General features: G+C 72.5%; 38 protein-coding genes, 1 pseudogene and 1 CRISPR repeat array (1 of these 40 running past the window's edge). Of the genes and pseudogenes, 14 read left to right on the top strand and 25 right to left on the bottom strand.

Annotated elements, in window-relative coordinates:
* On the bottom strand, window positions 1-505 hold the 5' end (the start) of the coding sequence (locus ACFHW1_RS14370; RefSeq protein WP_416551731.1) for a hypothetical protein. 989 nt of this gene lie to the left of the window's left edge; the window shows 505 of its 1494 coding nt (coding positions 1-505); it begins with the start codon at window positions 503-505; its stop codon lies beyond the left edge, outside the window.
* An 84-nt stretch (window positions 506-589) separates the two neighbouring features.
* On the opposite strand from ACFHW1_RS14370, the gene ACFHW1_RS14365 reads away from it, so the two are divergent.
* The 3 genes from ACFHW1_RS14365 to ACFHW1_RS14355 are packed head-to-tail and all read left to right on the top strand — an operon-like array spanning window position 590 to window position 3289.
* Window positions 590-1810, top strand: coding sequence for a MurT ligase domain-containing protein (locus ACFHW1_RS14365; protein WP_416551816.1), 1221 nt, complete (start codon window positions 590-592; stop codon window positions 1808-1810).
* 40 nt (window positions 1811-1850) lie between these two features.
* Window positions 1851-2549 (top strand): type 1 glutamine amidotransferase, encoded by a 699-nt coding sequence (locus ACFHW1_RS14360; protein WP_416551815.1) that lies wholly within the window; start codon window positions 1851-1853, stop codon window positions 2547-2549.
* The gene (locus ACFHW1_RS14355; protein WP_416551730.1) at window positions 2546-3289 is read left to right on the top strand and encodes a TVP38/TMEM64 family protein; all 744 of its coding nucleotides are present in this window, start codon (window positions 2546-2548) and stop codon (window positions 3287-3289) included. Before ACFHW1_RS14360 ends, ACFHW1_RS14355 begins: the two co-directional genes overlap by 4 nt.
* Here ACFHW1_RS14355 and leuS read toward each other — a convergent pair.
* The 8 genes and pseudogenes from leuS to ACFHW1_RS14315 all read right to left on the bottom strand — a co-directional run bounded on the left by leuS (window position 3273) and on the right by ACFHW1_RS14315 (window position 13124).
* Entirely contained in the window at window positions 3273-6113 is a 2841-nt protein-coding gene (gene leuS, locus ACFHW1_RS14350; protein ID WP_416615591.1) for a leucine--tRNA ligase, read from the bottom strand. The two genes, ACFHW1_RS14355 and leuS, sit on opposite strands and share 17 nt — an antisense overlap.
* A 278-nt stretch (window positions 6114-6391) precedes the next feature.
* The gene (gene mnhG / locus ACFHW1_RS14345) at window positions 6392-6772 is read right to left on the bottom strand and encodes a monovalent cation/H(+) antiporter subunit G (RefSeq protein ID WP_416551728.1); all 381 of its coding nucleotides are present in this window, start codon (window positions 6770-6772) and stop codon (window positions 6392-6394) included.
* Window positions 6769-6984 (bottom strand): monovalent cation/H+ antiporter complex subunit F, encoded by a 216-nt coding sequence (locus ACFHW1_RS14340; RefSeq protein WP_416551814.1) that lies wholly within the window; start codon window positions 6982-6984, stop codon window positions 6769-6771. Before ACFHW1_RS14340 ends, mnhG begins: the two co-directional genes overlap by 4 nt.
* A gap of 38 nt (window positions 6985-7022) precedes the next feature.
* A complete protein-coding gene (locus tag ACFHW1_RS14335) occupies window positions 7023-7454 on the bottom strand; it encodes a Na+/H+ antiporter subunit E (RefSeq protein WP_416615617.1) in 432 nt (143 codons plus the stop codon).
* Between the two features lie 113 nt (window positions 7455-7567).
* Window positions 7568-9076 (bottom strand): monovalent cation/H+ antiporter subunit D family protein, encoded by a 1509-nt coding sequence (locus tag ACFHW1_RS14330; protein ID WP_416615590.1) that lies wholly within the window; start codon window positions 9074-9076, stop codon window positions 7568-7570.
* A 146-nt stretch (window positions 9077-9222) separates the two neighbouring features.
* Window positions 9223-9546 (bottom strand): annotated as a pseudogene (locus ACFHW1_RS14325) (sodium:proton antiporter); the annotation flags it as partial.
* Entirely contained in the window at window positions 9543-12386 is a 2844-nt protein-coding gene (mbhE, locus tag ACFHW1_RS14320; RefSeq protein WP_416551812.1) for a hydrogen gas-evolving membrane-bound hydrogenase subunit E, read from the bottom strand. The gene mbhE and the pseudogene ACFHW1_RS14325, both read right to left, overlap by 4 nt.
* Before the next feature lie 75 nt (window positions 12387-12461).
* The gene (locus ACFHW1_RS14315) at window positions 12462-13124 is read right to left on the bottom strand and encodes a universal stress protein (protein WP_416615589.1); all 663 of its coding nucleotides are present in this window, start codon (window positions 13122-13124) and stop codon (window positions 12462-12464) included.
* A 449-nt stretch (window positions 13125-13573) separates the two neighbouring features.
* Between ACFHW1_RS14315 and ACFHW1_RS14310 the strand changes: the two genes are divergently transcribed.
* The 3 genes from ACFHW1_RS14310 to ACFHW1_RS14300 are packed head-to-tail and all read left to right on the top strand — an operon-like array spanning window position 13574 to window position 18450.
* Window positions 13574-14644, top strand: coding sequence for an AAA family ATPase (locus ACFHW1_RS14310; RefSeq protein WP_416551723.1), 1071 nt, complete (start codon window positions 13574-13576; stop codon window positions 14642-14644).
* Between the two features lie 3 nt (window positions 14645-14647).
* Window positions 14648-15946, top strand: a complete 1299-nt coding sequence (locus ACFHW1_RS14305; protein WP_416551721.1) for a DUF58 domain-containing protein — start codon at window positions 14648-14650, stop codon at window positions 15944-15946.
* Window positions 15943-18450, top strand: coding sequence for a transglutaminase TgpA family protein (locus ACFHW1_RS14300; protein ID WP_416567985.1), 2508 nt, complete (start codon window positions 15943-15945; stop codon window positions 18448-18450). Before ACFHW1_RS14305 ends, ACFHW1_RS14300 begins: the two co-directional genes overlap by 4 nt.
* 257 nt (window positions 18451-18707) lie before the next feature.
* On the opposite strand, the gene ACFHW1_RS14295 is transcribed toward ACFHW1_RS14300, so the two are convergent.
* The 3 genes from ACFHW1_RS14295 to ACFHW1_RS14285 form a co-directional block, all read right to left on the bottom strand.
* The gene (locus tag ACFHW1_RS14295) at window positions 18708-19094 is read right to left on the bottom strand and encodes a DUF3040 domain-containing protein (RefSeq protein WP_416567986.1); all 387 of its coding nucleotides are present in this window, start codon (window positions 19092-19094) and stop codon (window positions 18708-18710) included.
* Window positions 19095-19376: 282 nt separating this feature from the next.
* Window positions 19377-20567, bottom strand: a complete 1191-nt coding sequence (locus ACFHW1_RS14290) for an alkaline phosphatase family protein (RefSeq protein WP_416567987.1) — start codon at window positions 20565-20567, stop codon at window positions 19377-19379.
* A complete protein-coding gene (locus tag ACFHW1_RS14285; RefSeq protein ID WP_416551716.1) occupies window positions 20564-21310 on the bottom strand; it encodes a methyltransferase domain-containing protein in 747 nt (248 codons plus the stop codon). The genes ACFHW1_RS14290 and ACFHW1_RS14285 overlap by 4 nt, the downstream gene beginning before the upstream one ends.
* Window positions 21311-21458: 148 nt before the next feature.
* Here ACFHW1_RS14285 and ACFHW1_RS14280 point away from each other — a divergent pair, with 148 nt between their 5' ends.
* Together ACFHW1_RS14280 and ACFHW1_RS14275 are read left to right on the top strand one after the other, a co-directional pair.
* Window positions 21459-21791: a PadR family transcriptional regulator gene (locus ACFHW1_RS14280; RefSeq protein ID WP_123602621.1), complete on the top strand. Its 333-nt coding sequence runs from the start codon at window positions 21459-21461 to the stop codon at window positions 21789-21791.
* A complete protein-coding gene (locus ACFHW1_RS14275) occupies window positions 21788-22783 on the top strand; it encodes an HAAS signaling domain-containing protein (RefSeq protein WP_416551715.1) in 996 nt (331 codons plus the stop codon). Before ACFHW1_RS14280 ends, ACFHW1_RS14275 begins: the two co-directional genes overlap by 4 nt.
* Before the next feature lie 23 nt (window positions 22784-22806).
* On the opposite strand, the gene ACFHW1_RS14270 is transcribed toward ACFHW1_RS14275, so the two are convergent.
* The 9 genes from ACFHW1_RS14270 to ACFHW1_RS14230 form a co-directional block, all read right to left on the bottom strand.
* Window positions 22807-26199 carry an error-prone DNA polymerase gene (locus ACFHW1_RS14270; RefSeq protein WP_416615587.1) on the bottom strand — a complete coding sequence of 1131 codons (3393 nt, stop codon included), beginning with the start codon at window positions 26197-26199 and terminating at the stop codon, window positions 22807-22809.
* Complete coding sequence (locus ACFHW1_RS14265; RefSeq protein WP_416551811.1) at window positions 26192-27778, bottom strand: DNA polymerase Y family protein; 1587 nt, start codon at window positions 27776-27778, stop codon at window positions 26192-26194. The genes ACFHW1_RS14270 and ACFHW1_RS14265 overlap by 8 nt, the downstream gene beginning before the upstream one ends.
* Before the next feature lie 37 nt (window positions 27779-27815).
* Window positions 27816-28613 (bottom strand): hypothetical protein, encoded by a 798-nt coding sequence (locus ACFHW1_RS14260; RefSeq protein WP_416551712.1) that lies wholly within the window; start codon window positions 28611-28613, stop codon window positions 27816-27818.
* 127 nt (window positions 28614-28740) lie between these two features.
* Window positions 28741-29199 carry an SAV_6107 family HEPN domain-containing protein gene (locus tag ACFHW1_RS14255; RefSeq protein ID WP_416551710.1) on the bottom strand — a complete coding sequence of 153 codons (459 nt, stop codon included), beginning with the start codon at window positions 29197-29199 and terminating at the stop codon, window positions 28741-28743.
* A gap of 517 nt (window positions 29200-29716) precedes the next feature.
* Window positions 29717-30337: a C39 family peptidase gene (locus ACFHW1_RS14250; protein WP_416551708.1), complete on the bottom strand. Its 621-nt coding sequence runs from the start codon at window positions 30335-30337 to the stop codon at window positions 29717-29719.
* 444 nt (window positions 30338-30781) lie between these two features.
* Complete coding sequence (locus ACFHW1_RS14245; RefSeq protein ID WP_416615585.1) at window positions 30782-31627, bottom strand: hypothetical protein; 846 nt, start codon at window positions 31625-31627, stop codon at window positions 30782-30784.
* Between the two features lie 157 nt (window positions 31628-31784).
* On the bottom strand, window positions 31785-35252 hold the full coding sequence (locus ACFHW1_RS14240; RefSeq protein ID WP_416615583.1) for a hypothetical protein: 3468 nt from the start codon (window positions 35250-35252) through the stop codon (window positions 31785-31787).
* A gap of 125 nt (window positions 35253-35377) precedes the next feature.
* Window positions 35378-36655 (bottom strand): McrC family protein, encoded by a 1278-nt coding sequence (locus ACFHW1_RS14235; protein ID WP_416615581.1) that lies wholly within the window; start codon window positions 36653-36655, stop codon window positions 35378-35380.
* Entirely contained in the window at window positions 36652-38910 is a 2259-nt protein-coding gene (locus tag ACFHW1_RS14230; RefSeq protein WP_416615579.1) for an AAA family ATPase, read from the bottom strand. The genes ACFHW1_RS14235 and ACFHW1_RS14230 overlap by 4 nt, the downstream gene beginning before the upstream one ends.
* Window positions 38911-39369: 459 nt before the next feature.
* On the opposite strand from ACFHW1_RS14230, the gene ACFHW1_RS14225 reads away from it, so the two are divergent.
* Genes ACFHW1_RS14225 through ACFHW1_RS14205 form a run of 5 tightly spaced genes read left to right on the top strand, consistent with a single transcriptional unit; the run spans window position 39370 to window position 48412 of the window.
* The gene (locus ACFHW1_RS14225) at window positions 39370-41037 is read left to right on the top strand and encodes a Cas10/Cmr2 second palm domain-containing protein (protein WP_416615577.1); all 1668 of its coding nucleotides are present in this window, start codon (window positions 39370-39372) and stop codon (window positions 41035-41037) included.
* Window positions 41037-43649, top strand: coding sequence for an RAMP superfamily CRISPR-associated protein (locus ACFHW1_RS14220; protein ID WP_416615576.1), 2613 nt, complete (start codon window positions 41037-41039; stop codon window positions 43647-43649). The genes ACFHW1_RS14225 and ACFHW1_RS14220 overlap by 1 nt, the downstream gene beginning before the upstream one ends.
* A complete protein-coding gene (locus ACFHW1_RS14215; protein WP_416615574.1) occupies window positions 43646-45310 on the top strand; it encodes an RAMP superfamily CRISPR-associated protein in 1665 nt (554 codons plus the stop codon). The genes ACFHW1_RS14220 and ACFHW1_RS14215 overlap by 4 nt, the downstream gene beginning before the upstream one ends.
* Window positions 45307-45867: a CRISPR-associated protein Csx19 gene (gene csx19, locus ACFHW1_RS14210; protein WP_416615572.1), complete on the top strand. Its 561-nt coding sequence runs from the start codon at window positions 45307-45309 to the stop codon at window positions 45865-45867. Before ACFHW1_RS14215 ends, csx19 begins: the two co-directional genes overlap by 4 nt.
* Complete coding sequence (locus ACFHW1_RS14205) at window positions 45860-48412, top strand: TIGR03986 family CRISPR-associated RAMP protein (RefSeq protein ID WP_416615570.1); 2553 nt, start codon at window positions 45860-45862, stop codon at window positions 48410-48412. The genes csx19 and ACFHW1_RS14205 overlap by 8 nt, the downstream gene beginning before the upstream one ends.
* Before the next feature lie 64 nt (window positions 48413-48476).
* On the opposite strand, the gene ACFHW1_RS14200 is transcribed toward ACFHW1_RS14205, so the two are convergent.
* Both ACFHW1_RS14200 and ACFHW1_RS14195 read right to left on the bottom strand, forming a co-directional pair.
* Window positions 48477-50789 carry a hypothetical protein gene (locus ACFHW1_RS14200; protein WP_416615569.1) on the bottom strand — a complete coding sequence of 771 codons (2313 nt, stop codon included), beginning with the start codon at window positions 50787-50789 and terminating at the stop codon, window positions 48477-48479.
* Between the two features lie 7 nt (window positions 50790-50796).
* Window positions 50797-53331 (bottom strand): hypothetical protein, encoded by a 2535-nt coding sequence (locus ACFHW1_RS14195; RefSeq protein ID WP_416615568.1) that lies wholly within the window; start codon window positions 53329-53331, stop codon window positions 50797-50799.
* Between the two features lie 157 nt (window positions 53332-53488).
* On the opposite strand from ACFHW1_RS14195, the gene ACFHW1_RS14190 reads away from it, so the two are divergent.
* Window positions 53489-54622 (top strand): SAVED domain-containing protein, encoded by a 1134-nt coding sequence (locus tag ACFHW1_RS14190; protein ID WP_416568005.1) that lies wholly within the window; start codon window positions 53489-53491, stop codon window positions 54620-54622.
* Between the two features lie 325 nt (window positions 54623-54947).
* Window positions 54948-55420: a CRISPR direct-repeat array (repeat unit 36 nt; unit sequence GTCCCCGGACACACGAAAACCGCGCCGGATTGAAAC).
* A gap of 154 nt (window positions 55421-55574) precedes the next feature.
* Here the strand turns inward: ACFHW1_RS14190 and ACFHW1_RS14185 are convergent.
* Window positions 55575-57002, bottom strand: a complete 1428-nt coding sequence (locus ACFHW1_RS14185) for an IS1380 family transposase (RefSeq protein ID WP_416615566.1) — start codon at window positions 57000-57002, stop codon at window positions 55575-55577.
* Between the two features lie 316 nt (window positions 57003-57318).
* A complete protein-coding gene (locus ACFHW1_RS14180; RefSeq protein ID WP_278114792.1) occupies window positions 57319-57447 on the bottom strand; it encodes a hypothetical protein in 129 nt (42 codons plus the stop codon).
* Between the last annotated feature and the right edge of the window lie 224 nt (window positions 57448-57671).

The following is a 57671-nucleotide window of genomic DNA, read 5'->3' as shown; positions in this document are numbered from 1 at the left end:
CCCAGGCCCGTAGTCCGTCGGCGAGCGCCACCCCGTAGACATCCCGGACGGTGAACAGCACCGCCAGCCATGCCTGCGTCCCGGTCGCCGTCAGCCAACCCGGCCCGCCCAGACCCGGCACCGATTCCAGGTTCGCCGCCACGGCGCGATCCGTGACCAGGGAGGTCAGCTCCAACTCCCCGGCCGACACCACCCGGTAACCACGCAGCGCACGCTCCAACCGGACCGGTTCGGACAGCAACGGCAGCCGGACCCGGCGACGGACCCCGTCCCGTTCGACGGTGCCGACGACCAGACCCAGGCCGCGTCGCAGAATCCGCTCGTCGCGGTGCAACAGGTCGACCGCGGCCAACCGGTCGGTGGCGGCATCACGCTGGTGCCGGTCCGGATCGGCGAGCCAGAGCAGCGGCTGGCCGCCCCGGGTCACGTCCAACATCCGCTCGGGTGCGGCGGGCGCCAGCTCGGCCAACGCCCGCAGCGCGGTGGCGACCGTTGAGCTACTCATCGGTCGTCGACCGTACCAACGCGTCCGTGCGTCGATCGGCGCCGGACAGGGTCCGGTAACCTCGCTCGCGTGACGGACGCGAAGATGCCCTTGCGGGCGAAGGTGGCAAGCTCGGTGTCCCGCACCGCTGCGGCGCTGTCGCGGGCCGCTGGGCGAGGTGACGGGTCGGTGATCGGCGGTTGGATCGGCCTCAAGATCGATCCGGAGCTGCTGGCGCATCTCGCCGCCGGGCGGTCCGTCGCGCTGGTCTCCGGCACCAACGGCAAGACCACCACCACCCGGCTCGCCGCGGCGGCGGTCGGCGTACTCGGCCGGGTCGCGACGAACTCGTACGGCGCGAACATGCCGACCGGGCACACCTCCGCGCTGGCCAAGGCCGGCACCACGCCGTACGCGGTGCTCGAAGTGGACGAGCATTACCTGGCTCAGGTACTCGAGGCCACCAGCCCCCGGGTGGTCGCCCTGCTGAACCTCTCTCGGGACCAGCTGGACCGGGCTAAGGAGGTGGCGATGATGGCCCAGCTGTGGCAGGTGGCGCTGGCCGAGCATCCCGAGATCAAGGTGGTGGCCAACGCCGACGACCCGATGGTGGTGTGGGCGGCCGCGACCGCCGGCTCGGTCTCCTGGTTCAGTGCCGGGCAGCGCTGGCACGACGACTCGTGGGTCTGCCCGGAGTGCGGTTCGGCGATCGAACGCTCCGACAACCAGTGGTGGTGCGCCGGCTGCCCGCTGCGCCGGCCCGACCCGGAGTGGGTGGTCGACGAGGACGGTGTCATCGACCCGAGCGGCGCCTGGCACAAGGTGACGCTGCAACTGCCCGGGCAGGTCAACATCGGCAACGCCGCCACCGCGCTGGCGGTGGCCGCCGAGTTCGGCGTACGCCCGGTGGCCGCGGTGTCCCGGCTGGCGGTGGTCACCTCGGTGGCCGGCCGGTACGCGCAGGTGGTCCGCAACGGGCGGACCATCCGGCTGCTGCTGGCCAAGAACCCGGCCAGTTGGCTGGAGGCGTTCGACATGGCTGATCAGGCACCGACACTGCTGTCGATCAACGCCCGCGACCCCGACGGACTGGACACCTCCTGGCTGTTCGATGTCGACTTCTCGCCGCTGCGCGGCCGCCAGGTACTGATCACCGGGGACCGCGCCTTCGACCTCGCCGTCCGGCTGGAGGTCAACGACGTGCCGTTCCTGCACGTCCCGTCGCTCAACGCGGCGATCGCCTCGGTGCCGCCCGGCCGACTGGAGGTCATCGCGAACTACACCGCATTCCAGGACATCCGAGCGGAGCTGGACCGTGTCAACTGAGTCATTTCCGGCCACCGGCCCGTCGATCGGCGGGCCCAGCGTGCTCCGCCTGGTCTGGATCTACCCCGACCTGCTGTCCACCTACGGCGACCGGGGCAACCTGCTGATCCTGGCCCGTCGAGCCCAGCAGCGCGGCATACCGGTGGAGCTCACCGAGATCCGCTCCGACCAGCCGGTGCCGCAGTCGGCCGACATCTACCTGATCGGCGGCGGCGAGGACGGCCCGCAGGCGCTGGCCGCCCAGCGGCTACGGGCCGACACCGGGTTGCACCGCGCGGTCGACCAGGGCTCAGTGATCTTCGCGGTCTGCGCCGGCTACCAGTTGCTGGGCACCTCGTTCTTCGCCAAGGGCACCCAGTGCACCGGCCTGGAGTTGCTGGACCTGTACTCCGACCGGGGACCGAGCCGGGCGGTCGGCGAACTCGCCGGCGACATCGACCCGCGGCTCGGCGTACCACCGCTGAGCGGTTTCGAGAACCACGGCGGGCGCACCCATCTCGGCAACGGCGTCTCGCCGCTGGCCCGGGTCACCGCCGGGGTCGGCAACGACGGGACCAGCGAGGGCGCCTGGCGGGGCAACATCCTGGGCACCTACGCGCACGGCCCGGCGCTGGCCCGCAACCCGGCGCTGGCGGATCTGCTGCTGCGCTGGGCGATCGGCGCGGCCAGCTTGCCGCCGCTCAACGACCTGTGGGCCGACCGGCTGCGGGCCGAACGGACGGCCGCGATCCGCACGTGAGGCGGCTGGGCCGGGCACTGCGCGAGCCGGCGGTGGCCCGGTTCGCGGCCCTGCTCACCCTGATCGGTGGCTGCGCCCTGCTGGTGCTGCTGGCTCCCCGGCCCGAGTTGGCGGCACTGACCGGGCTGCCCGACCAGCTCGGAGCGGCCGGTCCGGTGCTGGCCGTGGTCGGCGGCGCGCTGCTGCTGACCGTGCTGGTCCCCCGCACGTTCATCACCCTGACCTGGGGAGCGCTGTTCGGCCCGGTGGCGGGTGCCGGCTACAGCCTCGCCGCGGCCGCGCTGGCTGCGCTGATCGGCTTCGTTGTCGGACGGTGGCTCGGCCGGGAGTACGTCGTCAGCCGGACCTCGATGGCGGCCCCGCCGGCCGGCCTGGCCGGGCGAGCCGACCGGATCAGGTTACGGCTGGCCCGGCTGGACCGCTGGTTCGCCACCCAGAGCGTGCTGGGCGTGATCATGGTCCGGCTGCTGCCGATCAGCGGGTTCGGCATGGTCAGCTACGGCTACGGCACCACCGGTGCCCGGCTGGTCCCGTTCCTGATCGGCAGCGTGCTGGCGTCGGCGCCGACCGCGGTCGGCTACGCGGTGATCGGCGCGGCGGTGGTCGCCCCCGGTGAGATCAACTGGCTGGCCGCCGCGCCCGCCGGCCTGGGTGCGGCGGCCACCGTCGTGCTGCTGCTGCGCTGGCGCCGCGCGGTCCGGGCGGACCGCGCGGCGCTGCGGGTCACGGGACCACGCTGACCATTCGGCCCGGGACCACGATCACCTTGCGCGGCGTACGGCCGGCCAGGTGCTCGGCGACGGCGTCCAACGCGGCGGCCCGTACCTCGTCCTCGGCGGCCTCGGCCGGCACCTCGACGCGGCCCCGGACCTTGCCGGCCACCTGCACCGGATAGGTCACCGACGCGGCCCGCAGCAGCGCCGGGTCGGCCGACGGGAAGTCGGCGTAGGTCAGCGAACCGGTGTGGCCGAGCCGCTGCCACAGCTCCTCGGCGACGTGCGGGGCGAACGGGGCCAGCATCAGCACCAGCGGCTCAGCCACCTCGCGGGGGGTGGCCGGCAGCCGGGTCAACGCGTTGGTCAGCTCGATCAGCTTGGCGATCGCGGTGTTGAACCGCAGCCCGTCCATGTCCGACCGGACGCCGTCGATCACCCGGTGCGTCAACCGGCGCAGCTCGTCGTCGGCCGGGTCGTCGGTCACCCGGGACGCCCCGGACTGCTCGTCGACCAGGGCCCGCCACACCCGCTGCAGGAACCGGTACGAGCCGACCACCGCCCGGGTCTCCCAGGGGCGGGACACCTCCAGCGGGCCCATCGACATCTCGTACACCCGGAACGTGTCGGCGCCGTACGCCTCGCACATCTCGTCCGGGGTGACCACGTTGCGCAGGCTCTTGCCCATCTTGCCGTACTCGCGGTTGACCGCGGTGTCGCCGTGGAACCAGCCGCCGTCGCGCTCGGTCACCGCCGCCGCGTCGACGTACGCGCCGCGCGCGTCGGTGTACGCGTATGCCTGGATGTAGCCCTGGTTGAACAGGCGGCGGAACGGCTCGACGCTGGACACGTGCCCCAGGTCGAACAGCACCTTGTGCCAGAACCGGGCGTACAGCAGGTGCAGCACGGCGTGCTCGACCCCGCCGACGTACAGGTCGACACCGCCGCAGTCGGCCGACGACGCCGGACCCATCCAGTACCGCTCGTTGGCCGGGTCGACGAAGGCGTCGCTGTTGGCCGGGTCGGCGTAGCGCAGCTCGTACCAGCAGGAGCCGGCCCACTGCGGCATCGTGTTGGTCTCCCGGCGGTAGCGCCGCCGGCCGGCCGGCGCACCCGGCACCCCGGTCAGGTCCAGCTCCACCTCGACCCAGTCGGCGGCTCGCGACAGCGGGGTCTCCGGGTCGGATGCGGCGTCGTCAGGGTCGAAGGTACGCGGCGAAAAGTCGTCGATCTCCGGCAGCTCCAGCGGCAGCATCTCCTCCGGCAGCGGAATCGGCAGCCCGGTTTCGTCGTACACGATCGGGAACGGCTCGCCCCAGTAGCGCTGCCGGCTGAACAGCCAGTCCCGCAGCCGGTAGGTGACCGCGCCCCGGCCGTGGCCGCCCGCCTCCAGCCAGGCGATGATCCGCTCCTTGGCCTCGGTCACGCCCAGACCGTTCAGGAAGTCGCTGTTCATCGCCGGTCCGTCACCGGTGTACGCCTTGCCGGTAAAGTCCGCCGGCGGCGTCACGGTCCGCACGATCGGCAGGTCGAACACCTCGGCGAAGTCCCAGTCCCGCTCGTCCTGCGCCGGCACCGCCATGATCGCCCCGGTGCCGTAGCCGGCCAGTACGTAGTCGGCGATGAAGATCGGCAGCCGGGCGCCGTTGACCGGGTTGGTGGCGTACGCGCCGACGAAGACGCCGGACTTGTCGCGGGTCTCGGCCTGCCGCTCGGCGTCGGTGCGCCCGGCCGCCTGCTTGCGGTACGCCTCGACCGCCTCGGCCGGGGTGGCGTGTCCGTCGGTCCACGCCGGCCGGGTGCCCGCCGGCCAGGCGGTCGGCACCAGCTCGTCGACCAGGGCATGCTCGGGAGCCAGCACCATGTAGGTGGCGCCGAAGACGGTGTCCGGTCGGGTGGTGAAGACCTCGATCGGGGCGGCGTCGGTCGGGAAGACGATGTGGGCACCGGTGGACCGGCCGATCCAGTTGCGCTGCATCAGCTTGATCGGCTCGGGCCAGTCCAGCAGGTCCAGGTCGGTCAGCAGCCGGTCGGCGTAGGTGGTGATCCGCATCATCCACTGCCGCAGGTTGCGCTTGAAGACCGGGAAGTTGCCCCGCTCGGACCGGCCGTCGGCGGTGACCTCCTCATTGGCCAGCACGGTGCCCAGACCGGGGCACCAGTTGACCGGCGCCTCGGAGACGTACGCCAGCCGGTGCGCGTCGACCAGCTCGCGGCGTTCCCGGTCGGTCAGCTCGGACCAGGCACGTCCGTCCGGGGTGGCGCGCCGACCCGACTCGTACGCGGCGATCAGGTCACTGACCGGCCGGGCCTTGCCGGCCTCGGTGTCGTACCACGAGTTGAAGACCTGCAGGAAGATCCACTGGGTCCAGCGGTAGAACTCCACGTCTGTGGTGGCCACCGACCGCCGGTCGTCGTGGGCCAGCCCCAGCATCCGCAGCTGGGCCCGGTACCGTTCGATGTTGGCCTCGGTGGTGGTCTGCGGGTGCTGTCCGGTCTGCACCGCGTACTGCTCGGCGGGCAGGCCGAAGGCGTCGAAGCCCATCGCGTGCAGCACGTTGCGGCCGGCCATCCGCTGGTAGCGGCCGTAGCAGTCGGTGCCGATGAAACCCAGCGGGTGGCCGACGTGCAGCCCCGCGCCGGACGGGTACGGGAACATGTCCAGCAGGAAGAGCTTCTCGGCGTCGGCGCGCGGGTGGGCCGGGTCGGCCAGCGGGCCGACCGGGTTGGGCGCGTGGAAGGTGCCGTCACGTTCCCACCGCTGCTGCCACCGTCGCTCGATCTCGCCGGCCATCGCGGCGGTGTACCGGAACGGTGGGGTGTCCGCCGCGGTCTCGACTGCCTCGCTCATCGTCGGTCGCCACCTCAGGGTCGGTTGTGGGCTGTGATGTGTTGGTCGTGGGCATGAAAAAACCCCTCCACAGGAGGGGTCGCCGTGCTGCCGCCGCCGGACGGCCGCTGCGCCGATCAGGCGGCCTGGTGGGTCAGCACGGCCGGAGAAGGAGCAGGAAGGCGCCGGCCATGGCGCCAGTGTACTCCGGGTCGGAGAACCAGGTGGACCGCCCTCACCGCCGCCTCCGGCGACGGCGACGGCGACGGCGACGGCGACGGCGACGGCGACGGCTACGGCTACGGTCGGCTGGCCTCCCCCGGTCCCTCCGGCACCGCGCCCGGCCGTCTCTCGCCCTGCTCGGCGAGGGCGTCGAACCTGCTCTGCGGGCTCATCGGCGCACCGGACAGGTAGGCCGCCCGGGCCAGCGCGTACCCGCCGACCGGCGCGGTGACCACCTGCAGCAGCACGGCCAGGGTCACCACCGCCGCGGTCCGTGGGCTGGGCAGCAGGGTCAGCACGCCGAGCAGGATGAGCACCAGGCCCAGGCTGGCCGCCTTCGCCACCGCGTTCATCCGGTTGTAGACGTCGGGCAGCCGTAGCATGCCGAGCCCGGTGATCCCGATCAGCAGGGTGCCCGCACCGAGCAGTACCCCGGCGAGCACGTTCCAGCCGGTCACCGGCTCCTCCGATGCACCAGGCGGGCGAGCGCGACCGTGGCGAGGAACCCGACCAGGGTCGCGGTCAGCACGATGTCGAGCAGTTCGGCGATCCGCAGCCGGGCGGCGAGGACCGCCACCCCGGCGATGAAGACGAAGAAGCCGAAGTCGACGGCGGCGGCACGGTCGGCGTCGGTCGGGCCGATCACCAGACGGATGATCGCCGTCGCCATCGCCAGGGCCAGGACGGCGAGAACGAGGTCGAGTCCGGTCACCGGCGGGCTCCCCCCGGCTGGTCGGCCGGGTCGACCGGCTCGACCGCGTCGACCGCGTCGACCGCGTCGACCGCGTCGACCGGGCGCGCGGCGGGCAGCAGGTGGTCCTGTAGCCGGGCGAGTTCGGCACGGAACCGCTGCGGGTCCTCGGCATGCATACCGTGCACGAACAGGGTCGGCGGTTGCGGCCGGACCGCCACGGTGAGTGTGCCCGGGGTCAGTCCGACGGCCAGCGCCATCAGCACCATCTCGGTGCCGGTCCGGGTCCGCAGCGGGAACTCGACGATCCCCGGCGACAGCCCGCTGCCCGGCGTGACGATCTCCCGGGCGACGACCACGTTCGCCACCACCAGACGACCGGTGAAGTAGCCGACAAAGCCCAGCACCCGGCCGGCCCGGCGCAGCGTCCGGACCGGCCAGTGCAGCAGCGTCCGGACCGGCCCCCGGCGCGGCCTGCCGGCCCGGCCACCGCCGGCTCGCCGGCCGGTGCGGCTCTCCACCTGGCCGGTACGGGGCTCTTCCGTCCGTCGCGTTCGTCTGGTCACCGTCCGGTCACCGCCTCTACATAGGCACTCGGGTCGATCAGTCCGTCGGCTGCGGTGGCCGCCAGACCGAGCAGGGGCTGCGCGGCCGACCCCAGCAGCAGGGTGAGGGCCGCGAGCAGCACCGCCGGCCCGGTCAGCCAGGTGGCGATCCGCGGCGGTACGTCGTCGGTGGTGCGGGCGGGCGGGTGGCCGGCCGGGTCCGGGGGTGCGGGCGCGGGTTCGCCCCAGAACGCCAGATCCCAGATCTTGATCATCGAGATGAGTGTCCCGAGGCTGACCAGCACCGCGACCGCGAAGATCAGATAGTTGCCGTCGGCGACCGCGGCCCGCAGCAGCAGGAACTTGGCCAGGAATCCGGAGAACGGCGGCATCCCGGCCAGCGACAGCCCCGCGCCGATGAAGGCCAGGGCGAGCAGCCGGTGCGCCGTGGCCAGCCCACCGAGCCGGTCCAGCCGATCGGTGCCGTAGCCGACCACCACCGCACCGGCGCAGAGGAACAGCGCCGCCTTGACCAGGATGTACTGCACCAGGAAGAAGATCGCCGCGGTGAGTGCGGCCGGGCTGAACACCACCAGCCCGATCAGCAGGTAGCCGATCTGGCTGACCATGTGGAACGCGAGCACTGAACGCATCGTGGTCTCGCCGAGCGCCCCGAGGACGCCGATCACCATGGTCACGGCGGCGGCCAGCCCGATCACCCACCGGTAGTCGACCGCGCCGTCGTAGACCACCGCCACGATCCGGACGATCGCGTACCCGCCGACCTTGGTGAGGATGCCGGAGAACAGCGCGGTGACCACCGGTGGCGCGTACGGGTAACTGCGGGGCAGCCAGCCGTGCAGCGGCACCACCGCGGCCTTCACCGCCAGGGCGAGCAGCACCACGGTGCCGGCGAGGGCCAACGCGCCGTCGCGGCCGGCCGCCCCGGCCAGTTCGCCGAGATCGACGGTGCCGGCGACGGCGTAGACCAGCCCCACCCCGGCCAGCAGGATCGTGGACGCCAGCAGATTGACGGTCACGTAGATCCGACCGGCCACCGTCCGCTCCCGGCCGGCGCCGGCGGTCAGCAGCACGTAAGACGGCACCAGCATGACCTCGATCAGCACGAACAGGTTGAACAGGTCGGCGGTCAGGAAGGCCCCGAACGCGCCGGCGCTCGTCATCAGCGCCAGTGGGACCAGGTACGGCCGTCGGTCGTCCCCGGAACCGATGGCGAAGACCCCGCACAGCAGCACGACCAGCGCCACGACCGTGACCATCAGCGCGCTGAAGGTGTCCGCCGCCAGGGTGATCGCGAAGCCGGCCGGCCAGCCACCGATCCGTTCGGTCAGCACCTCACCACGGCGGGTCGCGGCCAGCAGCGTACCGCCCTGGGCGAGCACAGCCGCGCCGGTACCCAGCCAGCCGATCCGGTGCAGTGTCAACCGACTCGGCACGGCCAGCAGTAGTCCGGCCACTACCAGTGGCAGCACGATCGGACCGACCAGCGGCAGCGGCGCATTCATCGGGGCAGCTCCCCGGTGTCGCCGCCGGCCGCTGTCCGACCGTGTTCGGCGACCTGGTCGGACATCGACCGTGGCTCGGTCAGCACCGGCTCCGGGCCGGGTTCCGGCTCCGGTCCCGCCGCGCCGTCCGGACCGTCCCTGCCGTCCGGACCGGCCTCGCCCAGCTCCAAGTCGGGTCGGCCCGGCCGCGGCCGGTCGACCACCGCGAGCGCGAGCAGGAAGATCGTGATGCCGAAGGTGATCACGATGGCGGTGAGCGCGAAGGCCTGGGGCAGCGGATCGGCCGTCGCCGCCGGGTCGATGTCGCCGAACGGCGGCTGCCGGCGCCACAGCCCGCCCGAGGCGAGCAGCAGGATGTTGACGGCGTGGCCGAGCAGGACGAAGCCGATGACGACCCGGATCAGGCCGCGGTGCAGGATCAGATAGACGCCGGCCGCGGTGAGCAGGCCGATCACCAACGCGACGGTCACGGTGCCCGCACCCCCGCCGCGTCCGGCGGGACCGGCGCGTCCGATGCGACGCCAGCGTCCGACGGGACCACCGTGCCGAGCCGCCGTACCGCCGCCGTGATCAGGCCCAACACCATCAGATAGACGCCGAGGTCGAAGAAGGTCACCAGGGACACCGAGAAGCCGAGCACCGACAGTTTCAGTCCCGGCGACGGCGTCAGGAACGGCTCACCGGCCAGCAGCGCGGACAGGCCGATCCCGAGACAGGTCAGCAGCCCTGCGGCGAGCAGCGGCCGGGGCCGCAGCCGGCCGGCCGCCATCGGTGAGCGGCCGGCGTACGCCACGTACGCCAGCTGGCCGAGCCCGACCGCGATCCCGGCCACCAGCGCGGCGACGAAGCCGCCGCCGGGCTCGTCGTGGCCGCGTAGGAACAGCCACGCCGAGACCACCAGCATCACCGGGGTGAGCAGTCGGTGCGCGAACCGGAGCACCGGATCCGGTACGGCCGGGCCGGTTCCGGTGCGGCCGCGCCCAGCGGTGCCGCCAGGCCCGCCAGCGGCGCCAGGCCCGCCGACGACACCGCGTCCGGTGGTCCGGAACAGCCCGACCAGCCCGAGTGCCACGGCGACGAGGACGGTCGCCTCACCGAGGGTGTCGAACGCCCGGAACTCGACCAGGATCACGTTGACCACGTTGCCGCCCCCGGTCGCCGGTTTCGCAGTCCGCAGGAAGTAGTCCCCTGGGGCGGACAGGTCACGACGACCGGTCAGCCCGACCGTCGCGGCCACCGCGACGGCCCCGGCGGCGACGGCCAGCGCGGCGGCGAAAAAGCTGACCGGCTGGCGCCCGGCGCCCGGCAGCCGGGCCGGCAGCCGGCGCAGGACGAGCATCGTGACGACTGCGGTCAGTACCTCGACGAGCATCAGGGTCAGCGCCACGTCCGGCGCGCCGGCGAGCAGGAACCAGGTGGCGACCATCAGACCGACCAGGCTCAGCAGCCCGACCGCCGCGAGCGCCGACCTGGCCAGCACGATCCCGGCCAGGGCCACCGCCAGCAGCACCAACAGCGGCCAGTCGCCGGCCGCCGCGCTTGCGGCCGGCCAGGGCGGCATCGATCCCAGCGCGGCGCTGCCGGCCGCCCCGAGCAGCACCAGCAGCAGCACCGGCCGGAACAGATGGGCGGCCGGCGAGTCGTAGCGGGTCGGCCGGCCGACGATCCCGCCCAGTCTCAGCAGCGCGCCGTAGCAACGGTCGAAGGTGACCGCCCCGGCGGGCGGCAGCCGGACCGACTGCACCAGCTGGTCGACCCGGCTGCGGGCGATGAACAGGGCCGTACCAGCCAGCACGGTGAGCGCCGACAACGCCAGTGCCGGGTTGAAGCCGTGCCAGAACGCCACGTACGGCGGATCGCCGCCGGGGGACGCGTTTTCGGTCGCCTGGTCAATCAACGGGCCGAGCAGCGCGGCCGCCGGGCCGAGCAGCAGGCTCAGCAGCGCGGCGATCGCCGCCGGGGTGAGAAACGTCCACGCTGGCTCGTACAGCTCCGGCTGTCGCGGCGGTCCGGCGAAGGTCTCATAGACGATCCGGGCGCCGTACGCGAAGGTCAGGGCCGACGCCGAAACCGCCAGTACCTCGGCCGACGGGCTGAGCCACGGATCGACCCCGGTCTTGATCAACGCATCGAAGATCGCCTCCTTGCTGACGAAGCCGAGCAACGGCGGCAGGCCGGCCATCGACATCGCGGCCAGCCCAGTCAGGGTGGCGGTCACCGGCATCACGTGGCGCAGGCCGGAGAGCTGTCGGATGTCCCGGCTGCCGGCTTCCCGGTCGATGATGCCGACGAGCATGAACAGGGTGGCCTTGAACAACGCGTGCGCGACGGTGTGCAGCACCGCGGCGGCCAGCGCCGCCGGGGTGCCGACCCCGATAACCCCGACCAGCAGCCCGAGCTGGCTGACCGTCGAGTACGCCAGCATGGCCTTCAGGTCGTGCTGGCGCAGCGCGAGGAACGCACCCGCCAGCGCGGTGCCGAGCCCGCCGAGGACCAGCACGATGGTCCAGGCAGCCTGCTCGGCGTAGATCGGCGAGAACCGGATCAGCAGGTAGATCCCGGCCTTGACCATCGTCGCGGCGTGCAGGTAGGCGCTGACCGGGGTGATCGCCACCATCGCGCTGGGCAGCCAGAAGTGAAACGGGAACTGCGCGGACTTGGTGAACGCCGCGACGATCAGCAGCCCACCGACCACCCAGGCGACCGGCGAGCCGAGCAGCCGGTCGGGGTAGGCCAGGATGGTGGTCAGGTCGCTGGTGCCCAGCGCGACCACCATCACCACGACCGCCGCCAGCAGCGCCAAGCCGCCACCGGCGGTGACCAGCAACGCCCGGGTTGCGGGGCGGGCCGCCGCCGGACTGGCCAGACCGATCAGAAAGAATGAGCAGACCGTGGTCAGCTCCCAGAACAGGAACAGCAGTACGGTGTCGGCGGCGAAGACCAGGCCGAGCATCGCCACGGTGAACAGGGTCAGCAGCGTGTAGAGCGCGGCGCACGGGCGGTGCGGGGCGAGGTAGCGCGGGCAGTACATCATGATCAGCGCGCCGACCCCGAGCACCAGCAGCCCGAAGACCATCGCCAGGCCGTCGAGCCGCAGCGCGAACGCGATGTCCAGCGACGGCAGCCAGCGCGCGGAGACCCCGACCGCGCCGTTGTCCAGCACCACCGGCAGCCGGGAGGCGAGCAGCCCGCAACCCAACAGGTAGCCGACCGCGAGCGGGTAGCCGGCGTCGCGGCCGAGCGAGCGGGTGAGCAGTGGTACGGCGGCGGCGAGCCCGATCAACAGGGCCAGCACCGCGACCATCGTCAACGGGCACCCCTCGCCGCGGCGGTGGTCCGGGCGTACGGACCGGCCCGGCACCGGTCGACGGTCGCCGGTCGCACCTCAACCGTCCTCGCTGGCGGCCAGCAGCACCGGCCGGGTGGCGTCCCGGAGCACCTGGTCGGCGACGCTGCCGAGCAGCCGGTTGGACAGTCCACTGCCCCGCCGCCCGACCACGATCATGTCCACGTCGCGAGCCCGCGCGACATCCAGCAGGGCCCGGGCGGGCCGGCCGGTGACTATCTCGATGCTGCTCGGCAGGGGCGGCCCGTCGGCGCGGCGCAGTCGGGCCGCCCGATCGGTGAGCAGGTCCCGCGCCCGGTCCAGCTGGTCGACCTCTTCGGCGGTGCGTTCGCCCCGATCGACCGCGGCGACGTCGACCACGGTGGTCAGGATCAGCTCGCTGGCGCGACCGGCGAGCACCCGGTGCGCCGTACGCAGGGCGTGCTCGGAGTCGGCGGAGCCGTCCAGGCCGACCAGCACCCGGGGCCCGGTGCCGGGTGCACTCGGCCCGGTGTCGGCCGATGCCGGGCGGGTCTCCAACCGCCCCGTCGGTCGCGATCCGCGCTCCACCGCGATCGGGACGAAGAGCAGTCCGAGCACGGCGCCCAACGGATACCAGTACCAGGCGCGTTGGCCGTGCCGGGTGATGAACACCGCCACCGCTACGATCCCGGAGAGCACCCAGACGGCGACGACGGTCACGATGTAGCCGGCTGTGGACATCCAGCTCCCTCCGGTTGCACGTACCGGTCGGCCCGGCCCGACTATCTGGCCTGGTCACCGCTGGCGTCGCCGACTACCCGGGAAATGCCGGTCCTACCCGGCCGCCCGGCGAGTTCACACCGGCGGGTGGTGTCGGTCGGGGCGGGGCGAGTGGTCCGGGTGGGCACTTGAACCGGACCGGTCACCGGCCCGTACTCCCGGTGGGAGCGGGTGCCGCCCGGTCCGCTCCCGCGCGATGCCCGGACCGTCCGTCCACGACCGGGTCGCCCACGGTGAGCAGGGGCGGGTGAGCAGACCACGCCGTCCCGTGGATGGCGGACCTGCGAAAGATGGATAGCCTGAGAGGCATGTGGGGTCCCTGCGGCGGGAGACGACGGTCCCCCACCTGACCGACGGCGGGCGGCCGGAGCGACCGACCCGCGTGACGCCGTACGACGAGGAGGAGGATCGTGACCCAAGACAGCTGGGACGATCTGGGTGCTCCGATGCCCCATGACGAGTTCCGCGCCGTGTCCGACGCCATCGTGGCCAACATAGATCAGGTCATAGAGGGCAAGACCGCCACGGTTCGGCTGGCACTCGCCGTCCTGCTCGCGGAGGGACACCTCCTGATCGAGGACGTTCCCGGAGTCGGCAAGACCAAACTCGCCAAGACGCTGGCCAGGTCGATCGACTGCTCCGTACGCCGGATCCAGTTCACCCCGGACCTGCTGCCCAGCGACGTGACCGGAGTCAGCGTCTACAACCAGGACAACCACGACTTCGAGTTCAAACCGGGCGCGGTCTTCGCCAACCTGGTGGTCGGCGACGAGATCAACCGGGCGTCCCCGAAGACCCAGGCCGCGCTACTCGAATGCATGGAGGAGCGACAGGTCACCGTCGACGGCACCACCTACGAGCTGCGGACGCCGTTCATGGTGATCGCCACCCAGAACCCGATCGAGATGGAGGGCACCTACCCGCTGCCGGAGGCGCAGCGGGACCGGTTCACCGCCCGGATCGCGATGGGCTACCCCGACCCGAGCGCCGAGCTGGCCATGCTCGACGGGCACGGCGCGGCAGGTCCGGTGCACCAGTTGCAGCCGGTCTCCGACGCGGCGGGGGTACGGCGGCTGATCGCCACCGTCCGGGAGGTACACGTCGCCGACCCGGTCAAGCAGTACGCGGTGGACCTGGTGACCGCCACCCGTGAGTCCCCGGAGCTGCGGCTCGGTGCCTCGCCCCGGTCGACGCTGCAGCTGCTGCGTACCGCCCGCGCGGTCGCCGCGCTGGAGGGCCGCGACTACGTGCTCCCGGACGACCTGCAGGCGCTCGCCGTTCCGGTGCTGGCCCACCGGCTGATCCCGACCGCCGAGGCCCAACTCGCCCGGCGGACCACCGACGCGATCATCGCCGAGCTGGTGCACCGGATGCCGTTACCCCACGAACGGCAACGGCCGGCCGCTGCGGCGTACGACGGTCGCCAGTTCGGCCCGGCGGACGGCACGATGGCGGTCCCCTTCGAGCCGCGAGGGCGGTGACCGATGCGGGCGGCGCTGCGCGGCCTCACCACCCGCGGCCGGTCGTTCCTGGCCGCCGGTGCGGCGGCGGTCGTCTCGGCGCTGATCCTCGGCGAGAAGGACCTGCTGCGGGTCGCCATCCTGCTGGCCGTCCTGCCGCTGCTGGCCGCCCTGTACGTGGGCCGTAGCCGGTACAAGCTGGCCTGCACCCGGGCGTTGGAGCCGCACCGGGTCCCGGTCGGCTCCAACGCCCGGGTGGTGCTGCGACTGCAGAACCTGTCCCGGCTGCCCACCGGCACCCTGCTGCTGGAGGACCGGCTGCCGTACGCCCTGGGCAGCCGGCCCCGGGTGGTGCTGGAACGGCTCGGTGCCCAGCAGGCCAGTTCGGTGGCGTACACGGTGCGGGCCGAGGTCCGCGGCCGCTACGAGGTCGGGCCGCTGGTGGTCCGGCTCACCGACCCGTTCGGCCTGTGCGAGCTGACCCGGGCCTTCCCCAGCGTCGACCGGCTCACGGTCATCCCGCAGGTCACCGCGCTGCCGTCGGTCCGACTCGCCAGCGAGTACGCCGGATCCGGTGACAGCCGGGCCCGGTCGGTGGCGGTGCACGGCGACGACGACTCCGCCACCCGCGAGTACCGCCGCGGTGACGACCTGCGCCGAGTGCACTGGAAGTCGACCGCCCGCACCGGTGAACTGATGGTGCGCCGGGAGGAGCAGCCGTGGGAGACCCGGGCGACCGTGGTGCTCGACACCCGGGCGTACGCGCACCGTGGCGAGGGCCCGACGGCGAGCTTCGAGTGGGCGGTGGCGGCGGCGGCGAGCATCGCCGTGCACTTCCGGTCGAACGGCTACCGGCTGCGGCTGGTCACCGACACCGGCATCGACGCCGACGCCACCGAGGCCGACGGGGACGGCATGCTGCTCGACCGGCTGGCCGACGTCACCGCCAGCCAGCGCAGCGACATCGCCACCCTGGTCGAACAGGTACGCCGCCGTTCGGACAGTTCGCTGGTGGTGGCGTTGTTCGGGGCGCTCACCCCGCCCGAGGCGGAGCTGCTGGCCGGGTTGCGGGGCAACCGGTCGACCTGCGTCGGCCTGCTGATCGACAGCTCGACCTGGATGAATCTGAGCCCTGACGAGCGGACCGAGGCCGACCGGGCGCACGGTGCCGCCGCGCTGTCGCTGCTGCAGAGCGGCTGGCGGGTGATCGGCGTGAACCACGGTGACCAGTTTCCGTCGCTGTGGCCGCAGCTCGCCCGGGGTTCCCAGGGCTTCGCCTGGCGGGCCGCGCTGGCCGAGACGATAGCCGGAGGAGTGAATTGACCACCCGTAGACACCTCGGTCTGGTCGCGGCGGCAGCCACCCTGATGGCGGCCGCGCCGATGGCCACCATCTTCCAGGACTGGACCTGGCTGGTGCAGTGCGCGATCACCGTGACCATGATCGGTGGCGCCGGGATGCTGGTCCGCTCGTTGCGGGCTCCCGGATGGCTGCACCCGGTGGCCATGATCGGCGCGCTGCTCCTCGCCCTGACCTGGCTGTTCCCCAGCGGCGACGAGTTGCTCGCGGTGCTGCCGTCGCCGGCGACGATCGGCCATTTCGGCGCGCTGCTGGCCCAGTCGGCGCAAGACGTGCACGCGTACGGCGTACCGGTGCCCGACGGCGACGCGCTGCTGTTCATCACCGCGCTGGGGATCGGTTCGGTCGCGGTCGTCGTCGACGTGCTCACGGTGACCCTGCGCCGGCCGGCGCTGGCCGGCCTGCCGATGCTGGCGATCTACTCGGTGCCGGTGGCGATCTACGTCGACAGCGTTCCGGCGGCACCGTTCGTGGTCGGCGCGGTCGGCTACCTGTGGCTGCTGATGGCCGACAACGTCGACCGGGTCCGTCGGTTCGGCCGCCGATTCACCGGCGACGGCCGGGACGTTGACGTCTGGGAGCCGTCGCCGCTGGCCGCCGCCGGTCGCCGGCTCGCCGTGCTCGGGGTGGTCATCGCGGTGCTGATCCCGCTGACCATCCCCGGCATGACGTCCGGGCTGCTGACCAACCTCAGCGGCGGCGGGACCGGGGGCAACGGGCTGGGCAACGGACCCGGCCAGGTGAACCTGTTCGCGGCGTTGAGCGGCCAGCTCAACCAGAGCGAGGTCACCGAGATGATCCGGGTGACGACAAACGACCCGGACCCGGCGTACCTGCGAATCGGCATCGCCGATGAGCTGCGAGAAGACGGTTTCGCCAGTCGCCCGCCACGCGGGCGGCCGGACTCGGCCCGGTCGCTGCCCGACCCGCGGACCGACCCGGACATCCGCAACACCGGGGTCAGCCACCAGGCGTACGAGGCGACCGTCGAGGTCACCGGAAACTTCAACATGGCGCTGCTGCCGACCTACGCGGTGCCGGTGCAGATGCGCGACGTGGATGGCAGCTGGGCCTACGACCTCACCGCGCAGATCGTCTTCTCCGGCCGGTCGCGGGCCCGCAACATGACCTACGGATTCGAGTACGTCCGCACCAGCTACACCCCGGGGGCACTACGCCGGTCCCAACCGCTGCCGGCCGACGACGACCTGCGGCAGGCGTTCACCGCAGTGCCGCAGGTGCCGCAGGTGACCGAGCTGGTCGGGGAGCTGACCGCCGGCGCGCGCAGCGACTACGACCGCGTGCTGGCCATCTACGAGCACTTCTCCCGGGACAACGGTTTCACCTACAGCCTGGCTACCGAGGGCGGCACGGCCAGCCAGGACATCGTCAACTTCCTGGACAACAAGGTCGGTTTCTGCCAGCAGTACGCCGCCGCGATGGCGTGGCTGGTCCGCGCCGCGGACGTGCCGGCCCGGGTGGCGTTCGGTTTCACCAACGGCTCCCAGCGGCTGGAGAACACGTACACACTGACCAACCTCAACCTGCACGCGTGGACCGAGGTCTACTTCGCCGGGCTCGGCTGGGTGCCGTTCGACCCGACCCCGGCGGCGAGCATCCCCGGCTCGGTGCGCTCCGAGTGGGCGCCGGACGTGGACGCCCCGCCGGACGCCGGCCCGAGCGCCGGACCGAGCGCGGCCCCGTCCGCCGCGCCGTCGACGACGGCGCTGCCAGAGACCGGACCCGGCCAGCTCGACCCGGGTGCGCTGGGTGCCGGATCCGCCGCTGATTCCACCGCCGGTCCCCGTTGGCCGTGGTGGACCCTCGCCGGGGTGGTCGCGGTGCTCGTGTTGGCGGCCCTGCCGGCGTCCCGACGCGCGACGGTACGCCGTCGGCGGCTGGCCCGGGTCCTGGCTCCGGTGACCCCGGCGGGCACCGACCCGACGGACACTCGGGACACCGACTCCCCCGCCGCGAGCGGGACCGCCGCCGGTGCTGCCCCGGTGATGACGGTCACCGGTGCCGACGCCGGGGCCGCCCGGCAGCACGCGCACGCCGTCTGGAGCGAACTGGTCGACACCCTGGTCGACCTGCGGATGCCGGTCGACCGGTCGGAGACGCCGCGGGCGACGGCGGGGCGGTTGGCCGGTCTGGAGTCGGTCCACGGTACGGCGGCCGACGCGGTCCAGCTGCTCAGCCGGGCGGAGGAGCGGGCCCGGTACGCCCGTCAGCCGGTGCCGGGCGAGCCGCTGGTCGAGGCGTTGGGCCGGGTACGGGCGGCGTTGGCGGCCGGGGTGGGTTGGCGTACCCGGTTGGCGGCCCGGCTGCTGCCACTGTCGGTACTGCTGCGCTGGCGGGACGCGATCGTCGAGGCGTACAGCCGGGTGTTCTCGGTCGTCGGCCGGTGGCGCGACGCGGCGGTGCGGTTGAGCCCGCGCCGGCTGTTGGCCAACCGGGCGGGTCGTTGACCCGTCCCGGGTCTGCGGACCGGCCGGTCTGTCGAGTCACACCGACTGGGTTTCGCGAAACCGCCACCTCGGGTCGGCGTACCGGGCATAATCGCCCACGTGCCGGGACGCTCGATCGCAGCGCGGTCAGTCAAGCAGCACGGTCAGTCGACGAGATCCGTGGCCGACCGCCGCTGCCCGGCGTGGCGGGCCGGTAGGTGGGCACGACACGACCGCCCGGTCACGCCGGACCGGGCGGCTGATGCCCGCAGGCTAGGTCAGCGGTGGCCCTCCGGCCGCTGGCGCCAGCGTTCGTCCAGCCGGTCGATCAGCGATGACCGTCGCCCGCTGCGGGTCTTCCGGCGCGTGGTCCCGCCGACCACCCGCAGGTCGGGCGAGTTCGACTTGCGCTGGGACTGCATGGCGAACGCCGCCGCCCCGAGCATGACCACGAAGCCGGCCACACCGAGCAGTGGCACTTTGCTCACTGTGCCGTAAACGACCAGGGCAAGGCCAATGATGATCACACCGGCAGCGACGAGCAGGCGACGCCGCGTGTAGAAACGCGGGTCGCTGGCGCGCACGGCCGAGGCGAATTTGGGGTCCTCGGCAAGCGACCGCTCGATCTGCTCGAACAGCCGCTGCTCGTGCTCCGAGAGCGGCACGGCACTCCTCCCCGGTCACGTTGGTCAGCCCGGTCGGACCGACAGACCGTGGCAGCCAACCGGCTGCTTACCCGCAAGTCTACGAGGGGGGTCGCGGGTCGGAAAGCCGGACGACGGACCGCCTAGGTTGATTTTCCGTCCGGCGGACGTCATCACCTGGTAACAGAGTAGCCGCCCGACCGGACAGTGCACCGCTGCCCGGCCCTCGTCACACCAGGAACTCGATCTTTCTCGCCTGCCGCACCGCGAGTTTCACTCCCATAGCACACCCAACCGGGCAAATCACTCGGGACCCGCACCGGTGGCGATCAGAAGTGGAACGGCCATCTCGACCTCGGTCACTCCACCGTGGAAGCCGACCAGCGCGGAGCCGACCGGGTCGGTCCGGGTGGCCACCACGACGGACCGGTCCCGACAGATCACCACGACGTCACCGATCCGGCCCAAATGATCCGGTGGCACCGGGCCGAACCAGCCTTCGGCGATCAGCTCGTCCCGCTCGGCCACCCGGGCCGCCGGGCCGAGGACGGCCCGCCACCCGGCGATGACGTCGCCCACCGCGCCCGGCACCGGGTGCAGGTAGCGGGCGCGGGGCTCCCCGGCGACCACCCGCACGCCGGCCCGCAGCCGGGGGTCGGTGTCCAGGTCGAACCGGTGTCGCGGGTCGGCCGGCACATTCAGCTGGCCGTGGTCGGCGGTCACCAGCAGCGCCGCGTCCCGGGGCAGATCGGCCAGCACCCGGTCCAGCAGCCGGTCCAGGTCGGCGGCGGCGGCCCGCCAGGGCGGGGAACCGACCCCGGACAGGTGGCCGTGCCGGTCCAGGTCGGGATGGTAGCCGGAGACCAGCACCGGAGCGTCGCCGGCGGTGACCGCGTCGAGCAGCCCGGCGGCGAGGGCGTCGGTGTCGGCCGCGCCCCGGTACGCACCGCCCCGGTTGGCGGCGACCGTCAGCCCGCTGCCGGCGAACTCGGGCCGGCTGACCACGGTGACCGCCACCCCGGCGGCCGCTGCCCGTTCCAGCTGGGTCGACACCGGCTGCCACCGCCGCGGGTCCGGGTCGTCCCGCCAGTCGACGTGGTTGAGCACCCGGTCGGTGCCGGGCACCAGGCTGCGGAAGCCCAGCACCCCGTGCGCCCCCGGCGCGGCGCCGGTGCCGAAGCTGACCAGGCTGGTCGGCGTGGTGGACGGAAAGCCGGTGGTGAGCCGCCGCGCGTACCGACCGGCGACGAGCGCGGCCAGCGTCGGGGCGTGCTCGCCAGCTGCCGGCAGTTGGTGCCAGCCGAGCCCGTCGACCAGCAGCACGACGACGCGCCGCACCCCGGTGAGCGGCCCGGTGAGGCCGAGTACGTCACTCGCGCCGGGCACCCCGAGCACCGCCAGCACACTGGGCAGCACGTCGGCGAGGCTGGCCGCGCCGTACTCCGGACGCACCGGGCGCAGCAGCTCCGCAGCCGGCGGGTCCGCCGCTGTCACAGCGGACGCCGGGCGAACAGGTGCAGCTGGGTGGCGAGGTCCCGGTACGGCGGCTGGGCGGCGACGGCGAGCTCCAGGGCGAGCAGGGCCTGCGGGTCGCCCTCGGCGACGGCCGCCGGCAGCAGGTCGGACAGCACCCGTACCCCGTGGATCTGCTCGACCCGCAGCCCGGCGGCGGCGAGCAGATCGACGGCGCGGTCGGCGTCGTAGCGGCGCCGTAGCGTGTCCCGCGCGCCGGCGGCGCCCTGTGAGTCGGCGAGCAGTGCGGCGGCGAGGTCGAGATGTCCGTTGACCGCGCGGGCCAGCACCGCCGCGGCGCGGCCGGCGACCAGTACGCTGGCCGCCCCGCCCGGCCGCAGCACCGTGGCCAGCGACTCCACCACCCGGGCCGGCTCGTCGACCACCTCCAGCACCGCGTGGCAGAGCACCAGGTCGACGCTGGCCGGCGCGATCAGCTCGCCGAGCGCGTCGCCGTCGCCTTGGGCGGCGGTGATCCGGTCGGCGACCCCGGCGTCGGCGGCCCGGCGGGTGAGCGCGGCCAGCGCGTCGGGGCTGGCGTCGACCACGGTCACCTGGTGTCCGGCCTCGGCCAGCGGCACCGCGAAGCCACCGGTGCCGCCGCCGACGTCGACCACGGTGAGCCTGCGGCCGGGCTGCCGGTCCAGTTCGTGACGCAGTACGGACCAGACCACGGCGGTTCGCGGGCCGGCCGCCTGGGCGGCCGGGATGTGTGTCAGTTCCACTCGCGCGAGCCTATCGGCCCGACCCGGTCCCACTCGGTCCGGTGCGGCCCACCCCGGTGCGGTGCGGCCAGATCCGGGCGCGCCGGTGGTCGCCGGGGCGGTACTCCGCGATTGACGGTACATCGCACTGCGAAGTAGTCTGTGAGGCGTGGATACCACCCAGCTTCTCAAAGGGGTGCTCGACCTGGCCGTCCTCGCTGTGCTGCAGCACGAGGACGGCTACGGCTACGACATCCTGCGGCGACTACGCACCGCCGGGCTGACCGAGGTCGGCGACGCCTCGGTGTACGGCACGCTGCGCCGGCTGTTCCAGGCCGGTCTGCTCACCACCTACGTGGTCCCGTCCGAGGAGGGCCCGCACCGCAAGTACTACTCGCTCAACGGCGCCGGGCGTGACCAGTTGACCCGCTCCGGCAAGACCTGGCGCAGCTTCGCCACGACGATGGACAACCTACTTGACGATCGGGGGGTGGCGGCGTGAACGCCGCGACGCAGGCTGAGATCACGCACTACGTCGAGCAGGTCCGGTCCGCGCTGGCCGACCTGCCGGACCAGGTCCGCGGCGAACTGCTCGAGGATCTGCCCGAGCACCTCGCCGAGGTGCTCGCCGAAGGCGACGGCACGCTGGTCGACCGGCTCGGCGACCCGACGGAGTACGCCGCCGAACTGCGTACCAGTGCCGCGCTGGACGCCCCGGCGGCGACGCCGGGGGTCGGCCACCGGGCGGCCGTCGCCTGGCAGGCCACCCGCGACCGGCTGGGCCGGATCGACCGCCGGATCGGGCCGGTCCTCGGCTACGGCACCGCCAGCGAGTTCCTGCGGTCGCTGCGCCCCAGCTGGTGGGTGCTGCGCGGCTACCTGGCGGCGACGCTGTTCGCGTACCTCGCCGCCGGCGAGCTGGTCGGACCGCTGCCCGCGCCCGGCGGCAGCATCGCGGCCGGGGTGCTGGTGCTCACCGGCATGACGATCGGCTCCGTCTGGCTCGGCCGCCGGGGACAGCGACTGTCCCGGTGGCCCCGGCGGGCGACTGTGGTGGCCAGCGCCCTGGTGGTGCTGTGCTCAGCCGCGTTCGTACTCTTCCCGCCGGCGGAAGAAGGTCCGGTCGTCGTGATGGAGTCGAACGGTGGTGCGGCCTACCTCAGTCCCCCGTTGCCGTCTTCAGCGTCTCCACTGGATGTTTACGTCTACGACAGCCAGGGCCGGCTGATCGAGGGCGCCCGGCTGTTCGACGAGAACGGCGAGCCGATCCTCCTCGGCTTCCCGAACTGGTGTGAGTTGCCAGGCCTGGAGCAGCTGCGGGTCGGGCAGAGCCTCTCGCGTATGGGCGGCCGAATCACCTTGCGCGACTCGAACGTGCAGTACACCTACCCGTTCTGTCCTGAGCGGAACCCGTTCGAGCTGCCGGCGCTGCCCCCGAGCCCCGACACCACCCCGGCACCCAGCCCGTCGGTACCCGGCCCGTCGCCGAGCTGACCTGCGCGCGGCGGATCCGGCGGTCAGCGGAAGTCCCGGGACGTCGGGCTGACCGGGGTGGTCACCGCGTCCAGCCGGTCGGCGACCAGGTTGATCACCCCTTCGGCCTTCTCCAGCCGGCCCCGCACCAGCAGGGCCGCGCTGGACCGGGCCACTGTCCGGTAGCGCTGCCACAGCCCGGGTGAGCAGGTCACGTTGAGCATCCCGGTCTCGTCCTCCAGGTTCACGAACGTCACCCCGCTGGCGGTCGCTGGGCGCTGCCGGTGGGTGACGATGCCACCGACCCGGACCCGGGTGCCGGCGACGACCCGACCCAGAGCGGCGATCGGCACCGCCCCGGCGGCGGCCAGCCGGTCCCGGACGAACCGCACCGGGTGGGTGTCCGGTGACAGCCCGGTGGCCCACACGTCGGCCATCAACGCGTCCACCTCGTCCAGACCGGGCAGGGTCGGCGCGGCGACCCCGACGGCGACCCCGGGCAGCCGGTCGGCGCGTTCCTGCGCGGCCGCCCCGGCCCCCCACAGCGCCTGCCGACGGGTCAGCCCGAAACAGGCGAACGCGTCGGCGGTGGCCAGCGCCTCCAGTTGGGCGGCGGTCAGCCCGACCCGGCGGGCCAGGTCCGGCATGTCCCGGTACGGCCCGTGCGCGGCCCGCTCGGCCTCGATCCGTTCGGCCAGCTCGTCGCCGATGCCGCGGACCGCCGACAGGCCGAGGCGCACCTGCGGGCCGCCGACCCCCCACCGGTGCGGCGGCTCCCCCGACGCGCCACCCCACCGGGTACGGGCGTCGACGACCAGGGTGGCCGCCGCACCGCTGGCGTTGACGTCCGGCCGGTGCACCCGTACCCCGTGCCGGCGGGCGTCGTCGACCAGGGTCTGCGGCGAGTAGAACCCCATCGGCTGGGCGTTGAGCAGCGCGGCCAGGAACGGCGCCGGGTGGTAGCGCTTGAGCCAGGCGCTGGCGTACACCAGGTAGGCGAAGCTCATCGCGTGGCTCTCCGGGAAGCCGAAGCTGGCGAACGCGGACAGCTTCAGGTAGATGTCGTCGGCCAGTTCACCGGTGATGCCCCGGCCGGCCATCCCGGCGTACAGCCGGTCGCGGATCGCGGCCATCCGAGACGCCGACCGTTTCGACCCCATCGCCCGGCGCAGCTGGTCGGCGCCGGCGGCGTCGAAGCCGGCCAGGTCGATCGCCAGCTGCATCAGCTGCTCCTGGAACAGCGGCACGCCGAGGGTCTTCTCCAGCGCGTTGCGCATCAGCGGATGCGGGTAGGTCACCGGCTCCTGGCCGTTGCGCCGGCGGATGTACGGGTGCACCGAGCCACCCTGGATCGGGCCGGGCCGGATCAGCGCCACCTCGACGACCAGGTCGTAGAAGCAGGTCGGTTTCAGCCGGGGCAGGGTGGCCATCTGGGCGCGGCTCTCCACCTGGAACACCCCGACCGAGTCGGCCCGGCACAGCATCGCGTACACCTCGGGGTCGTCCAGCGACATGGCACTCAGGTCCAGTTCGGAGCCGATCAGGTCGTGTGCGTCGTGCAGCGCGGTGAGCATGCCCAGCCCGAGCAGGTCGAACTTGACCAGGCCGACGCTGGCGCAGTCGTCCTTGTCCCACTGCAGCACGGTGCGCCCCGGCATCCGGGCCCACTCCACCGGGCACACCTCGATCACCGGCCGGTCGCAGATCACCATCCCGCCGGAGTGGACGCCCAGATGCCGGGGGAAGGTCTGCAGTTCGTCGGCGTACGCCACCACCTGCGCCGGAATGTCCTCCCCGGCCGCCGCCACCGCGCCATAGTGGTCGATCTGTTTGCTCCAGGCGTCCTGCTGGCCGGGCGAGAACCCGAACGCGCGGGCCACGTCGCGCACCGCCGACCGGGGCCGGTACGAGATCACGTTGGCCACCTGGGCGGTGTGTTCCCGGCCGTAGCGGCGGTACACGTACTGGATGACCTCCTCGCGGCGGCCGGACTCGATGTCGACGTCGATGTCCGGCGGGCCGTCGCGTTCCGGAGCGAGGAACCGTTCGAACAGCAGCTGGTGGCGGACCGCGTCGACGTTGGTGATCCGCAGCGCGTAGCAGACCGCCGAGTTGGCCGCCGACCCCCGTCCCTGGCAGTAGATGTCCTGTTCCCGGCAGAACGCCACGATGTCGTGCACGACCAGGAAGTAGCCGGGGAAGTCCAGCCGTTCGATCATGTCGAGTTCGTGGTCGAGCTGCCGGTACGCCTCCGGGTGCGCCTCGCGCGGGCCGTACCGCTCCAGCGCGCCCCGCCAGGTCAGCTCCCGCAGCCAGCTCATCTCGGTGTGTCCGGCCGGCACCGGGTGGTCCGGCAGCCGGGGGGCGACCAGCTGCAGGTCGAACGCCAGTTCGGCGCCGTAGCCGGCGGCCCGGGCCACCGCACCCGGGTAGTCGGCGAACCGGGCCGCCATCTCGGCGCCGGAGCGCAGGTGGGCGGCGCCGGCGGCGGGCAGCCAGCCGTCGATGTCGTCCAGGCCACGGCGGGCCCGGATCGCGGCCAGCACGCTGGCCATCCGGTGCCGGGCCGGCGTGGCGTAGTGCACGTTGCCGCTGGCCACCGTCGGCAGCCTGCGGGCGCCGGCCAGCTCGGCGAGGGCGTCGTTGCGGTCGCCGTCGTCCGGATGCCCGTGGTCGGTCAGCTCGACCGCGACGCCGTCCGCGCCGAACAGCGCCACCAGCCGGTCCAGCTCCGCGTCGGCGGCGGCCACCCCGCCGGTACGCAGCGCCGCCGGCACCGGCCCTTTGCGGCAGCCGGTGAGCACCAGTACGTGGTCGCGCAGCGCGGCGGCGACCTGCTCCAGGCTGCCGTAGTCGGGTCGGCCCTTCTCCCCGCCGCGCAGCTGCGCCCGGGAGATGACCCGGGCCAACCGGGCGTACCCGGCCGGGCCACGGGCCAGCGTCAGCAGGTGCCGCCCGGCCGGGTCCGGCTCCCCGGTGCGCGGTGCCGCCCGCCGGTCGCCTACCCTGCCCCGGTCCGCACCGCCCCGGCCCGCGCCGGTGCTGTCCTCGGTGAGGGACAGTTCGGCGCCGAACACGGTCGGCAGCCCGTACGCGGCGGCCGCCTCGGCGAACCGCACCACCCCGTAGCAGCCGTCGTGGTCGGTGACGGCCAGCGCGGTCAACCCCAGCCGGACCGCCTCCTCGACCAGCTCCTCCGGGTGGCTGGCCCCGTCGAGGAAACTGAAGTTGCTGTGGCAGTGCAGTTCGGCGTACGGCGTGACCGGCCCGCCCCCGGCGGCGGCCGGCCCGCCCCCGGCGGTGACCAGCGGCGCGGCCGACGGCGCGGCCAGCCCCGGCGGCGGTGTGTACGGTGCCCGTTTGCGGGTCCAGCCCGGCGCGTCGCCGCCGTCGCCGTCAACCGCGAGCGGGTCGACCACCATCGGGTCGTCAGTCATAGACGGCCTCCACCACCCAGCGCCCGTCGGCGCGGGCGATCAGCAGGGCGCTGCCGTCGGCGAGCGCGACCTGGAACCGGGCCCGGCGGCGCGCCTCGGCCGGCGCCCACCAGCGTTCGTCGAGCGGCCACGGGCCGGTCCAGCCGGTGACGTCGACCGCAGGGCCCGTACCGACGGCGAGCCGGGCCGGCGCGGCGCTGACCACCAGCCGGGCGCTGACGGTGACCGGTTCGCCTGCCGCGTCGTACACCTCGGCCGGCAGCGGGGCGGGCAGCACGACCGCCGGTGCCGGCGGCGGCAGCCGGCCGGGCCACGGCGGCTGACCGGACCGGGCCGGCGCCCGTTCGTCGCCCCACGGCACCAGTCGGACCTGGTCGACCGGGGACCGGCCGCCACCGAGCACGGCGGTGACCACCGCGTCCGGCCCGAGCAGCCCCTGCACCCGGGTCAACGCCCGACGGGCCCGGGCGTCCTCCGCGCCGATCTCCCCCCACAGGCCGGGTTGCAGGGCGACCCGGGCGAGCACCCCGTCCGGGACGAGCCGCAGCCGGACGATCCCGGCGGTGGGTGCCGGCGGTGACGCGGTGCTGCCGGCACCCGGCCGACGGGCGGCGGCGCCGGTGAGCCAGCCGTCGAGCTGCCAACGCAGTCGGTCGGTGATCGCCGCGGCGGTGAGCATTCCGTCGTGCCGCCAGACGCGGTGCAGTTCCTGGCCGTGCGCGGTCACCGCTTCGATGCCGACCCGGGTGCAGGCCAGTCCGTGCCTGCTGAGCTGGTCGTGCAGCTGCTCGGCCAGGGCGCGGGCGGCGAACGCGGCCGCGTCGACCCGGTCGAGCGGTTCGTCGTAGTCGGCGGTGACGGACAGTTCGGGCGGCGGCTGTCGGGGGGTGAACGGCTGTTCGTCGCGCCCGCCGGCCAGCCGGTGGGCCAGCGCCGCGTCGGGGCCGAACCGGGCGAGCACGTCGCGGGCCGGCAGCGCGGCGAAATCCCCGAGGGTACGCAGACCGAGCCGGCGCAGCAGGCCGGCCAGATCGGGTCGGCCGAGCACCCGCAGCGGCAGCCCGGCCAGGAACGTGCGGCTGTCGCCGGGCGGGACGATCCGGCCGGTACGGGCGGCCAGCCCGGCGGCGAAGAACCCGTCGGCGACACCCACCTGGCTTTCGACTTCGCAGACCTGCGCGACGTGTTCGATGATCTGCTCGGCGGCGGGCTCCTCGCCGCCGAAGTAACGGGCCGGGCCTCGGGCGGCGACGGCGCACGCTCCGGGGCGGTGCACCTCGACCCCGGCGACGACCTGTTCGATCGCGGCGACGACCGGCTCGAACGCCCGGGCGTCGCGGGCCGGGTCGTGGTCGAGCACGGTGAGCCCGGGGCAGCGGCTCTGCGCCTCCCGCCGGCGCAACCCGGGGTGTACGCCGTCGGCGCGGGCAGCCGCGGTGCAGGCGACCACCCGGTTGGCGTGCAGGACGGCCACCGGCCCGGTGGCCGGCACGCCGTCGATGATCTCGGCGGCCGTCACCGGCCAGTCGGGGCACCAGACGACCAGCGCCCGGGTGGGCCGGCCGGCCGGGGTGGCCATGTTCATCCGCGCCGCACCAGGGTCAGCTCAGTGCGGCTCATCGCCGCTGCACCAGGGTCAGCTCGGCACGGCGGGTCCGGCGGGTGATGCCGCCGGCCGGCGCGGCGGCTGCCGGGGTGGGTGGGCCACCGGGCAGCCAGATCCGGATCTCCCGGGGCCGGGTCAGCGCTCCCCGGCCCCGGGCGGAGACGACCATCTCCCGACGGCGGAGCCGGCCCCGGCCCGGCCCGAGCCCTTCCCAGCGGCCGTTCACCACCTGCAGGGTTACGTCGGGGGCGTCCCACCGGCCGCAGGGCACCAGCACGCAGCCCCGCTGCCGGGCCCGGGCGGCGAGCCGGCCAGTCACCTGCGCTGTCACGGCGGCGGGGGCGGCGACCACCACCACGTCCACCCCGTCGATCAGCGCGGCGACCACCGCCGGCCAGTCCGGTCCGGGGTTGGGCACCAGGGCCAGCCGGTCCAGGGCGATGCCCAGCTCGGCGGCGGCGGTCACACCCAGCGCCGGCACTCCGACGACGGCGCACCACAGCCCGGCCCGGGACGCCTCGGCGAGCAGGGCCAACAGCAGCGAGGTCGCGCCGAGCCGGGCCGACCGGTGGGGCAGCACGTTGACGGTGGAGCCGCGGCGCAGCCCTCGTCCGGGTAGCAGGCCGGTGAGCATGGTCGGGACGGGAAGCACCCGGTCGATGCCGCCCGCCCCGGGCAGGCCGGTCGGGTCCGGCGTACCGGCCGTCGCCGCTGATCCGGCGCCGCCAGCGAGCGCACTGGCCGGGCGGACCAGGCCGGCGGCGACGGCGGACAACGCCGCCGTGCCGGCCACCATTCGCCCTGCCATCCTGCTTCTCTCCCCCGGGTGTTCCGCTTACACGGTGTTGTGTTGGTGGTGGTGTGCGCGCGTGATCGCCGCCGGCACCACGAGTGCCGGCGGCAACAACAAAGTCACGCCTGCGTGGGTTGGTCGGTCAGGCAGCGGCCAGGCCGTCGAGAGCTGGTTGGTGGGCCAGCCCGAGGGTGTCCTCGACCAGGGAGACGAACTGCCCGGCGGAGCGCAGCAGGTCATCGGCTTCCCGGCCGGTGACCACCCGGGGGATGCCGGCTTCGGCGGCGGCCCGTTTGCTGGCGCCGGCGGCGAAGAAGGTGGCCCACTCGGCCATCTCGGGGGCGACCATCATCAGCAGGGCCCAGACACTGGTGACCCGGTTGCGGCGGGTGGGGGCGGGCCGGGCGCGGGCGGCGAGCATCGCGGCGGCGGCGCGCAGGGCGGCCAGGTGGGCTGCCGCGTACCGCAGCCCGTCGGGGCGGGTGTTGCCCGCTTCAGTCAGCCCGTGCCGGGCGAGGACGAGCAACTGGGCCGGGGTGCGGTTGGGCAGCAGGTGCGCCGGCACCGTGGGTGCCTGGGCCGGTGCCGAAGTGGTCGGCATGGATCCTCCTCCGCGCGTTTCACCTGTTCGGGTGCCCGCCCACGGAGGAAGACGTCGGCGGGGCGTCGTCGGTGCGGATGCGGATGCTTCCCCACACCGCATCCGCACCGACGATGCTGGCGGGGTCCGCTGCCCGCCGCCCGGGGGTCGGGGGCGGCGGGCAGCGGTCCTGCCTGGTGGCGCTGGACCCGCGAAAGTCCAGTGCCGGGGCGTGCGGCTCGCGGCGCCGCACTGCCGGGACTCGCGCCGCGAATCGCTCCTCCCGGCGGCCAGGACGGGTGTCGACTCCGGTGGTGCCGTTGCTGACCGGCGGACCCAACCAGCAGAGCTACCTGTTATCGAACACCCGTTCTAACCTCTGCTTCACAGTACACCCTGCCACCGACGAAAATGCAACGTCAGGCACGCCAAACGCCGCTGGCCGGATCCCGGCGTACGGGACCCGGCCAGCGGACCGGTCAAGCAACCTCATCGGGTTCGACCTGGGCAGAGCTCAGGGACGTGACTCAGGGACGACTCAGGCGGAGTAGCCGCGTGCGGCGACCCAGTCAGCCAGCGCGTCAAGGTCCATCCAGTACTCCTGGCCCTCGAAGTACGGGTCTGCGATCTTCACCGTGTCGCCACCGTCGCGGTAACCCGTCACCGTCAGGTAGTGCCCACCTTCGTACGAGTGTGCCACCCCGTCGACGTCGGTCGCCGTACCCATGATGTTCGCGACCACGGCCCGGTCGTCGTCCACGGCCTCCCGCACATCGGCCCGCAGCTTCTCCACGTGCTCCGGCTTGGCGGCGTCCGTGCCGATCGCGGTCGTCTCGTACTCGGCCTCACCGATCATCTCGTTGAGCACCCGGGTCGTCTCCTCAGCCGAATCGGTACCGGCCTCGGTCGTCCCCAGCTTGCCCGCCACCTCGTCCTGCGACGGAGCATGACCCTGCGCCGTCAACGCGATCCGCGTCGCCGCCGGACCGCAGTAGTAGAAATTCGGCTGCGCCTCGTACTCCACCGCCACCTCACGCGCACCACCATCGGCGGCACCCGGACCAGCGGCCTGCGCCGCCATGGCAGGAGCCACCACCACACCACCAGCGGTCAGCAGACCAGCAACCGACAGAGCAGACTTACGGAAGATCGTGTTCATAGCAGAATCTCCGTTCCGAGGGGGATGAACCGGACACCGGACCCACCGGGTCGATAACCGGTCACGAACGGGACAGAACAGAACACGCACAAAAAAGTCGAACTCAAATGATGCGCTCCGACCTGCGCACACCCGCCGGTCCAGGCGGGGGGGGCGGTCTCACCGGCGCACCGGATACAACCATCCGGGGGTGCCCGGCATTCCGCACCGGGCGGGGCCGCAGATCCGGCCGTACCCACGCCGGGCGACAGACCAGGCGGATCAGGCGGATCAGGCCCGGCAGATCAGCCGGGCCGCTCGCCTACTCGGTCCAACGCCAGGATCCAACGCCGCCCGGCCGGCCGATGTTCCACCAGAGCCCGGATGCCTCGCCACCCGCCCGCCGCGCCGCACCGAACCGCGCAGACGGGCCTAACCGCGCAAACGGGACGCCGCCGACCATGATCAGTCGCCCGGCTTCTTCCACAGCACGTACTCCAGTTGCAGCGGGCCTTCCTCGCCGTCGACCGACGTGCGCTGGGTGAGGGTGCCGTACCGCCCGTCGCTGGTCCGGATGCAGTAGACCGGAAACAGCCGTCGCCACCGGTTGCCGCTGAACATGCCCTGGACGACCTCCTCGTCGTTCCAGGCCGAGTCGGGCAGTGACGCGCAGCCGCCGAGGGTCGGCGTACCTTCGTCCCAGTCTGCGGCCTGTGCGCCGTTACGCAGGGCGGCCTGGCCGCCGGTCAGCGAGCTCCAGGTGCCGGCGGACCGGGGCTCCACCAGATCCACCGCCGCAGCGAACTCCGGATCCTGCTCCGGGTCGCCGAACTGCCCGGTGTCCAGGTCGTAGTGCAGGTCGTCACCGTCGAAGACGAGCCGGTCACCGGCGTACACCGGTTCGCTGTCCAGCGCGTCGGTGATCACGAGCGTGGAGTCGACGGTCGGGTCGGCGGTGATGGTGATCCGGTTCTGTTCGATCTCGGTGACGAACCTCCCGTCCATGTCGATCCGCAACTTGCGGGTGGTGCCGATCCGGAAGACACTTACCCGCTGCGTACCGTCGCTCGTCTGGTTGATCATCAGATAGGTGGCGTCCTGGTCGGTAGCCTGCTCGCGGGCCGCCTCCTCGGTGGCGTAGATGCCGACCTCGGCGACGATCCGGTACGGCGCCGGCAGCGCCGCCACAGATTCCTTGGCGATCTCGACGACGATCGGCATGATCGCCTCCTCGAAGGCGGCCATCCGTTCGTCGTCGCAGCAGCCGGTGACGGCCGTCACCGTGACGGCGGCCGCGACGAGACCGGCCACCGCCCGGACCCACCGGCCCGACCCGATACCTCCGTACGGCCGCGACCGCCCCGTTCGCTGCACGCTTACCCCTCGTCTCCCGAACGCCTGACCGGCACCGACCTGCCGGTTGCCGATCATGGTGCGGCAGCCGGGCAAGGCCAACGCCCGGTCGGACTCAGCCGGACGCCATCGCGAGGTCGAGGGCCGCCGACCGGACGTCGGGCACCGGATGGCGGCGCAGCCGGTGCAGCGGCGACCGCCACGGCGGCGACCAGCCGTACCGGTCACCGGCCCGGACCAGCGCCACCGCGAACAACCCGGCCGCCAGGTCACCCCGCTCGGCGAGCGTCCCGACGACGGCCGTCAGCACCGCCGGGTCCCAGCTGCCCTCGGCCCGGCGTACCTGGTCGGTCAGCGTCTCGGCGAGCCGGCCGGCCAGCACCGGCCGGTCGGCGACCAGGTCGGCGAGCGCGGCCAGCTCGGCCACGACCGGGGGCGCGGTCGGTGCGGCCAGCGGCACCAGGTGGGTGAGCAGCCGCGCCGCCTGCGGGATCAGATCGGCAAACCCGACGAGGGTACGCGCGGCGGCCCGCACCGCCGTCCGGTCGGTGTCCGGGTCGGCGTCGCGGCACCAGCGCACCGCCGCGTCGACGAGCCGGTCGAGGCGGCGCCGGGCCGGCCGGTCCCCCGCCGGGTCACCCGGCCGGTCGTCGGACCGGTCCAGCCGGGCCAGCGCGTCCACCGCGACCACCAACGGCGACCGATCGACCGCCGGCGGCGACCCGTCAGCTGCCGACGGCGATCCATCCGCTGCCGCTGCCGCCGCCGGTTCGTCGAGCAGCCGGGTCACCACCCGCATCGCCGACGCCCACCGGTGCGGGTCGTCCAGGTCGGTCAGGGCGGCGACGGTCAACCCGGTCAACTCGGGTGCCCAGCGGGCCCAGGCCGGCAACGCCATCCAGGCCAGCCGGGCCGCTTCCGGATCCGGGTTGCTGGTGGCGGCCACGACCAGTGCGGCGTACCGGGGGCGGTCCGGCTCGGCGATGGTCGACGGCGGTGCGTCCAGCAGCGCCGACACCTCGGCCCGCGACGGTGTCGGCGAGTCGGCCACGTCAGCCGCGTCAGCGACACCAGCCGCGCCAACGGTCCCAGCCGCTCCGGTCAGGATCGTCCAGCTGGCCGGCACGTCGGGCCGCTGCCGGGCGGCGGCGACGGCGGCGGCCCGCACGTCGGGGTGCTGGTCCACCCGCTGGTACGCCGCGGTGACCACGTCGAACGCCTCCGGTGGGCCGAACCGGGCGAGCAGCCGCAGCGCCTGCTTGCGGCTGGTCACCTTGCCGGCGCCGAGGGCGACGTCGGTCAGCATGGCAACCAGTGTGGACGGTGCGACGAGCCGGGCGGTACGGCCGGCCGCGTAGACGGCGACCCGGGCCCGGTCGTCGTCGACGTGCCGCAGCAGCACCGGCAGCGCCTCGTCCGGCCGGTCGGTCCAGGCCAGCCCGGCCAGCGCCGCCTCGGCGAGGGTGACGTCCGCCGCGTCGAGGTGCCGGGCGACGACCGCCCAGCCGGCACCGGGCACCGGGGCGGCGCAGCTGATCGCCCGTACCCGATGGTGTTTGGCCATGCTCCGGTCGGCGGCGATCGACGCCAGCAGGTCGGCGTACGCCTGCTGGTGGCGGGGCAGCCACCGGGCGACCCGGTGCGCCGGGCCGGGCACCCAGCGGGCACCGGCGGAGAGGAACTTGCCGGTCCGCTTACCGGGCGGCGTGGTGAACACCTCGTCGAGCAGGTCGGTGCGACGGGTGCAGATCGCCTGCCACACCTCGTTGATCTCCACCGTGGACACATCGACGGCGAGCACCTCGCCGACCCGGTCGGCCCGGGTCGCCGGGTCGGCCAGCCACAGTGTCACCGCCCGGCGGAACACCGACGACACCACGCCGGGGCGGATCGCCCGGCGCAGCAGCCGCTGCAGGTGCGGCAGCCGCCAGGCGCGCCGGCCGAGCGACCAGGCGACGGCGAACAGCGGCTCGTACCGGTCCCGGGCCGCCGCGCCCTCGATCCACGGTGCGATCCGGGTGAACAGGTCGTGCTCCTGGCCCCGGCGCAGCACCTGGTCGAGCCGGCCGAGGAACGTCACCTGCCGGCCGTCGTACAGCGTGTCGAAGGTCTGCAGCGCCCAGCCGACCAGTGCCGGGTCGGTCGCGTGCCGGCGCAGCACCTGCCCGGCCAGCCCGCCGATCGCGGTCAGACTGGCCGACGAGGTGTCCCGGGCGGCCACCGCCTGGGTGACGACGTCGGTCAGCGCCGGCACCGTCGCCGGGGCGAGCAGGCCGACGACCTGCGATAACGCGGTGAACGCGCGGGCCCGTACCGGGTCCTGGTCGTTGCGCAGCCGGCGCAGTTGCTCGACGGCGGCGGCGACGGCCGCCGGGTCGCCGCTGCGCCCGGCGGCGGCCAGCAGCAGCGCGTAGCCGGTGCCCCGGGCGGTGGCGTCCGCGCGCCGGGCCGCCGCGACCAGCGCCGACTCCGCCTCGGCCCAGGGCAGGAACGCGGTGTACGTCAGCGTCGAGTCCTCGCTGGCCCGGACCCGGTCCAGGCCGAGTATCCGGCGGGCCTCCCGGTGCTGCCAGTGGCGGGGCAGCACGGTCAGCAGTTGCTCCGACAGCAGCACGTCGGCGGTGTCCACGTCGGCCGTCACCGCGTCGTACAGCTCGCCCCGACGGGCCGGGGCCAGCGCGGCGAGCAGCCGGGCGAAGGCGTGGTCGGTGCCGCGCAGCCGCACCCCGAGCGGCGCCAGGCCGGTCAGGTCGGCGTCGCGCAGCCGGTCCAGCAGTCCGGACGGCAGCTGCTGGCGGCGCAGCCAGCCGGCCCGCGCCGGGGCGGTGAGCAGCCGCAGGGTCCGCGCCGGATCCGCGCCGGCCAGTACGCCGTACGCGGTCGTCGCGCCGGGCAGGCAGGTCGTCGGGGCGTACCGCTCCAGCAGGTCGAACACCCGCGTCGGATGCCGCTGCGCGGTGTGCAGCACCGCACGGCCCCACTCGGACCACCAGGTGTCGCGGGCGACGCCGGACCGGGCGGCGAGCTGCGCCTGCGCGAAGTCGAGCAGCACGGTGGGGTGCCGGCGGGCCAGCGCGGTGCCGCCGCCGACGGCGTACGCCAGCGGTGGCAGCAGCCGGGCGACGGTCTCCGGGCCGCAGGCGGGCAGCAGGACCGCGGCTTCGCCGTCACCGAACCGGGCGCGGACCGGGTCGATCAGCGCGTCGGCGAGGTCGGCGCGGCGGGCCGCGCGCAGCGTCCGGTACGCGGTGCGCCGCAGGTCGGCCGGGGCGTCGTGCAGCAGCGCCGCCACCTCGTCGGGGTCGGCCCAGCCGGAGCGCAGGTACGCGGTGACCGCGACCGCCCGCAGCCGGCGGTCCGGGTCGCTGAATCCGGCCCGCACCGTCGCCTGGTCGCCGACGATCACCGCCATGGTGAGCCCGAGGAACCGCTGGTGGGCGTCCCCGCCGGTCAGGTCGGCGAGTACGGCGGGCAGGTCTCCGGTGGCGGCCAGCCGGCGGGCGTGCCCGGCCAGGGCGGACATCCGGGCCTGGTGGGTCAGCGGGTCGAGGGCGGCGAGCAGTTCGGCGGTGGAGTGCGGCACCGGATGATCGTCTCAGCCGCCAGCAACCGGATATCCGCTCCTCCGTCGCGCGCAAGTGATCCACTGCGGTTGTTCAGACAGTGGTTCGGCGTGTCGCGTCGATCAGCCGAAGTGGATCAAAGCGGCTATCCGGCCGGCTCGGCGACGGCCGTGCCGAGGGCGTGAATCCGCTGACGGATCTCGGCGATCGGCGCGGACAGGTCGACCGGGTGCACGTCGACCCGGATTCCGGCACCGGTCAGCTGGTAGCTGCCGGAGGTCGGACCGCCGGCGGCGTACACCAGATGGCCGCAGCTCAGCCCGTACGTCGTGCAGTACGCCAGCATCTGGTACATGTCGCTGTTCGGCGGACGGCCCGGCCCGGCGGTCTCACCGGGTTTGCCCCACTCGGTCGACTTGTACTTGGCGTCCACCACCGCCCGGCACGACGACCCGTCCCACCAGGTGATGTCGGGTCGCAACCCGATCCGCCGCCCGGTGTCCAGGTGCGACTGGTGCTGGGCGCGCAGCCGGCCGCCGTACCGGGACTCGATGCTGTCGCGCAGCATGGCGGTGAGCCAGCCTTCGAAGACCGCGTTGAGGTCGAAGACGAAGCCGGTGGCGGCGAACGGGCCTGGCGGCTGTTCGACGCTGTTGCCGGCCAGGATCAGCCGGGCCAGCCGCAGCGCCGGCTGGTAGCGGGCGGTGAGCCGGTCGACGCGGGTGGTCGGCAACGCCGCTCCGGCGGGCAGGTCCGCGCCGGCCGGCAGCGGGGTCACGTCGGCGAGCGCGGCGACGATCCGGTGCAGGGCGTGCCGAGTCACCGCCGGTACGCCGGGCAGCCGCTGCAGCCGGTGGGCAGCTGCCAGCAGGATCCGGTTCTCGGTGATGTCGACCGTGTAGTCGTCGTAGCGGACCTCCAGCGGCGGGGCGAAACCGAGCCGACGGCGGACCTGGTCGGCCTCCCGGATCCGGCCCCGCAGCACCGGCAACGCCTCCTCGCGTACCTGGTAGCCCTGCAGCACCCCGGCGGCGAACGCGGCGGAACAGGCGGCGGTGAAGGCGACCGCCATGGCCGGCACCAGGTCGGTCTCCTCGGCCAGCCCGACCGGCTCGGCGCGCCAGCCGCGCTGGTCGTCGGCGTACCCGAGCAGCCACATCAGCCGACCGATCGGCAGCTTCGGGCGTACCCGGACCTCGACGGCCGACTCGGATCCAGCCTGACCCGCGCCCGCCTGACCCGCGCCCGACCGGTCCGTGTGGACGCGGACCACGCCGACGCGGGAGCCGGCTCGCAGCCGCAGCCGACCGTCCAGGGTGGCCGAAACCCGGACCAGGCCGGTGGCGGCCAAGGCCCGGGCCACGGCCTTCGGCACCGGGTCGTAGTCGCGGGTCTGGTGTTCACCCAGGCTGAGCAGCCTCACTGGGGTTCGTCCCCGGTCTCCTCGACCGGCTCCGGCGGCTCGACCGCCGTCAGGGTCGCCGCCGAGGTGCCGCCGTCGGCGAGCGCCTTCCACAACGTGTCGAGGCCGTAGCGGGCGCGCACGTCGACGCCGTCGCCGACGTGGCGCTCCTCCAGCAGCGGCAGGATCGCGGTCTTCCAGATCCTGGCCAGACCGTCGGCGGTAGCGGCCCGTGACGTCATCAGGTACGACGGACCGACAGCGGCGTCGCGGTCGCCGATCCGGCGGTTCAGCTCGTCGAGCAGGTCGGCCCGGTTGGCCGGCAACTGTTGGTCGTCGAGCCAGCGGCGCAGCATGTCGACCAGCGGCGGCTCGCCGGGGAACAGCGACTGGAAGTAGAACCGGCGGCGCATCGCCGCGTCGACCAGGGCGATCGACCGGTCGGCGGTGTTCATCGTGCCGATCAGGTAGACGTTCGGCGGCAGGTCGAAGTCGTCACCGGGCGAGTACTGCAGGGCGATGTTGCTCTCGCGGTATTCAAGCAGGAAGTACAGCTCGCCGAAGACCTTCGCCAGGTTGGCGCGGTTGATCTCGTCGATGATCAGAATGTACGGCTGCGCCGGGTCGGCGCGGGCGTCCTCGACGAGCTGTTTGAACGGACCGGGTTCGAGGGAGAAGCCGACGCCGTTGCCGTCGTCGGCCGGTCGGGGGCGGTAGCCCTCGAAGAAGTCCTCGTACGCGTACGACGGGTGGAACTGCACCAGCCGGTACGCGTTGTCGGCCTCGCCGGTGAGGAAGCGGGCCAGCTTCTGTGCCAGGTACGTCTTGCCGGTGCCGGGCGGCCCGTACAGCACGATCTGCTTCTTCTCCCGCAGCAGGTCGACGGTCTCGGCCAGCCATTCCCGGTCGATGAACAGCCGTTCGGCGAGGTCGGTGGTCGGCTCCGGCAGCTCGGCCGCCAGGTCGGTCACGTCTGCGCTGTCGAGTTCGGCGGACTCGCCGTCGGCGTCGTCGCCCTCGCCGATGCCGGCGAGGGTGGCGAATTCGGCGGTGTGTACGCCGAGGCCGGCGACGCTGAGGTGCCCGGCGAGTTTGCTGCGGGCGGCGTCGGACAGGTCGTCGCGGTCGGCCGGCGCGGTCGCGTTGGCCCACCGTACGGCGCGCCGCAGGTTGGACAGGTCATCGGTGGACGCGACCTGGGTGACCGGGCCGGTGACCTGGCCGATGTAGAGGCCGCGCCGATCGCCGGCGACGACGATGTCTCCTTCACTCATCCGGTTGTGGAAGCGGTCGAGGACCCCGGCCGTCTTGGTCCGCTGCGCGGGGGTCAGGTCCGGTGCGGCGTGCCGCAGCTGTTCGACGATCTGGGCCTTGGAGCCGCCGATCTCCCCGTCGAGCCGTTCGGTGAAGGAGATGGAGCAGAATCCGTCGGCCAGCCAGTCGTCGAGCAGGCTACGGCCGTGCGCCCGAGCACTGCGGACCAGCCAGCCGCGTGGCCCGGTGGTGGCGGCTGCCACCGCTGACGGCAGCCAGCGGTCGGCCCACGGCGGGTGGTAGAAGTGCACCGGCTGGTCGGGTGACTCGGCGTCGAGAGTGTCGCGGATCGCCACCAGGTCACGTTCGACGTCGCCGGTCGGAGTGGTGAGCCGGTCAGTGAACGCGGCGACGATCAGCCTCTTGTGCTTGTTCGACGCGATGTCCAGGAAGACGTCCGGAAATACCAGGTTGAGCAGCAGGTTCCGCTGACTGTACGCGGCGTTGATCGGCACGCGGTACAGAATCTCGTGGAATTTCCACGGATCGTCGAGTGCGCCGCGTTGTTCGTCGCGCGGCAACGCTTTCCACACCTGGAGCACCCGGACCAGCCAGGCGATCTGCCGGTCCCGCTGGGTCAGATAGGCCACGCCGGCTTTGACCCGCCCGTGGTCGAGCACCACGTCGAGATCGGCCGGGATCTGCACCGGTTCCGGCAGCAACGTCAACGCCGCCCCGATCACCTTGCGTTTGGTGGTCCCGGTCAGGTCGCGGGGCAGCAGCAGATGCAGATAGATCAGCTCGGCCATCAGCTGGATCGCCGACGCCGGCACGCCGTCGAGCTGTCCGTGCAGCTTCCTGGTGAAACTGCCGGTGCCGGCGTCCGGCCGCTGCACGAAATTCTTGTACAGCAGGTCGGCCGACTCCGCTGTCCAGACCGGACGGCCCGGGGTGAAGGCCGAGTCGTCGGCCGCGAAACCCGCTTCGATGATCCGCCGCGCGGCGGCGTAGACGTCTACCACGGCCGTGCACGCTACGACATCGCCGAGGGCCGGGTATCCACGGTGTCGGTCGCGTCTGGCGCCGAACGACCGAGGCTACGCCGAGACCAGACAGCTGAATCTGGCCAACCTTCCAAGCACACCAGCCCTTTGCCTCGGCACAGATCAAATACCATCGACCCACACGGTTGCCCGTACCGGATTGAAACCTGCTTGGCTTCACTTCCGTGTTCGGAATGAGAGCAACAGCTCGGCCGGACATGGTCAAGGCTCCGCGCGACGTGAAGTGTCTGAAATTTGCCCGGCGAACCAGCTGTGTCCACCGCACTCCATCGGATAGGTTTGCCGGCTGCCCTCTGTGCAGCGCGCGCTCCGCCACCGACGTCTCCACGTTGTACGACCGAGACGCCGGTGGTCTGGCGACGGAGCCCGCCTTGCCGCGCGCCGTCCGACAAGGACACGCAAGACGAAGGGATGTGGATGAGCAGCGAATCTCCAGCGAGCAGCAGAAGCCGGCACTGGGTGGTGATAGAGACCGGCGCCAATCAGGCGTACGTGTTCGCCAGCAACAAACAGGCGGTGAACGTCGGGGCCAGCGAATTGATCTTCCGGAGCGGCACCGAGTGGGTGAAGACCGCCGTTGACAAGATCAACGAAGAGCACACCGAACCCGTCGTCGAGATCGTGGTGGCCGCCTCCGGCAAAGCGCTGCTGCTTGCCGACGACGAGGACGCCGGCAGGGCGGTCATCCGGGCGGTGACCCGCCGGGCACTGCATCAGGCGCCAGGGCTGGAAATCTGGGGGACCGTTGCCCCGAAGCCGGCCGACGGCGACGGCGACGCCGACTTAGCGGCTGGACTGAGCCGGGCGTACCAGTTGCAGGCGTCGTGGCGCAGCCGCCGCCCGTCGCCGTTGCTGCGGCACCCGACGCTGCCGTTCACCCGGCCATGCCACTACTCAGGGCAGCCGTCGACCGCATTCGGCGACGAAGGCGGCACACCGTACCCGAGGGCGGCGAAAGTCGATGCGGCCTGGCGGCGACGCAACGCTGGCCGGGACCGGATGGCCGATCGGCTGGTCGACTCGGCGGTGGTCCAGGCCGACAAGTTGAACGACGGGGTCAGCAACGCCGGCTGGGTTGCGGTGATGCACGCCGACGGCAACGGCATCGGCGGTGTGTTCCGCAGCATCGCCGATGCGTACAGCGGTCAGGAGTTCCTGGCCAAGCTGGGTGCCTTCAGCCGGGCGCTCGACGAGGTGACGGTCGCCGCGCTGCGGTACGCCGTCGAGCAGGTCACCGACCGGACCGGCTGGTTGCTGCCACTGGTCGTCGGCGGTGACGACGTGACCGTGGTGATGGACGCCCGGCCGGCGTTCGAGGTGACCGCGACCTTCGTGGAACGGTTCGCCGAGCAGGCCGCCGGCAACGAAACCATCTCGCAGGTGCTGACCGACGTGCAGCTGCCAGGGCTCACCGCCTGCGCCGGGATCGCGTACGTCAAGCCGCACTACCCGTTCAGCCAGGCATACGAGCTGGCCGAGGAGTTGTGCACGTCCGCCAAGCAGATCAAGCGAATCGATCCCAGTTGCGGCGCGCTGGACTTCCACGTGCTGCATGACTCGGTCGGGCAGGATCTGAAACGGATCCGGGCACCGCTGGCCGTGACCGACTGTGAGACCGAGCTGCGGCTGTGGCCCGGCCCAGTGGTGATCGGCGAGCCGAAGAAAGGCAGCCGGGCGGCGGCCCGCGACGTCACGCTGCTGCGCGCGGCGGTGAAGGAGCTGGGCAAGCAGTCGAACGAGGACGATCCGCCGGTGTTGCCCCGAAGTGCACTGCACCGGTTGCGGCAGGCGCTGCTCGCCGGCAGTACCGAGGCGGGCCGGGCCCGCCACCAGGTCGCCGTCTGGGCGCCGGATCCGGCGGCGGCGAGGGCGTTTCTGGCTGCGCACCTGTTGATGCCGGAACCCGCTGGCCCGGATGGCCGCCAGGTCACCAGCCGTGCCCTGGACGGCAAGGTCCGGTCCGTCTGGTTCAGCCGGATCCTCGGCGCGATCGACCTGATCGACATGGCGACCGGCACCGCACCGCACGCCAGCCGGGGCATCGACTACGACAGCCTGCGGCCACGACAGGAGGCGGCGACCTGATGGGCGACCTGGAATCGACCCGCGACGCCTGCAGCGGGCTGCGCAACGGCCAGCCGTTCACCGTCGAGGTGGAGTTTCTCAGCGACTGGGCGTGCGGCACCGGCACGTCCCGGCACGGTGCGGTGGACCGTGAGGTGCAGCGCGACGCCGACGGTCTGCCGATGCTGCGGGGCAAGGCGCTCGCGGCGGTACTGCGCGACGCGGCGGAGACAGTCGCCGTCGGGCTGGACGACGGAGCCATCAGCGGTGTCTGGCAGGACTGGGTCGAAGTGATCTTCGGCAGTCAGCCGGGCGCCTCGTCCCGGCAGCGGCTCGACCCCGGCGGGCGGTTCCGGCCGCAGCAACGCGCCACGCCGGTTCCGGCGGCCCTGCAGGCTCGGCCGCTGCGCTTGCCCGAGGAGGTCCGGCGCGCGATCGCCGCTTTCGACACACGTGACCGGGACCTGGCCCGGGAGGCGACGGTGCTGCTACGCCCCGGGGTGGCGATCGACATCGACCGGCGCACCGCCGCCGACGATACGTTCCGAATCGAGGAGCGGGCAGCGGTCGGGCTGACCGTCACCGCCGAATGGCAGTTGATCTTTCCTGGGGTGGGCAGCGAGGTGCCGTGGGAGGCGGAGCTGCTGTTGCGGGCCGCAGCCCGGCTGGTCGACGCGATCGGCGGCAAGCGCCGCCGGGGGGCAGGCCGGTGCCGGGTCACCATCGTCGATGACGCGCCCCCGAACCACGGCGCCGACGGAGAAGAAGCCGGACCGGAGGTCGGCCAGGGCGCCGATTCCCAGCTGAGCGCGCTGCTGGACCGGGTCGATGAGGTCCGGCCCCCGGCCGACGTGGTGTCGACGGGCACCGACGACAAGGCCACGCCGCTGGGGGCCTGGGCCACCGAACCGCCCGTGCACCTGCACGATCTGCGGATCACCACGCTCACTCCGCTGCTGGTCGCCCGGGGCGTGATCGGCAACATGGTGCTGACGGAGCGGTTCGTGCCGGGTACGTCGCTGCTGCCGATGGTGGCGCAGGCGCTGGATCAGTCGGCCAACGACCGATCGGCCACCGAGCTGATCACCGGCGGTCAGGTGGTGGTCACCAACGCCACCGTGGAGGTCGACAACAAGCGGTCGCTGCCGGTGCCGCGTGCCCTGCACCGGCCCAAGGACACCGACCCGGACACAGAAGGCACCGGGCCGGGCGAACAGCACGGCGATCAGCCAGTGCAGCTGATCAACCTCCTGCGGCCCCGGACCGACGACGGCCGGCGGCTACAACCGATGACCGGCTACTACGTACCCGACGGCCGCGGTGGCATCCGTCACGCGGAGGCTGACCTGGTGGCGCAGGCGCACGCCGTCGTCGACGACACCTCGCAGCGGCCGACCGAGGACTCCGGCGGCTTGTTCGTCTACGAGGCGATCGCCGCCGGCACGGTGCTGCGTTGCGAGCTGTGGCTTCCGGCCGGCACGAAGCTGGACACCAAATGGCTCAACGGCAAGCACGCGATCGGCCGGTCCCGCAAGGACGACTACGGACACGTCACGGTCGAAGTGATCGCTCCGGGGAGGCCGTTGAAGGCCCACTCGTCGCCGGACCGGACCGGCGACAACATCGACTGCGACGTCAACGACGATGGCGGCGACGCGAATGACGGTCAGCTCGTCGTCTGGCTGCTGTCGGATCTGCTGCTGTCCGGGCCGGCCGGTGAGCCGGTCACCGACCCGACGGTGGTCGGCGCCGTGCTCGGCAAGCGGCTCGGGGTCACGTTGACCCTGCCGGATCCAGGCCCGGACGGGCCGCCGAGGGAGCTGGTCACTACCCGGCGGGTCGAATCGTGGCAACGCCGATGGTCGATGCCGCGCCCTTCGCTGACCGGGCTGGCCGCCGGCAGCGTCATCCGGTTCGAGATGACCGGAAAGCTCGACAGGAAGCGGGTGCTGCGGGTCGAAGCAACCGGTCTCGGAGAACGGACTGCCGAAGGGTACGGCCGAGTTGCGCTGCAGCCGCCACTACTCGCAGCCGACACAGTCCGACTGTCCGACCCGGCCCTCCCGCACGACTGCGGAAACGCGCAGAAACCGGGTACCGAGCAGCAGGAGGCCGAGCAGCCCACCGAACAGCAGGAGGCCCGGCAGCCCACCGGAGAGCAGCCCGGCGCCGACCCGCCCGGCCTGGCGGTCGAGTTGCGACGGCGCGGATGGCGACGCGAACTGCACCGTACCGCAGCGGTCCGGGCGGCCAGCGCCGAGCTGCGGCACAAGTTCGTGCCGCCCGATGCGACGGCAGCGCAGCTCGGCACGTTACGAACCCTGGCCGACCGGCTCACCGTGGCTGGGGGTCCGCAGCAGATGCTGAGCTGGATCGCCGCGACCGAGCGCAACCGGACACGCAAGGAGGTGTGGGGCGCCGAGCGGCTCGGCCTGCTGCTGATGCTGGCCAGCGGAGACGATGTGTTGTGGCGGCACCTGACCGAACCGCCGGCCGAGATCGCCGGGGAACTGCACCCGGCGGCGGCCGGGTGGCTGCTGGCCGAGGTGGTGCGGGCCGAGGTCGGGCAACGCCGTAACCAGCCGGCGAGCGACGAAACCGCCGCCGCGACGCAGACCGGGGTACGGTCGTGAGCCGCCGGGTGACCAGCCGGTGGGAGCTGACCGGCACACTCGTCGCCCAGGCTCCGCTGCACATCGGCGGGCTCGACATCGGACCGGCACAGCTGGTCCAGGCCCGCGACGGCGCAGACCGTCCACTGCTGCCCGGCACCACGCTGGCCGGGGTGATCCGGTCGGCGTTGCAGGCGGAAGGCGTACCCGACTATCAACTGTGGGGGCTGCCACCGGACCGCGACGGTGCCGGCGGCGAAGCATCCTGGGTACGGGTCGACGACGCCCCCGCCATCGACGAGCCGCAGGTCGAGCTACGCGACCACGTGTCGATCGACCGGATGCACGGAGTGGCCGCCAAGGGGCATCTGTTCAGCCGGGAGGTACTGCCCGCCGGCACCCGGTTCGCCTTCCGGATGGTGGTCGACGCGCCGGAAAGCATCGCCGCCGACGAAGCGGAGCAGCTCGTCCACGCCATCGCGGCCCGGCTACGCGGGCCGGGGATCAGCGTCGGAGCGGCGGTCACCCGTGGGCTCGGCCTGGTCCGGCTGGCGGACGCCGAACTGCGGGAGTCGATGCTGGCCACCCGGGCCGGCATGATCGCCGCGTTGCGCTCCGGCGGGAAGCCGGCTGACCTGCCGGACGCCGACCCGGACGAGGTGCCGGCCGGCGTACTGCGGGTCGTCGTGCCGTGGCGCCCGCACGGTCCGCTGGCAGTGCAGGTCAGCTCAGACGGTGACGTGGTCAGCGCATTCCCGCTGACCGGCCGCGACGGTGCCGGTGGCCACCGGCTGGAGCTGCCCGGTAGCTCGATCAAAGGGGTGCTGCGCAGCCACGCCGAGCGGATCACCCGCACGGTGACCGGCGCCAAGTTGCGGGAGAAGTTCCTGGCTCAGATGCGGGCCGACGGGCTGGGGCCGGTGGCGGCGCTGTTCGGCACCGCCGCGGCCCGGGACAGTGGCGACCGGGATCTGCCCGCCGGCCGGCGCGGCGCGCTGCGGGTCGCCACCTGCGTCAGCGCCACCGCCCTACCTGCCGCCCAGTGGGACGCGGTCCGCCTGCTGCAGCAGCGGCTCAGTGAGACGGCTGACCACAGTGGGCAGGACAATGGCGAAGATGGGGTCGAGGGGGGCACCGGTGGTGACGATCCGGCACCACCGAAGGTGTCGGACCAGCGGGCGGCGCTGAGTCGGCTGCAACTGGCCGTCGACGACCTCAATGAAGCGGTCGACGGCATCCGGTTCACCATCGCCCACCATGTCGCGGTGGACCGCTGGACCGGCGGGGCCGCAGACGCGCTGCTGTTCGCGACGGTGGAGCCGCACGCCACCGGCCCGGACGCGTGGCAGCCGATCATCCTCGACCTGGCGGTGGACCAACTCGACCAGGATCCGACGACGACCGGCCCCGGAGCCGACGACGACCGGCGGGCAGCGTTGACGTTGCTGCTGCTGGTGCTGCGGGATCTGTGCGACGGCTGGCTCGGCTTCGGCCACGGCACCACCCGGGGCGCGGGCGGCGTTCGGGTCGATCCGAAGGCGGTGACCTTCCGGGCCGGTCACCGGACCGGCTGGTTCCACGCGCTCGGCAACCGGTCACTGGCCGATGTGCTCGCCGACGAGGAGTTGACCGCGTCGCTGACCACGGCCTGGCTGACGGCGACGACAGGAGGGGCGGCATGAACACCGTGGGGCGGGTCATCTCGGATCTGGGGCGCGGCACGACCGGGCAGGCACTGCGCATGTTCGTGGACAGGAGGACGTCGGGGGTCGGGTTCTGTTACCGGCCGGTTGACGTCCGCTGGTTCCGGTTCGGTGCCGACGGGGTGCCCAGGGGTGCCGACGGGACGGCGCTGGACATGACCGGGGTGTTCGAGTTGCGGGCGTTCACCGCCGAAAAGGAGCTGCGCTGGCGGCACTGCTCCGCCGGGTCCGGGACCACCGCTGTGGTCCGTGGCCACGGGTTGCCAGAGCATCGTCGGCTGCTGTGGGGCACGGTGGTCGGCCCGGCTCCCGGACCGGGCTGGGTGACGCTGCACGACGCCCGGATCGGCGAACTGCACCTCCCGGTCGGCGGCCCGGCTCCCGCCGACGGCGACCTGGTGTGGCTGCGGGCCGTCGAGTACGTCGAGGAGGACCGGCACGGCAACGTCGCCGTGGTCGACGAACGGCTGGTCGGGCTGATCGCCCGACCACACCCCAACAGCGAGGTGACCGAGGAGGCAAAGCCCGATGAGTGACCAGCACCTGCCTGACGGCTCTATCGATGCGGCCGGCCCGACCGAGTTGAAGGACGCCGAGGGGCACTTCCTCAACCCGTACGGCTTCGTGTCCATCCCGGAAGGCGCCGCACTGCCGCCGGAGCTGGCCGACGGGCCGCCGGCCAGCCACGACCGTTACGACCCGGACCGGTGGACCGGCACGATCCGGGTCCGGGTCACCACCCGTACCCCGATGTTGATCCCGGACCACGGTCGGCGCGCGGCCGACGGCACCGCGCCCAACGCGCCGCTGCCGGTACGGGTCGACCAGGCCGGCCGACCGGTGCTGGCCGGCTCGGCGGTCAAGGGTGCGCTGCGGTCGGCGTACGAGGCGGTCACCAACTCGCGGTTCGGCGTGTTCACCGGCCACGACCAGCAGTTGGCGATCCGAGCCACCACCGACCATGCCCAGCGGTTACGACCCGCCGTAGTGACAGAGGTCAACGGGGACGGCAGCGCCACGCTGCAGGTGGTTGATGCGCTGGATCCGAAGGACTGGCAGGGTGATCCGCTGGAGAAGCCCGTGCAGACGGCGGTGTGGGTGCCCATGGACCTGCCCTGTGAGTGTGTCGGCGGCTGTAGCGGCAAGGTCGGTCATGCGGTCGCCGGCTCGCAGGAGTCGACGCGTAGCCCCGAGATGGAGGCGTGGATCTACTTCGCTCTCCTCGGCCCGTTTCCGCTGTGGCGGGTCGCGGTTTATGCCCGGCCCGGCGAGCTGTGCGACGAGTCGGTGGCGGAGCAGCGCCGTGTCGCCGACCGCCAGGACGAACGGGCCCGGGCAATAGAGCGGGCACGAAAGGCTCAGGAGAAGGGAAAGAAGAAGAACAACAACACGGGACTGATCGTCACCAACCATCCGTTGGTGCGGGTCCGGGGGCGGCTACATGTCACCGGCAGCACCTTTCCGGCCGGCGAAGGGCGCAAAAGGTTCGAACGGTTCGTTGTCACGCAGGTCGAAGAGGGTCCGGCCAAGCCGGGACTGTCGGCCCCGACCGTCAGCAAGGCCCTGGTCGACGGCTGGCGAGCGGTGATCGATTCCTACGAGCGCGCCCACGAGACGGAAAGCAGCCTGACGGGAGGCTACGGCAGCTACGTGTGGGACGCGAAGCGATGGCGGACACTGCACGTCGGTGACACGCTCTACGTCGAGCCGAGACGGGGTGCGCCGGTCGGGCTGTATCCGGCGATGATCGGGCGGGTGCCGTTTCCGGGAGCGCCGGTGACCAGCCTGCCGCACCGACACCAACCCGCCACCGACCGCACACAACTCTCGCCTGCCGACCGGGTGTTCGGCTGGGTACGCCAAGGCGAGGACGACTCACGGGTGGCGCATCGGGGGCACCTGAGGGTGCTACCGCCCGACGGCGACGGGGTGCCCGGCAAGGACAAGGTTCATCGGCTCATCCGCCCACTGGAGCTGGTCGTGCTCAACGGGCCGAAACCGTCGCAGTTCCTGTTCTATCTCGGCGACCGTGACGGGGCTCCGCTGGAGGCTCCGGATCGGCGCGCTGGGCAGGGCTACCCGGCCGCCGCCGGTGCTCGCCGGTTGCGGGGCCGGAAGACCTATCTGACCCACGCCGAGGTACTTGACGGCGAGCCGGGCGCGGCGGACTACTGGACGCCGCCGGCTCAGCCGCCCCGGCCGGCGACACCGAACGGTCCCCCACCGCCGAAGCCAAGACCGATGGCGGTCGGCGGGCGGACCCGCTTCCGGGAGTACGCTCGCCCACCTGTCGACCGCAACGCCAGAGACAACACCGAGATCACCACGTCGGTGTCGCACTGGGTGAAGCCGGGGACCACGTTCGCGCTCACCCTTCAGGTCGACAATCTGACCGGCACCGAGCTGGGGGCGTTGCTGTGGCTGCTGTCGCTACCGGACGGCGCCTGCCTCAAGCTGGGGTTGGGCAAGCCGTTGGGCTTCGGCGCGGTACGGGTCGAAGTCGACTGGGACGACACCCGGCTGTTCACCGGCGATCGGCTGCTGGACCGCTACCGCATACTGTCGCTGTCACCGCCGCCCGCTGACGCGGACCTGAGCGCGGCCCGCCAACTCGTCACCAGCTACGACGACGTGCTGCGTGAGCATCTGACCGACGTGCGGGAGGAGTTCCTCAACGCCGCGTACGGGTTCGTCGGCGCTCCGGTGCACTACCCGCGCAAAGCGGACGGCTCGCCGGCGGGCGTGCCGGCCACCCCGCGCAACACCACGTACGACTGGTGGGTGGCCAACGACAAGATCGGCAACGAGGCCGGAAAGGAATACGGGCGACGGCTGTCGCTGGGTGAGCTGTCCGACCCTGGCTCGTTGCCGCTGCCGTACGACCCGACCGGCATCCGGCCGGGGAAACCGAAGGGCAGCCAGCCAGGCGCGTCTACCGGCAGCCGACCAGGCGGAGCCTGGCCGGGTGAGCCGCAGGACGATCCTCCGCGTCCCAGACGCCGCAAGATGGGTGGCCGCCGAGGCCAGGGCGGCAACGGTCATCGGTACGACGACCGCGGCCGGGGCGGCGGACGCCGGTGAACAGGCTGCCGGGCTCCGGTGGAGGTCCCGCCACCGGAGCCCGGCAGCCGGCCAGGCGGACGGGTCAGGTGTCGCGCAGTCGGCGTACGTCGTCGCGTAGCTCGGCGAGCACATCGGCCAGCCGGGGGCCGCCGCCGACTCGGTCGCCGAACGCGGCACGGGCGGCGTTGGCCATTGCGGTGAGCAGCCCGCTGACGGTGTGCTGCGCTCCCCCGGTGTGCTCCAGGATCAGGTCGCCGAGGGCACGGGCGTCGAACGGCCCGTGCCCATGGGTGACCGGCAACTGGTTGCGCGTGGCGAACATCCAAGTCAGCTCGTTGCGGATCTTCGTCTTGGTCTGTGCGTGGTTGTCCGCTGAGCGTTCGGCGCAGGCGCATGCGCCGATGATCGCCCGCATCCCGGTTGCCGGGTCCTTGTCGATGCCGGGCAGCGCGGCCCACACCTCGATCCGTTCGGCGACCATCCGGACGGCGCGGTCCTCGGCGTCCACGGTGGTCATCGGCCAGTCCTCCGACTCGCCGGCATGGCGCAACGCTTCTGACAGACGCAGCGCCTTGTCACTCAACTGTTTGCCGGTGGCGAGGGTGCCGAGCAGCCGGGCGGCGGTGTCGAGTTCGGCGACGTCCAGGGCGTGGCTGGCGGCGCTGAGGATGGCCAGGTCGGTGCCGAAGCGCAGCGGCAGCCGGTGGGTGCCGGCGGCGAGCACATTCTGGTCCTGGGTGACGAGTTGGCGCAGGAACAGCGGGATTCCCCGTACGGCGGCGATCTGTTGCCCGGCGTCGAGCAGGGTCAGCACATGCTCCTTCGGCCCGGTCGGGATCAGCACGATCGCCCCGGTGTCCGGGCCGACGTGTTGGCTCAGCAGCTCGACCGCGGCCTTCTCGGTGAACGCGGCCGGGTCGTCGGGGTCGAGCCCGACGGCAGCGACCGAAGCGGTGACGACGGTGTGTCCAGCGGCGCGCAGCTGCTCGCCGACCCGCTGCGCGTGGGTGAACGTCCCGGAGGCGGTGCCGAGGATGATCATTTTCACCGGTACCTCGACCGGACCGCCGAGGTAGGTCTGGACGTCTTTCTCGATCCGCCGCCACCGGTTCTGTCGGACAGCATCGGCGATCTCCTTGATGACGTAGTCACCACCTTTGCTGTCCGGCCAGCCGAGGATGGTGAGGTAGCAGACGGTGTCGCCGGGCACCAGGGGCAGCGGCCCGAGTCCGGACGGGGTGGGCAGGTCGGCCGCCGGGGCGGTGTCGTGTTCGGCGAGGTGCCGGCGCAGGGCGTCGAGCATCGCCGGCTGCGGCGGCGCGAGTTCGTGAGAGCTGTCCTTGCCCATCTCGTTGAGCTGCCGCACGATCGGCGAGAGGAGCCACTCGCCGCTGGCCGTGCGCTTCGCGTCGAGCACGGCGGAGTCCTGATGCTCCCGGTCGATCGTACCTATCAGCTTGCCGAGGGTGGCGATCCGTCGCCCGTTGCGCTGCTGCGCCCAGTGGAGCAGGTCGAGCGCGCTGCCGTCGTGTTCCCGCAGCTCCTGGTAGCGGTGGACGATGTAGGCGCGGACGGTGAAGCCGCTGCTGCCGTCGCCGCGCATCAACGCGGCGGCCATCACGGCCCGCATCCGGTCGGCGTTCGGCACGACGTACGCCTGCCCGAAGTGATCAGCCTCCGCGTCCACGACCCGCCGCTGCTCAACAGTCAAACTCAGCTGACCCGCATCGGCGAGAGCCCGCAGCAGATCGTGGTAGCGCCAGCGACGCAGCAACGGCACCACCGGGTCGACCGGCAACCCGGCCGTCGGGTCGTAGACGGCGTGCCGGGGCGCCACGGTCGGCCCGATCCGGATCAACGACCACGGCAGGCCGGACGTGATCACCGCGTCGAGCGCGCCGAGGATGACCTGGGTGGAGCCGCTGCCACATACCGTGTAGACCCGCCCCGCAGTGGAGTCGGCGCGGCTGCGCAGGAAGCGGGTGACACCGCACGCGATGTCGGGTTCGGTGACGCTCACGCCGTGGACGATGGTGACGGCGGTGACCGGTACGCCGTACAGGTCGGGTTGGCGGTTGAGGGCGTGCGCGACGACGTCGGCGATCGGCGCGACGACCGGGGTGCACAGGAGCACCAGGTGGATGGTGGTGGCGCTGGTATCGGCCGGTAGGGCGCCCAGTGCGGCGGTGAGCGGCGCGACCTGGCCGGTGGTCTGCTCGGGGGTGCGCAGCAGCAGGATCTGCCGGGTGTGGGGGTCGTCGTCGGGCCGCTGTTCGAGCCGGGCGAGGAGGTCACCGGCGTCGGCCTGCCCGGCCGACAGGCGGGCGCGGCCCGCCGGTGCGCCGAGGTCGGAGTTTCCGACGGCGTGGAGCAGGTAGGTAACGTGTCGGGTCACGTTCGTCCTATTCGGGTCGGGTGTCGACGATGGTGCCGAGCCTGTTGCCGCCCAGGCCGGGCAGGCCGGGTCGGCCCGCCTGGCCGGCGCGTTCGGCGCGCCAGGCCAGCTCGGTGTGTTCGGTGTCGCGCAGCCGGCGTACGTCGTCGCGCAGCTCGGCGAGCAGGTCGGCCAGTCGGGGGCCGGTGCCGGGGCGGTCGCCGAAGGTGCTGCGGGCGGCGGCGGCCATCGCGGTGAGCAGCCCGCTGACGGTGCGCTGCGCTCCCCCGGTGCGCTCCAGGATCAGCGGCTCCAGGTTGAGTGGCTCCGGGGCGGGCCGCTGCGGGTTCAGCGGCTCCGGGGTGTCGCCGTCGGCGCGGCCGTGGCCGTGGGTGATCGGCAGCCGGTTGCGGATCTCGTACAGCGGTCGCAGCACCTGCCGCCGGGTGGCTTCCTTGAGCCGGTTGGCGTCGATGGAGTGTTCGGTGCTGGCGCAGGCGCCGATGATGGCGCGCATGCCGGTGGCGACGTCCCGGTCGACGTCGGGCAGCGCGGCCCACACGTCGATCCGTTCGCCGATCATCCGGAAGGTGCAGTCCTCGGTGGTGGTGACGTCGGCCTGCACCGGCACCGGCCAGCGGCGCAGCCGCCGGGTGGCGCAGCGCAGCGCGTCGGACAGGCTCACCGCGCGGGCGCTCAGTGGCTGCCCGGTGGCGAGGGTGCCGAGCAGCCGGGCGGCGGTGTCGAGTTCGGCGACGTCCAGGGCGTGGCTGGCGGCGGCGAGAATGGCCAGGTCGGTGCCGAAGCGCAGCGGCAGCCGGTGGATGCCGGCGTCGAGCACGCTCCGGTCGCGGGTGACGAGCTGCCGTAGGAACAGCGGAATTCCCCGTACGGCGGCAGCCTGCTGCCCGGCGGCGAGCAGGGTCAGCACGTGCTCCTTCGGCCCGGTCGGGATCAGCACGATCGCCCCGGTGTCCGGGCCGACGTGTTGGCGCAGCAGCTCGGCGGCGGCCGGCTCGGTGAACGCGGCCGGGTCGTCGGCGGCGACGCCGAGGTCGGCGATCGGGGCGGCGACGGCGGTGTGCCCGGCGGCTCGCAGCCGGTCGGCGGCCTGGCGGGCGTGCGGGTAGGTGCCGGCGGCGGTGCCGAGGATCAACGCCTTGACCGGCACCGGCTGGCCGGCCGGCACCCCGAGGTAGGTGCGGACCGCCGGGTCGAGGTCGTCGCGCCGGTCGGGGTCGGCGGCGGCCTCGACGATCTGTTCGACGATGTACGGGCTGCCGTCGCGCGACGGGTTGCCGACGACGCTGAGGTACCAGACGGTGTCGCCGGGCACCAAGGTCAGCGATCCGAGCCCGGCCGGCGCGTTGTCACCGGCCGCCGGCACGCCAAAGCCATCGCCGGCGGTGACGGTGGCAGTGGCGGCCGGGGTTCTGTCGTGTTGGCGCAGGTGTCGGCGCAGCGCGTCGAGCATCGGCGGGTCCGGTGGTTTGAGTTCGTGGGCGCTGGCTTTGCCCATCTCGTTGAGCTGGTGGACGATCTGCGAGGCGAGCCACCGGCCGCTGGGCGCGGCTTTCGCCGCCCGTACCGCCGGGTCTGCGTGCCCGGCGCGTTGCTCGCGGATGACCCGCAGCATCGCCCCGAGGGTGACCGGGGATCGTTTGGCGTGCTGTTCGGCCCAGGTGAGCAGGTCCAGCGGGGAGCCGTCGGCGGCGCGCAGTTCGTGGTAGCGCTGGGCGACGTAGGCGCGGACGGTGAAGCCGCTGCTGCCGTCGCCGCGCATCAACGCGGCGGCCATCACGGCCCGCATCCGGTCGGCGTTCGGAGCGACGTACGCCTGCCCGAAGTGATCAGCTTCGGCGTCGACGACCCGCCGCTGCTCGGCCGTCAGACTGAGCTGACCCGCGTCGGCGAGAGCCCGCAGCAGGTCGTGGTAACGCCAGCGACGCAGCAACGGCACCACCGGGTCGACCGGCAATCCGGCCGTCGGGTCGTAGACGGCGTGCCGGGGCGCCACGGTCGGCCCGATCCGGATCAACGACCACGGCAGCCCGGACGTGATCACCGCGTCGAGCGCGCCGAGGACGGTCTGGGTGGAGCCGCTGCCCCAGACGACGTACGCCCGGTCGGTGCGCGGGTCGGCGTGGGTGTCGAGGGTGCGGGTGACGCCGGCGGCGATGTCGGTCTCGTCAAGGCTGTCGCCGTGCATGACGGTGACGGCGGCGATGGTGCCGCCGTACAGGTCGGGCAGGTGGCGGACGGCGCGGTCGATCGCGGCGGCGATGGCGGCGACCCGGGCGGTGGTCACGAGGATCAGGTGTACGGCGGTGCCGGCGGTGTCGGGGTCGGCGTGCAGGGCGGCGAGGGCGGCGGCCAGCGGCGCGGTGTCGCCGGTGGTCTGCGCTGGGGTGCGTAGCAGCAGGATCCGCCGGGTCTGGTCATCGTCGTCGGGCCGCTCGTCGAGCAGCCGCAGCAGGTCGGTGGCGCCGGCGCTGTCGGGTGGGGGTACGCCGAGGTCGGCGTGCCCGACGGCGTGCAGCACGAAGGAAACGCGAGGGGACACGGCCCGTCCAATCGAGGGGGTGGTCGGGGGGATGGTGCCGAGCCGATCAACGTTACTCAGTGGATTTGTCACGGGGCAGGCGGTGTCGGGTATCCGATGGCAGCCTTGCCCCGGCGACGGGTTCCACAGTGGCGCGGCCGGCGTCGATGATGGCACGGTGACGGACGATCGCTGGGACGGCCCGGGGTTGACGGTGTTCGGCTCGGCCACCGGTGGCGGCCGGGCGGGCCGGGCCGGCCGGGTCGGCGGCGGGTCGGGCGGTGACCGGGGCGGCTGGGCGGGCGGGCTGCGGGCGGCGTTGTCGGACGGGACGGCGGCGGTGGCGGTCGGCGGCGCGCTGGCCGGCGGGTTCGGTGTCGAGGCGGCCAAGTCGGTGATGGTCGGTGAGGCGGCCGGCCGGTGGTGGTTCGTGGTGGGCTGCCTGGCCGGGGTGGCGCTGCTGGTGGCCGGGTTCGGGCTGCGGGAGCGGGCGTACCGGCAGGTGCAGGTGGGGATCGTGGTGACCGCGCGCGACGTCGGGCGCGGGCTGGCCAGGGCCCGGCAGTACGAGCAGCAGGCCGAGGAGTTCAGCCGGTCGACGTGTGCGGTGACGGTGGCGACGGCGGTCACCTTGTCCGGCGATCCGGCGGTGGACAAGTCTCGGGTCGAGGAGTTGGCGGATGAGACGTTCAACGCGTTGATGCTGGCGCAGCGGCTGACGCCGGAGGCGACCCGGGTCAATCTGATCCCGACGATGCCGCTGCATCTGGCGTTCTGGTTCGGGGCCCGGCTGGGTCACACCCATTCGCGTGAGGTGCGGGTCCACGCCGTCCGCCAGGCCGACGGGTCTCCCCCGTATTTCGCGGCGACGGCGTTGCGGGCCACCGAGTCGGCGGCGACTCCGCTGTCGGCGAGCCTGGAGATCGTGGCGGGCGGAGATCCGTCGCGGGCGGCGCTCGCGCTGGATCTGCAAGGCTTCGGGCGCCAGTTCGCCGATCCGGTACGGGAGACCTGCCGACAACACGGCATCGGTCACCTGTTGGTGCTGCGCAGCGCGGGTTCGTTGCTGGCCGAGGACGCGGCCACCTATACCGGGGTGGTGGAGCAGGCCCGCCGGGAGTGGCTGGCCGCCGCGTTGCCGAGTGCCGCCCGCACCGGCCGGTACGCGGTGTTCCTCAGCGGCTCGGTGGCGATCTCGCTGGCGTTGGGTGCCCGCCTGGCGGCACCGGATCCGGGGCGGTGGACGGTCTTTTCGTTCGACCGGGACACCCACTCGTACCAACCGTTTCCCTTGCCGGAGCCGACCCGGTGAGCGACAATTTCCACATCGGCCTGTCGGCGACTACCGGACGGGAGGTGAGACAGCCACGCCGAGCCCAGCAGCCTCCATCGAGGACGGACAGAACATCGATGTACGCAAGATTAAGTGCCGGAGTTGCGGCGAAATGTCGATTGCGGCAACCTCCGACACGCCCGGGATCCGGGGGAGGTTGGCGGAAAGATCCCAAAGTACGCCCGAGCTGCGAAAACTCACCTCACAGAGATCATCTGGACCGCCACCAAGATCACGATGATCATGAGGTTGCCCTCGGAGCACCATGTTTGCCCAGCTCAGACCGCCCGACATTTCGGACGCGGTCCCCGGACACACGAAAACCGCGCCGGATTGAAACTTGGCCGCGAAGTGACGGGCGAGGTAGGTCCTGCGGGTCCCCGGACACACGAAAACCGCGCCGGATTGAAACCAGACCGATCCCGGTGATCGCGAGAACGATGATGCCGAAAAGTCCCCGGACACACGAAAACCGCGCCGGATTGAAACCCCTGAAAAGCACGGCTATCCTTTTATACCAGGTGGTCCCCGGACACACGAAAACCGCGCCGGATTGAAACATCGGGATCCCACTCTCGTTCATCTTCTTCCATGGTCCCCGGACACACGAAAACCGCGCCGGATTGAAACACGCTTCACGCGCTCGTATTCATTGGCGCCTGAAGCGCCGGTCCCCGGACACACGAAAACCGCGCCGGATTGAAACCCTGAGGGGACTAAAGGTGATTGTTCACCGTGTCCGTCCCCGGACACACGAAAACCGCGCCGGATTGACCTCAATCCGTCAGAGGGTGTTGATCCCTGGTAGTCCGAATCGGCCGACCGTTTTGTCCGCTCGGGGTGGAAGTCGGTTTGCCGCGTGTCGCTGCGGGCGCGCCGGTTCTCCTGGTACCGGTGGCGTCTTTCTGCTGGTAGGGCCGGTGTTCGGGGGTCAGGTGGGTGGGGGTATGAGGCTGAGGCGTTGCCAGCAGAGGGTGAACGCTTCGGCCCAGGGCCAGGTGTCGGGGATGGACAGGACGCGGCGGCGGGCGTGGGTGGCGAGTTTCGCGGGTAGGTGCAGGATCCGGTAGCGCAGGGTGTCGGGTTCGGCGTGGGCGAGGTCGGGTTGGTCGTGCAGGCCGAGGAGCCGGGTCCAGGCGTCGAGGTCGGCGGCGATGTTCGAGGCGAGGACCCAGCCCTGGTTGACGGTCCAGTCCTTCGAGGGCAGGTTGCGTAGTCCCATGGCCTTGTTGGTGCGGACTCTGTCCTCTACCCCGGCGTGACTTCTGTGCAGGGCGTCGAGCCATTGCGGCTGGTGCGAGCCGCGCACACCCGCGATCCGGGTGATGTTGGTGGCGACGATCGCGTATCGCCAGCCGGTGCGTTTCTCCAGCGCGGTGAGGTTCTTCGCGTGCCGGGCCGACGGCCTGGTGCGACGTACGAGCAGCCGCAGCTTGCCGTTCCAGTTGTCCAGACGCCGGTTCAGGCCGGTCAGCTCGGCGACGTGGGCCTTCTCGACGGCGGTACCGTCCTGCTGGAGACTGTCGTCCCAGGCGGTCTCGGGCAGTTGGGCGATGGCGGTCTCGTCGGTGTCGGTGATGGTCCAGCCGACGGTGAAGCGCACGCTACGCCACGCCCGGTTCATCTGCTCGATGTGTTCCACGAGGTCGTGGGTGGCGCCGGCCCCGTCGACCCTGATGAGGATCTTCCGTCGGTAGGCGACCGGTAGCTGGTCGATCGCGTCACCCAGCACCCGGATATGGTCGCTGACAGTGTTTGATCCGGCGTTGCCCGGACGGAGCAGCATGGCCAGACTTTCCGCGGTGTTGGCACACCAGGCCCCCAGCGGATGGTGTCCGTAACCCTTCTTGAACGTGGCCGCCGCGCCCTGCTTGTCACTGTGCGCGGTGATCAACGTGGCGTCCATGTCGATGACCACCCATCCGGTCAACTGTTTCCCGGCCACGCGCAGCCACGGAAACCCCTGCGGTCGGCCGGCGAGCAGATCCCACACCCGGGCGCGGACCTTCGCCCGCGCTGTGGCGATCCGGCGTAGGCAGGTGTCGTCGAGCTCGGCCAGAGCCCGGCGGACGGTCGATTCCGACGGTGGATCCGCGAATACCAGAGCCTGATGCGCGAGTAGCCCGATGTCGGACATGCTCGTCGCACCGAGCACGATCGTGGTCGCCAGACAGACCAGGACCGTGCCCCGGTCCCACCACCCCGGCCCCGTGCCCCGGGGCAGGACCTTGTTCAACGCCCCGGTCAGGCCGGTCCGGTCCGCGCACTGCCGCAGCAACACCGCGCCCGCGTGACCGACCAGACCCTTCCCACCCGGGGCCACGACCAGCCGCTGGGCCCACCCGTTACTCTTACTCACCAGAAAGGTGCACCCGATTCCATCATGGATATGATCTAGACACTCACATCCTTGCAGGTCAGGTGCACCTTTCTCTCACCGGCCTTGATCAATCAAATCCCCTCTGACTGGGGGAGGTTGAAACCTCCGTCGTGATGACGGTGATGACGGTGATGACCGGTCCCCGGACACACGAAAACCGCGCCGGATTGAAACTCGTATGTGCGCACGATCCTGGCACCGCACTGTCCCCGGACACACGAAAACCGCGCCGGATTGAAACCGGTCCCAAGACGCGAGGAACGAGAAGCCCTGAGCCGAATTTTGGGGCTGGGTGTCAGCGTGGCGGCGGTGGAGTGGTGGTCAGCTCGCCGCACTTGGGGCACCAGCGGCTCTTGACTCGGAACGAGAACAGGCCAGCCAGGAAGCCGAGCAACGCGGCGCTCGTCAACGCGCAGATGTCCATGATCCTCTGCCTTCTCTACGGATGAGGATGGTGGGGTCGGGTCGGTGGTTGCCGCCACCGGCCCGACCCCCGAGGTCCGCCCGGTCGCCCAAGCGGAATGGAAGGCCCGGAGCGCGCCCGGCCGTACGACGCCCGTCGGCGTAGGCGTTGGGCACCAGTTACCCAGGGCTATTGCAAAGTCGGGTGACCCCTGGTCACGGCAGGGTTTCCCGTGGTTACGGCGT

The sequence above is a fragment of the Micromonospora sp. LOL_014 genome, assembly GCF_048060245.1.
Taxonomy (GTDB): domain Bacteria; phylum Actinomycetota; class Actinomycetes; order Mycobacteriales; family Micromonosporaceae; genus Micromonospora_E.
The sequence above is the reverse complement of the archived record's forward strand: the minus strand, read 5'-3'. Positions and strand labels throughout refer to the sequence as shown.

Excerpts from the sequence above, each read along its gene's own strand:
- ACFHW1_RS14365 (WP_416551816.1), top strand. The coding sequence starts at position 590 with ATGCCCTTGCGGGCGAAGGTGGCAAGCTCGGTGTCCCGCACCGCTGCG.
- leuS (WP_416615591.1), bottom strand. The coding sequence starts at position 6,113 with ATGAGCGAGGCAGTCGAGACCGCGGCGGACACCCCACCGTTCCGGTAC.
- ACFHW1_RS14340 (WP_416551814.1), bottom strand. The coding sequence starts at position 6,984 with ATGGCGACGGCGATCATCCGTCTGGTGATCGGCCCGACCGACGCCGAC.
- ACFHW1_RS14330 (WP_416615590.1), bottom strand. The coding sequence starts at position 9,076 with ATGAATGCGCCGCTGCCGCTGGTCGGTCCGATCGTGCTGCCACTGGTA.
- ACFHW1_RS14315 (WP_416615589.1), bottom strand. The coding sequence starts at position 13,124 with ATGTCCACAGCCGGCTACATCGTGACCGTCGTCGCCGTCTGGGTGCTC.
- ACFHW1_RS14305 (WP_416551721.1), top strand. The coding sequence starts at position 14,648 with ATGCGGGCGGCGCTGCGCGGCCTCACCACCCGCGGCCGGTCGTTCCTG.
- ACFHW1_RS14270 (WP_416615587.1), bottom strand. The coding sequence starts at position 26,199 with ATGACTGACGACCCGATGGTGGTCGACCCGCTCGCGGTTGACGGCGAC.
- ACFHW1_RS14265 (WP_416551811.1), bottom strand. The coding sequence starts at position 27,778 with ATGGCCACCCCGGCCGGCCGGCCCACCCGGGCGCTGGTCGTCTGGTGC.
- ACFHW1_RS14260 (WP_416551712.1), bottom strand. The coding sequence starts at position 28,613 with ATGGCAGGGCGAATGGTGGCCGGCACGGCGGCGTTGTCCGCCGTCGCC.
- ACFHW1_RS14255 (WP_416551710.1), bottom strand. The coding sequence starts at position 29,199 with ATGCCGACCACTTCGGCACCGGCCCAGGCACCCACGGTGCCGGCGCAC.
- ACFHW1_RS14250 (WP_416551708.1), bottom strand. The coding sequence starts at position 30,337 with ATGAACACGATCTTCCGTAAGTCTGCTCTGTCGGTTGCTGGTCTGCTG.
- ACFHW1_RS14225 (WP_416615577.1), top strand. The coding sequence starts at position 39,370 with ATGAGCAGCGAATCTCCAGCGAGCAGCAGAAGCCGGCACTGGGTGGTG.
- ACFHW1_RS14220 (WP_416615576.1), top strand. The coding sequence starts at position 41,037 with ATGGGCGACCTGGAATCGACCCGCGACGCCTGCAGCGGGCTGCGCAAC.
- csx19 (WP_416615572.1), top strand. The coding sequence starts at position 45,307 with ATGAACACCGTGGGGCGGGTCATCTCGGATCTGGGGCGCGGCACGACC.
- ACFHW1_RS14205 (WP_416615570.1), top strand. The coding sequence starts at position 45,860 with ATGAGTGACCAGCACCTGCCTGACGGCTCTATCGATGCGGCCGGCCCG.
- ACFHW1_RS14180 (WP_278114792.1), bottom strand. The coding sequence starts at position 57,447 with ATGGACATCTGCGCGTTGACGAGCGCCGCGTTGCTCGGCTTCCTGGCT.